A 56,814-nucleotide genomic window follows, 5' to 3' on the forward strand; every position below is an offset into this window, starting at 1 on the left:
GAACTGGCCGGCATCAGCATTTACGGTTTCAACAAAGAGCGTCGTTTGCTGAACGTTCGTTATGCCGCGTCGGCGAAGTACGATATGGAACATAAGGTCTGGCGTCTGTCCCAGGTGGATGAATCCAACCTGACCGATCCGAAGCAGATCACCGGCTCCCAGACGCTGAGCGGCGAATGGAAAACCAAGCTCACGCCGGACAAACTGGGCGTGGTGGCGCTGGACCCGGACGCGCTGTCGATCAGCGGTTTGCACAATTACGTGAAGTATCTGAAGTCGAGCGGGCAGGACGCGGGGCGCTACCAGCTGAACATGTGGAGCAAAATCTTCGCGCCAGTGTCGGTGGCGGTCATGATGCTGATGGCTCTGTCGTTTATCTTCGGGCCGCTGCGAAGCGTGCCGATGGGCGTACGAGTGGTGACGGGGATCAGCTTCGGCTTTGTGTTCTACGTCCTCGATCAGATCTTCGGGCCGCTTAGCCTCGTGTACAACATCCCGCCAATCCTTGGCGCGCTGTTGCCGAGCGCCAGCTTCTTCCTGATAAGCCTCTGGCTGATGATGAAGCGCTCCGGCTAATGGTGTCGGATGGCGCTGCGCTTATCCGACCTACGGGTCGGTATAAGTCGGTAGATAAGCGCAACGCCATCCACCAATAAAGTCCGATGCCGCATGTGATGTAGGGTAGATAAGTGCAACGCCATCCACCAATAAAGTCCAATGCCGCATGTGGTGTAGGGTAGATAAGCGCAACGCCATCCACCAATAAAGTCCGATGCCGCATGTGATGTAGGGTAGATAAGTGCAACGCCATCCACCAATAAAGTCCGATGCCGCATGTGATGTAGGGTGGATAAGCGCAGCGCCATCCACCGAAAAAAACACCCACCTTTATTTTTGTCTCTGTAAGCCTGGCGCCTGCCACATTGACGTCGTCAACCCGCTATCTACCAGCGTTAACTGGTCGGCGTAGACCTTAATCCACTTCCTTTTCATCTCGTCATACAGCTCACGGTGCGCCACGTTCGGCGTGAACTCCAGCTGCCATTTCACCAGCCGTTCGCCGGTTTCGGCCATATCGCTAAACAGCCCGGCCCCTACGCCCGCCGCAATCGCGCAGCCTAACGCCGTCGCTTCTTTTACTACAGGAACGCGCACCGGCAACCCGGTTACATCGCTTAAAATCTGGCTCCACAGCGCGCCTTTCGAGCCGCCGCCCGCAAAGACCAGCGATTCAAACGCCACCCCTGAGAAGCCAGAAATCTGTTCAAGATTGCAGGCCGACACAATCGCGGCGTTCTCCTCCAGCGCGCGGAACAGCGTCGCTTTATTGCATTTTTCCGGGTCGATAGAGAGGTTAATAAACGACGGCGCGGCGTGGTACCACTGCTTAAAATGCATCGCGTCAGAGAAAATCGGCATCACGCCGTGGGAGCCTGCGGGCACGCGGGCCGCCATATCCTCAAGCAGCGCGTAGGTATCCACGCCCAGCCTTTCTGCCAGCAGCTTTTCCTCGGCGCAGAAGGCGTCCCGGAACCAGCGCATCGTCAGGCCGGTAAAGAAGCTGATGGATTCCGCCTGCACCATATTGCTGATGACGTGCGGGTTCACGCGGATGTTCATCGCCGGATCGGTCTTAATCGCCGGAAGATTGACGACCTGCTGCCAGAACGTTCCTCCCAGCACCGCCGTCTGCCCGGCACGCACTACGCCAAGCCCCAGGCAGCCAAGTTGAACGTCGCCGCCGCCCATCACTACCGGCGTTCCCGGCAGTAAGCCACATTGCTGTGCGGCCAGTTGCGTCACGCCGCCGAGCACGCTGCCGGTCTCTTTCACAGGTGAAAGGATATCCGCCCGCAGGCCAGCCATATCCAGCAGCGCAGGCTGCCAGTCGCGGGTCGCTAAATCCAGCATCCCGGTCGTGCCTGCGTTGGAGGGATCGACCGCCAGCTCGCCGGAAAGCTTCGCCGCCAGCCAGTCGCTGATCATGGTGATGGTTGCCGCTTTGCGGTAGATATCCGGCCGGTGGTGAGCGAGCCACAGCAGACGCGGCATGGCGCTCAGCGCCAGCGTCTGGCCGGAGACGTGATACACCTCGGATTCAAATTGATAGTCGTGAATTTCTTTGAGTTCGGCGACCTCACGGCTGGCCCGGGCGTCGACGTTGGCGCAGGCCCAGATAGGATCGCCGTTGCGGTCATAAAGCACGATGCCTTCGCGCATCGAACAGCAGGCGAGGGCGCTGATGGCCCCCGGCGGCAGATGGGCTTTTTGCAGCGCTTCCCGGATGCAGCGGCAGGCGAGCAGCCAGTTCGTTTCAAGGTCGAACTCCATCGAGCCGGGGACATCGGCAACGCTCAGGTGCTTCCATTCGGCCTGGCCGACGGCAATCTGGTGGCCCGACGTATCAAAGATAACGGCCCGGATGCTCCCCGTTCCGGCGTCTAACGCAAGTAGGTAACTCATCGCCATTCCTCATGTGAGCGCGGCTGGCGACGAGCCGGTGTCAGCCCGCCAGTGCCAGTACCGCCCGCGCGGTCTCTTCTTCCGTCACCAGGCCGTTGATGTGGCGGCCTTTCAGCGCGGCATATACGGCTTCGGCTTTGTCCTGACCCCCCGCCACGCCAACGATAGTCGGCAGATGAGAAAGGTCATCCAGCGTCACGCCCAGTAACTCACGGTGGATTTCCAGCCCCTCCACCAGTTCGCCGTCCGCCTGCAGGAAATAGCCCAGGATATCGCCCACCGCCCCTTTGCGGGCGTACATCAGCTGCTCTCCTTCGCTGATATAACCGGAGCGCAGAATCGTGGCATCGCGCTTCTGATTGATAGCACCGATGCCGACAACCGCCACCTCAGCCGCCGTCGCGGCGAGGATCACATCCCGCACGCTCGACTCCATTCTTAATATTTCTGCCACCTGCGGCGACGACACGCGCAGCGGGGCGGGGATCATGCTCACGCTACAGGCCGCATCGAGCTGGCCGATACCGGTCATATACGGCCCGACGCCGCCGGAAAGCGTGACCAGGCGGATCTGCTGCGAGCCGATAAAGCCGCTCAGGTGCTGCAGGCAGCTCATGGTGGCCTCGCCGAAGCCGATCGCCAGCATCTGCCCCGGCTCCAGCACGCCCATCAGCGACTGAGCGGCACCGATCCCCAGACGGGTATTCATCGCCGGGGTGTTCAGCGCGGGCAGCACCCGGGCGATCTTCAGGCCGAACTGCTGCTGTAATTCTGTTTCCAGCGCCAGGCAACCCTCGAAGCGCGAGTTGATCTGCACGCGGATCACCCCGCACTGGCGGCCTTTTTCCAGCAGCCGGGAAATCTTCAGGCGCGGCAGACCAAGCCGCTCGCCGATATCGTTCTGCGTCAGTCCGTCGTGGTAGTAGGACCAGGCCACCCTGGCGAGGAGCTCCTCTTCTGCCATCGGCAGCCCGGCAAGGCGTCCTTCTTCTGCTCGTTTATCGCTCATAGGTGAACTCTTATTCAAATTTAGATCATATGTTCGAAGTTGCTGGGGGCGAAAATGTGAAGCGCACGGCAAAAAGATCATTTAGTGATGCAGACGTTTTAGCCGATCTATTTAAATAATTTGTGATCGCTGCCCGGTTGTAAACATATATCGGCGTCTACGCTTTTGAACATTATTAACGTGATTTCTCTTTTGTTCAATTGTGGAATGAAGATGCCTGATATCACCCCCGTGCTGGAAGCCCGCCGCATCAGCAAGCAGTTTTCCGGCGTGAGCGTCCTGAAAGACATTGATTTTGCTCTCTATGCCGGGCAGGTCCACGCATTGCTTGGCGGCAACGGGGCGGGGAAATCGACGTTAATGAAGATAATCGCAGGCGTTGAAACGCCGGATCGCGGTGAACTGAAAATTAATAGCAGGCAGTTTGCGCGCTTAACGCCGGGGCAGGCCCATGAGCTGGGCATCTATCTGGTGCCGCAGGAGCCAATGCTCTTCCCAAACCTTACCGTGCGCGAAAATATCCTTTTTCGTCTGCCCCGCCATGCCGCTTCAGAGGGACGCCTACTCGAAAAAATGCGTCAGCTCGAATGTCAGATCCCGCTGACGGCAGCGGCCAGCACGCTGGAAGTTGCGGATCAGCAGATGGTGGAGATCCTACGTGGGCTGATGCGCGAGGCGAAGATCCTGATCCTCGATGAGCCGACGGCTTCCCTGACGCCTGGCGAAACCGAGCGGCTGTTCCGCCAGATCCGCGCGTTGCAGGATCTGGGCGTCGGCATCGTTTTTATCTCCCACAAGCTGCCGGAGATCCGCAGGCTCGCCAGCCACATTTCGGTGATGCGCGACGGGGCGGTGGTGCTGCACGGCGAGACTTCCCAGCTGCTGGACGAGCAGCTGATCAACGCGATGACGCCGCTTAACCGCCAGCACACGCTCAGCGAAACGCAAAAGCTTTGGCTGGCGCTGCCGGGCAACCGCCGCACCGAACCGCAGGACTTTCCCGTCATGCGGGTAGAAGAGCTGACCGGGGAAGGCTTTATCGATCTGAGTTTTGAGCTGTACGCAGGGGAGATCGTGGGCCTTGCCGGATTAGTGGGATCGGGCCGTACCGAACTAGCCGAGACGCTTTACGGCCTGAGGCCGGTGCGCAGGGGGCGGATCTATCTCGAGAACCGGGAAATCAGCGGCGATCGTACAAAGTTGCGTCTCGATCGCGGCCTGATCTATCTGCCAGAAGATCGCCAGGTTTCCGGGCTTTTCCTCGATGCGCCGATCCGCTGGAACACCGTCGCGCTGAACGAACCCAGCCTGTGGCAGCAGAGCAAACGTGAAGCGGCGGTCGTCGAACGCTACCATCGCGCGCTGGGCATCAAGCTGAATAACGCCGAGCAAACCGTACGCACGCTTTCCGGCGGCAACCAGCAAAAAGTCCTGCTGGCGCGCTGTCTGGAAGCAAACCCTTTACTGCTGATCGTCGATGAGCCTACGCGCGGCGTGGACGTGGCGGCGCGGGCCGATATCTACCAGCTGATTAAAAGCGTGGCGGCGCAAAACGTGGCGGTGCTGATGATCTCAAGCGATCTGGACGAGTTTATCGGGCTGGCGGACCGCGTGCTGATCATGCATCAGGGGGCGATGAACGGCGAGCTGCACAAATCCGCCATCAGTGTCGATCGCATGATGAGCATGGCGTTTGGCGGAGGTCACGCATGAGAAAGCTGCTAAAAAACCGGGAGCTGAGCGCGCTGCTCGCCATTCTGGCGCTGTTCGCCGTACTGGTGGGGCTGAACCATAGCTACTTCAGCCTGCAAACCCTGAGCATGATTTTCACCAGCTCGCAGATCCTGATCCTGCTTGCCGTCGGCGCTTCAATGGTGATGCTGACGCGCAATATCGATGTCTCCGTTGGCTCGACGGTAGGCCTGTGCGCCATCGCGGTCGGTATGGCGTTAAACGGCGGCTATAGCCTTCCCGTGGCGATGCTGTTTGCCCTGGCGGTTGGCGCAGCGGCAGGATTTTTCAACGGCGTGCTGGTGGTCTGGCTGCGTATTCCGGCCATTGTCGCCACGCTTGGCACGCTCGGGCTTTATCGCGGCGGGATGCTGCTGTGGACGGGCGGTAAGTGGATTGAAGGATTGCCCGCGAGCCTGAAATCCCTTTCAGAACCGCTGGCGTTCGGCGTATCGCCGCTGGGGCTTGTCGTACTTGGGTTGGCGGCGGTGGCGGCGTGGATGCTGGCGAGAACGGCATTTGGACGCGATTTCTACGCCGTCGGCGATAACCTTGCCGCTGCCCGTCAGCTTGGCGTGGCGGTTAACCGGACCCGCCTTCTGGCCTTTACCTTCAACGGCATGCTCGCCGCTATCGCCGGGATTATCTTCGCTTCGCAGATTGGCTTTGTGCCCAACCAGACGGGCAGCGGGCTGGAGATGAAGGCCATCGCCGCCTGCGTGCTGGGCGGCATCTCCCTGCTCGGCGGAACGGGCACGGTAATCGGCGCGTTTCTGGGCGCTTTTTTCCTCACGCAGATCGACACCGTGCTGGTGCTGTTTAAGCTCCCGGCCTGGTGGAATGATTTTATCGCCGGCCTGGTCCTGCTCGGCGTGCTGGTGCTCGACGGGCGGCTGCGTCAAGCGCTGGCTCGCCATCAGCGGGCGCAGAAATACAGCCGTTTTGTTCCCCCTTTGCCGGGGGCGAAAAACGTCAAACCCTTCCCCCGTAAAAAGAAGGACGTGGCCTGAATGAACAAGCTGAAACTCAACTGGGAAGTCGCGCTGCTGCTGATTCTGGTGGCGGAGATCCTGCTGTTTGGCGCGATAAACCCGCGCATGCTGGATATCAACACGCTGCTGTTCAGCACCAGCGATTTCATCTGCATTGGTATCGTCGCGCTGCCGCTGACCTTAGTGATTATCAGCGGCGGCATTGATATCTCGCTGGGGTCGACGATTGGCCTGTGCGCTATTGCTCTGGGCGTGATGTTACAGGCTGGCCTGCCCATCTCCCTGGCGGTGATCCTCACCCTTGCCGTTGGCCTGCTGTGCGGCCTGTTTAACGCCGCGCTTATTCACTATACCGGCATCAGCCCGCTGGTTATCACGCTTGGCACGCTCTATCTGTACGGCGGCGGGGCGCTGCTGCTCTCCGGCATGGCCGGGGCGACGGGCTATGAGGGCATTGGCGGCTTCCCGGATGCCTTTACTGACTTCGCCAGTCTCACGCTGTTCGGCCTGCCGGTCCCGCTGGTGATGTTTGCCGTCATCACGCTGTTGTTCTGGCTGATAACTCACCGCGCCCGCTTTGGCCGCCATATCTTCCTGATTGGTCAGAATCCGCGAGCGGCGAGATATGCGGCGCTGCCGGTGAACGGTTCGCTGTATGGCGTATACGGCATGGTGGGCCTTGCGTCGGCGATTGCGGCGGTTGTGCTGGTTTCCTACTTTGGCTCGGCGCGTTCGGATCTGGGGCGCGATTTACTGATGCCCGCGCTGACCGCCGCGGTGCTGGGCGGCGCGAATATCTACGGCGGCTCCGGTTCCATTCTGGGTACCGCACTGGCCGCGCTGCTGGTGGGGTATCTGCAACAGGGTTTACAAATGGCGGGCGTCCCTAATCAGGTATCGAGCGCGCTGTCCGGTGCGCTGCTGATTGTGGTGGTCATTGGTCGTTCGGTGAGTCTACACCGTGAATACTTACAGGCGGCCTGGCGTCGCCTGCGCGGCAGCAGAAAACTAACGGGAGTTTGATATGAAGCAGACAGCAAAACGCGTACTTCAGCTCAGCGCGCTGGTTCTGGCGTTTGGGGCCGCTACCGCCCAGGCCGCGGATCGTATTGCCTTTATCCCTAAGCTTGTGGGCGTAGGTTTCTTCACCAGCGGCGGCAACGGCGCGATGCAGGCCGGGAAAGATCTGGGCGTACCGGTAACCTACGACGGGCCGACCGAGCCGAGCGTTTCAGGCCAGGTGCAGCTCATCAACAACTTCGTCAACCAGGGCTACAACGCGATTATCGTTTCGGCGGTTTCGCCTGACGGCCTGTGCCCCGCCCTTAAACGCGCCATGCAGCGCGGCGTAAAAGTGCTGACGTGGGATTCAGACACCAAACCGGAATGCCGCAGCATCTACATCAACCAAGGCACGCCGCAGCAGCTGGGCGGCATGCTGGTGGAGATGGCGGAAAAACAGGTGACTAAGCCTGCCGCTAAAGTCGCATTTTTCTACTCCAGCCCGACGGTGACCGACCAGAACCAGTGGGTGAAAGAGGCGAAGGCGAAGATCGCCAAAGAGCATCCGCAGTGGGAAATTGTCACTACCCAGTTTGGCTATAACGACGCCACTAAATCCCTGCAAACCGCCGAGGGGATCTTAAAAGCCTACCCGGATCTGGATGCGATCATCGCGCCGGATGCCAACGCTTTGCCTGCCGCCGCTCAGGCTGCCGAGAACCTGAAGCGCAGCAACGTAGCGATAGTTGGCTTCAGCACGCCAAACGTCATGCGCCCTTACGTTGAGCGCGGCACGGTGAAAGCCTTCGGCCTGTGGGATGTCGTTCAGCAGGGAGAAATTGCGGTCAACGTCGCAAATACCATGATCAAAAAGGGCGATCTTAACGTCGGTGACAGCGTGGACGTGGCGAAGATCGGCAGGCTGAAAGTTGAGCCAAACAGCGTGCAGGGCTACCAGTATGAAGCTAAAGGCAACGGCATCGTGCTGCTGCCGGAGCGCGTGGTATTCACCAAAGAGAATATCGGCAAATACGACTTCTGAGGGAGGAACTAATGGCAGATTTAGACGATATCAGAGAAGGCAAGGATTACGGCATTGGCCGCCCGCAGGAGAATAAAGCCTTCTACCTGAAGGGCAGCGGCGCGCTGGACTGGGGAATGCAGTCGCGGCTGGCCCGCATCTTCAACCCCGATACGGGGCGCACCGTGATGCTGGCCTTCGACCACGGCTATTTCCAGGGGCCGACCACCGGCCTTGAGCGCATCGATTTATCCATCGCGCCTCTGTACGAAGAAACCGATGTGCTGATGTGTACCCGGGGTATTTTGCGCAGCGTTGTGCCACCAGCCACCAATAAACCCGTTGTACTGCGCGCATCAGGGGGGAATTCAATTCTGAGCGAGCTGTCCCGTGAAAGCGTGGCGGTGACGATGGAGGACGCGCTACGCCTGAACGCCTGCGCGGTGGCGGCGCAGATCTATATCGGCAGCGAGTATGAGCACCAGTCCATCAACAACATCATCAGGCTGGTGGACGAAGGGACGCGCTACGGTATCCCCACGCTTGCTGTTACGGGCGTTGGCAAGGAGATGGCGCGCGACGCCCGCTATTTCTCGCTCGCCAGCCGCATCGCCGCCGAAATAGGCGCGCAGTTTGTGAAAACCTATTTTGTTGAGGAAGGCTTTGAAAAGGTGGCGGCGAGCTGTCCGGTACCTATCGTCATCGCCGGAGGCAAAAAGCTGCCGGAGCAGGAGGCGCTGGAGATGTGCTTCCGTGCGATAGACCAGGGGGCGTCCGGCGTGGATATGGGGCGGAATATCTTCCAGTCAGAAGCCCCGCTGGCCATGCTCAAAGCGGTGAAGAAAGTGGTGCACGAGAATATGTCATCCCGCGAGGCTTACCAGTTCTGGCAGGATGAAAAACATCAGGGAGACAAGGCATGAACGTGACGCTGGTGGAAATCAATATCAAACCCGAGCGGGTAGACGAGTTTCTGGAGGTGTTCCGCGCCAACCACGAAGGCTCGATCAAAGAGCCGGGTAACCTGCGCTTCGACGTTTTGCAGGACCCGGAGGTGGCAACGCGGTTCTTTATCTACGAGGCCTACCAGAACGACGAGGCGGTACTGGCGCACAAGAAAACCCCGCACTACCTCGACTGCGTGGAGAAGCTGGACGACATGATGTCCGAACCGCGCAAGAAGCGGAGTTTTGTCGGGCTGCTGCCGTAATTCTTTTGGTGGATGACGCTGCGCTTATCCACCCTACGACTCTGTTGCGTAGGTCAGATAAGCGCAGGTTTATCACTCTTCTTCCACTTCGGTCATTTCACGTTGTTTAACGCGAAGTCCCATAAGTGCCTGTCTTGCACAGCTCAGCACATGTTCACACTGTTCGGGGGTGATGGTCAGCGGTGGCTCGACCCGAATCGTCTTCGAGTTGTTGAGCGTCCCGGCGACCAGCACCTGCTGGCGGAACATTTCGCTGGCAAAGCTATAGCCCGTTTCGTTGTCGCAGAACTCAATGGCTATCAGCAGCCCCTGTCCACGTCCTTCCACCACCTTATCCGGGAACTCGCGGGCGAGAGCCTGGAAGCCATCGACCAGCATCTGGCCCTTCTGCTGTGCCTGAGCGGGAAGGTTCTGCTCAAGCAAAACATGGATGGTGGCGAGGGCTGCCGCACAGGCCAGCGGATTGCCGCCAAAGGTCGTGGTGTGCAGGAAAGGATTATCAAACAGCACGGAGAAAACTTCTTCTGTCGCAACTGTTGCGCCGATGGGCATGACGCCGCCGCCGAGTGCTTTGGCAAGGCATAAAATATCCGGCTGCACGTTTTCATGCTCGCAGGCGAACATCTTGCCGGTGCGGCCCATGCCGGTCTGCACTTCGTCAAAGATCAGCAGCGCGCCGAACTCATCGCAAAGTTTACGAACCGCAGGCAGATAGCCCGCCGGTGGCAGTATGACGCCGCCTTCGCCCTGGATGGGTTCCAGCATAACGGCTGCTACATCATCACCGGTTTTGCGGCATTCGTGGAGCATGGTGCGCATCGCGTCGATATTGCCAAACGGGACATGACGGAAGCCGGGTAATAGCGGCATAAAAGGTTTGCGGAAGGTCGATTTAGCCGTGGCGGACAGCGCGCCGAGAGATTTACCGTGAAACGCACCGCTGGCGGCGATAAAGGTAAATTTCCCACGTGGCGACTGGTATGCCTTAGCGAGCTTAATGGCCGCTTCAACTGATTCCGTGCCGCTGTTGCTAAAGAAGCTGTATTTCAGTTTACCCGGGGTGAGGGTCGCAAGGGTTTTGGCAAGCATTGCTCGTAAGGGGTCGAGCAGCTCCTGGCTGTGCAGGGGTTGTTTTTCAAGCTGATGCTGTACGGCGGATACCACTGTTGGATTACGGTGCCCCACGTTAAAAATACCGAACCCACCCAGGCAATCGAGATACTCCTTACCCTGGGTGTCGACAAGCGTATTCAGACTGCTCGCCTGCCACTCTACGGCTCCGTAATCCCCGCCGGCGGTTACTGACTTGCGATACTCAAGAAAACCAGGATTCACATGCTGCTGGAAACTGTCGATAACCTCTCGGTTTAGCGCCTTCATCTCCTCATGACTAAGTGACTTCTTTTCGATGATGTTCAGTGCGTGCGCCGTGCAGGCAAGGGCCGAGGCGCTGGAAGGTAACCTGTTCAAAATGTGCTCCTGGGAGTGGCGTATCACGCGATACACATATTGAGTATTGCAGGGAATACGCCACTTCGCCGTCCCTGAGCGAAATCAGGATAAACCACTTAGCGAAACTGGAGGTGCGCAATAATTAATCACGCGGGATTACATTTTGCGCATTTTCCTGCTGGAGGGCGGAGGGGCAAGATAGCGCGAAAACAGGAGCAGGCACCGTGCCGGTGCAACTGCGCCAGAATAGTGCTTAAGCTGCGTCCATTCTATGCTCGCCGCGAACAAGTGCCGCACGATCGTACTCGTGCTGGATAGCGCCACCGGCCATAAAGGCCGCGCGGTCGGACATATGCGCAATGACGTCGGCGTCATGGCTCACCAGCAGATAGGTCATGCCGGACTGCTGTTTCAGGCGGTTAAGCAGGTTGAGGATTTCCGCCTGCACGGACATATCCAGCGCCGAAGTCGGTTCATCAAGCAGCAGAATTTTTGGCCGCAGCAGCAGCGCACGGGCAATCGCCACGCGCTGGCGCTGGCCGCCGGAGAGCTGATGCGGATAGCGCTTCGCGGCGTCTGCCGGTAAGCCAACCTGCATCAGCGCCTCTGCGACCCGCTCGGGGATTTGCGCTTCCCGATGGATAGCCAGCGGCTCCGCAAGCGTGCGGTAAATTGTATGGTTGGGATGGAGGGAGGCGTAGGGATCCTGAAAAACCATCTGCACGTTGCGGCGCAGATCGCCCTGAAAGCGCGTGCCTGGCCTGATGTTTTGTTCCAGAAGCCGAACCTCTCCTGACCATTCCCGCTGCAAGCCTGCCAGTACCCGCAAGATTGTTGATTTTCCGCAGCCGGATGCGCCAATCAGGCTGAACGTCTCACCTTCGTTAATCGCAAAGCTGGCCGCACTGACGGCGGTTTTACCTGCGAACTGCACGTTCAGATTGCTGACCTCAACGATTGCCATGGGCCTCTCCCTGTAAATTCTGATTACGATCCAGCGTGGGCAGCATGGTGCCGTAGGTGGTGGCATCCGGGCGGCAGGTCCACAGCGTGCGGGTATAGGGATGCGTGGCGGTTGCCAGCGCGTTAGCCGCCATCTCATCCACCTTCTGGCCCTGATACATCACCAGCACGCGCTGGCAGTGCTGGGCCACCAGCGGCAGATCGTGGCTTATCAGCAGCATTGCCATCTGTCTTTGTTCGCTTTGCTCTACCAGCAGCTCGAGGATCTGGTTGCGCAGGCGGGCGTCCAGCGCCGACGTTGGCTCATCGGCAATCAGTACCTTCGGGTTATTCACCAGCGCGATGGCAATCATCACGCGCTGGCCCATGCCGCCGGAAAGCTCCGCCGGGTAGCGGGACAGGACGTTATCCTGCAAACCCACGGCGTGAATACCTTCGCGAATGCGCTCGCGCCGCTGGGCTGAAGAGAGCTTCTGATGCAGGCTTAGCGCTTCGTCAATCTGCTGCGCAACGTTTTTAACCGGGTTCAGCGCGTAGCGGGGATCCTGAAGAACCATTGCGATATCGTTGCCACATAGCTGCTGCCAGCCGCGGTTTTTTATCGTCAGCAAATCATTGCCCAGCACATTGAGCTGCCCGGCGCTGACCTTGCCCGGCTTGCGCACCAGGCCCATCAGCGCTCTGGCCGTCATGGATTTGCCCGAGCCGGATTCCCCCACCAGCGCCAGGCGTTCGTTGCCCAGCGTAAACGACAGGTTGTTCACCACCCGCGCGGCTGGATAGTCGATATTCAGACCGCTCACTTTAATACGATTTTCAGTCATGTCCCGGCTCCAGCACGTCGCGTAGTCCATCGCCCAGCAGGTTAAACGCCAGGCTGCTAATCAGAATGGCGGTGCCCGGGATTGCCGCAATCCACCACTGGTCGAAAATCACCTGCATGCCGTCGGCGATCATCGCCCCCCATTCCGCCATCGGGGGTCTTGCGCCCAGGCCCAGAAAGCCCAGACCGGCAGCGGCGAGGATAATGCCCGCCAGATCCAGCGCCAGACGTACGATGGCGGAAGGAAGGCACAGCGGCAGGATATGGCCCGCCAGCAGCCGCAGGCCGCGAATGCCCATCATCTCGGCGGCGGCCAGATAGTCGCTGTGGCGCAGGCGTTGAATTTCACTGCGTGCCTGACGTGCATACGCAGGCCAGGTGGTGAGCGCCAGAGCCAGCGCGCCGTTCACCAGGCCTGGCCCTAGCATCGCCACAAAAGCAAAGGCCAGAATCAGGCGCGGCATCGACATCACGACGTCGGTAAAGCGCATCAGCACCCGCTCCAGCCAGCCTCCGTAATAGCCCGATAAAATACCGATCAGCAGGCCGACGGGCAGGGTAATCGCCGTCACCAGCAGCACCAGGCCCAGCGCGGGGCGGGAACCGTAGAGCAGGCGCGACAGCAGGTCTCGCCCGTAGCTGTCCGTGCCCAGCCAATGCTGAGCGTCCGGCGCCTGCAGGCGCGCGGCAGCATCCTGCCAGTTAGGATCGAACGGCGCGAGCAGCGGGGCGAAAAGAGCCGACAGCAGCAGAAGAGAAATAATAATCAGGCCGCACAGAGCGGCGGGCGAGCGCAGCACGCGGCGCAAAAAAAGGTAAGACGGCATCAGCGCACCCTCGGATCGGTGACACGCACCAGCACGTCAGTCAGATTGTTGATAATGACGAACGCCACGCCGATCAGCAGCGTGCCGCCCATAATGGCAGTAGTGTCGCCCGCAAACAGCGCGGTGGTCAGATACCGCCCGATGCCCGGCCAGGAGAAGACCGTTTCGGTGAGTACCGCCCCTTCCAGCATGGAGGTATAGGCCAGCGCAATCACCGTAAACAGCGTGCCCCTGATGTTGGGCAGTACGTGACGCACCAGTATTGCCATCTCCCCGGCACCTTTGGCGCGAGCAAGGGTGATGTACTCTTTGTTCATCTCGCTCAGGCAGGCGGTGCGCGTCAGGCGGGTGATGCTGGCAAGGGAGTAATAGGCCAGCAGCAGCACCGGCAGCACAAGGTGATTAATGGCGTTATAGAAGGCATCGCGGTCGCCGGAAAGCCAGGTATCAATCAGCACGAAGCCGGTTTTTGCCTCCACGCTGTACTGGTAGATATCGTCCAGCCGTCCAGGCCCCGCGCTCCACTGCAGGCGAGCGTAGAACAGCGCCAGCATCAGCAGGCCGAGCCAGAAAATCGGCACCGAGTTGCCCAGCAGCGTAAAAGTACGCACCGCCAGATCCCACGGTGAACCGACAAACCGGGCGCAAAGGACGCCAAAGATTACCCCCAGCACGCTGCCGACGATCAGCGCCAGGGTGGCAAGCTCAAGCGTAGCGGGGAAGACGGAAAGCAAGTCCTGTAATACCGGCTGCCCGGTCGCGCTGGCCGTTCCTAAGTCACCGTGAAGGAGCTGGGTGACGTAGTGCCAGAACTGTACGGGAAGGGGCTGGTCCAGACCCAGCTGGTGGTGCACCTGGTCGTAGGTCGCCTGGCTCGCGTGATCGCCCACGATCTGCAAAACGCGGTCAACGGGGGACAGGGCAGAGAGCGCAAAAGCGATCAGCAGCAGGCCAAGCAGCGTCAGCGCCAGGGTAAACAGGCCCTGCAACAGGGTCAGCAGCGGGCCGCGGGCTAAAAAGTAGGGCATGAGAAACTCTTGGTTATTGTGTTTGCCCCTCACCCTAACCCTCTCCCCGAAGGGGCGAGGGGACTGGATCGAGTTTGTTTTTCCCCCTCTCCCTTTCAGGGAGAGGGCCGGGGTGAGGGTTAATTCAGCTTATTTGCTCACGCGGTCGTAATAAACCATGTCCGCATTCAGCCCCTGCTGGTAGCCCTTCACGTTATCCCGCACCACAATCTGCGTTTTGCCCTGATCGACAAACACATACGGCGAGCTGTGCTGTAGCTCTTCCTGCATTTTCTTATACAGGTCCAGACGCTTAGCCGGGTCGGCTTCGGCTACCGCCGCCAGGGTTTGCTTGTTCAGCTCCGGGGTCTGCCAGCCGTTGAGGCCCGCCACGGTACTTGCTTTTCCGTCGTTAAACGCGAAGGCGCTGGCGTTCGAGTGCGCGTCGAAGTAGTCGGGGATCCACAGGCGGATAGCGGCCTGATGCTGCTTAGCCCGCACGCGAGCATAGACCTGGCTTCCCGCCGCAGGCAGCAGATCCACCTTCACGCCGCCCTGGGCGAAGCTCGCCTGCATGGACTGGGCGATGGTGATGAACGGCGCTTTGTTCTCCACGTCCAGCGTAAAGTGGGCGTCTTTGATGCCCGCTTTGGCGAGGATTTCTTTTGCTTTCGCCGGATCGAATTTGAACGGGTTGTTGTCCAGCGCGCCGGCAAAGCCGACCGGCAGGAAGCTCTGGTGGATGAAATACTGGCCTTTGAGCAGATCTTTGGTGATGCCCTGGTAGTCAACCAGGTAGCGAGCCGCTTCCCACAGCGCCGGGTTCTTCAGCAGCGGGTTAGCATTGTTGCCCACGTTGAACACCATGTAGTTCTGTTCGGCAGAGGGAATGCTCAGCACTTTCACGCCTGGTTTACCTTCCAGCGCGCTGGTCTGATCCGCACCCAGATCGCGGGCGATATCCGCGTCACCCTGCTGAATCAGCAGGCGGCGGGCCGCCGGGTCAGGCACGTTTTTAATAATGATGTTTTTAACCTTTGGCGCATCGCCCGGGGACGTCGGGTTGGCGTCCAGCACGATGGCCTGATGCGGCTGGTAAACGCGCATCTTAAACGGGCCGCTGCCCGCGGAGTGCATCTTCAGCCACTCGTTGCCAAAATCACCGGCTTTGACGTTGGGCGCGACGGCCTTTTCATCGACGATGGAGGCGATTGGCGTGGAGAGAATATTCAGCGCCACCGCCGGGCTGACGTCCGCCGTCCAGTGCAGCTCAAGGGTGTGGTCATCCACTTTTTTCAGCTGGCCTGCGATGTTGTCCGGCTGCCAGCCAAGCACGTTGAGGATAAACGCCGGCGACTTGTTCAGGGTGACCGCGCGGGTATAAGAGAAAATCACATCTTCCGGGCGCAGCGGATTGCCGGAAGAGAACTTCGCATCCGGACGCAGCTTAATAGTGAGTTTTTTGTTGGCCGCGTCGCCCTGCCAGCTTTCGGCCAGGACGGGATTTACCTTTGCCGGATCATCCCGGTCGGCCTGTACCAGGCGCTGGTAAAGGCTCGGCACGGTCTGAATGCTGGACAGCTCGTTGGCTTCGGCGGGGTCGAGGCTGACGATATCATCCAGCCCCTGGGCAACGACTAAGGTATTCGGTGGCGTAGCGGCGAAGGCGCTGGCGGACAAGGCTGCCAGCAGCAGTAACGGAAGCGCTTTTTTTTGCATGATGCACCCTGCGTAACGGAAGAATTATTATGGTTTTTTATTCTGCAACGCGAATACGTTAGGGGAGTTGGCGCTATTCACAAAGTCCAAATACGACTTTGCTTATAAGTATACGATATATCCAATGCGCTTCTGGAATGAAAAACGCCGGGCGATGGCCCGGCGCTGGTAGCGTTGCGTTTAGCGAGATTACTCGTTAATGCGCGGGTGCTGATCGACCAGATTGGTACGCTTAGCCTGAAGCTCTTCGATTTCACGATCGATATCTTCGATTTTCTGCTCGATATTATCGTGGTGCTCCTGAACGATTTCGCGCGCCTCTGCAATGTCGGAGGCAGCAGGCGTTGCCCCTTTCAGCGGCTTGTTAGCGGTCTCTTTCATGGTCAGACCGGTAACCAGACCGATGACGGCAATCACCATCAGGTAGTACGCCGGCATCATCAGATTCTCGGTGTACTCCACGAGCCACGCGGCGAGCGTCGGCGTCAGACCCGCAACCAGCACGGAGATGTTAAAGGCGCTGGCCAGCGCGCTGTAGCGAATGTGCGTCGGGAACATGGCCGGTAAGGTTGAGGCCATGACGCCGATAAAGCAGTTGAGGATCACCGCCAGCAGCAGCAGGCCCGCGAAAATCAGCCCCAGCACGTTACTGTTGATCATGATGAACGCCGGAATGGAGCACAGCAGCAGCAGCACGCTACCAATCAGGATAAACGGACGGCGGCCATAGCGGTCGCTCAGCAGGCCAATCATCGGCTGTACGAACAGCATGCCGATCATAATCGCGATAATAATCAGTACGCCGTGTTCTTCCGAATAGTGCAGGTTGTGGGAGAGGTAGCTCGGCATATAGGTGAGCAGCATGTAGTAGGTCACGTTAGTGGAGATAACGATCCCGATACAGGTCAGCAGGGCGCGCCAGTGTTTGGTCGCAATCTCTTTGAACGAGACTTTCGGGCCTTCGGCGAGGCCTTCTTTATCGCCCTGTTCAAGCTTCTCGATGTGCTGCTGGAACGCAGGAGTTTCTTCCAGCGCATGACGCAGATAGAGGCCGATGATCCCAAGCGGCAGCGCCAGGAAGAACGGCAGACGCCAGCCCCACTCGAGGAAGTTCGCCTCACCCACAATGGCGGTAATCAGTACCACCACGCCCGCGCCGCAGACGAACCCGGCAATAGAGCCGAAGTCCAGCCAGCTGCCCATAAAGCCGCGTTTACGGTCCGGGGAGTACTCTGCAACGAAGATGGATGCGCCGGTGTACTCACCGCCGACCGAGAAGCCCTGGGCCATTTTCGCAAGCAGCAACAGGATTGGCGCCCAGATACCGATCGTGGCGTACGACGGAATAAGACCAATACAGAAGGTGCTCAGCGACATGATGATGATGGTGATCGACAGGATTTTCTGACGACCGTACTTATCGCCGAGCATACCGAAGAACAGGCCACCCAGCGGGCGGATCAGGAACGGCACGGAAAACGTACCAAGTGCGGCAATCATCTGTACGCTAGGGCTGGCATCCGGGAAGAACACCTTACCGAGCGCATAGGCCACAAAGCCATATACACCGAAATCAAACCACTCCATCGCGTTACCCAACGAGGCGGCGGTGATGGCTTTTTTAAGTCGCGCGTCATCGATGATGGTGACGTCGCTGACCTTGATAGGTCTGACTTTCTTTTTCCTTTTTAACATTATTATCCTCTTTATTTTCCTTGCGGGAGCAACAGGGTCTCCCTCACTAAGTAGTGTAGTGGGCCACGCGTGAAACGACGGCTAAAACTGCATCACTTAGTCACTCAACGAAAGACAATTTAATAACTATATGAAATTATTAAAAATGTGGGATGTACTGATGACATTATAAAGATTATGTTTAATTTTAAAAGTGTGACGTGGATCAAGTTTAATCGCTCAAGTAAATTATTGCAGCGCCGACATAACGAGATGAAGGAAAAGATTAACGACTGGATAACCTGCACAAAGGAGCTGCAATGTCTGCGCGTGCCCATGTGACACAGCACGAATATTTGCTTGATGACGACAGTACTCTTATGTCCACTACCGACCTGCAAAGCTACCTGACCCATGCCAACGACAGCTTTGTGAAGATCAGCGGCTACTCCTGCGAGGAGCTGATGGGCAGCCCGCACAACCTCGTCCGCCACCCGGATATGCCTAAAGCCGCCTTTGCCGATATGTGGTACACGCTACAGCAGGGTGAACCGTGGACTGGCATCGTAAAAAACCGCTGCAAAAATGGCGGCTATTACTGGGTGCGAGCCAATGCGATACCGCTGGTGCGCAAAGGAAAAACGACTGGCTACATGTCCATTCGTACCAAAGCGACGCCCGAAGAGATTGCCGCGGTGACTCCCCTCTATAAAGCGTTGAAGGAAAATCGTGCCAACCGCCGTCTGTTTAAAGGGCTTGCGCTGCGTAAGGGTCTGTTCGGCAAACTGGCGACCATGACGCTGCGCTGGCGCATTCGCAGCATGATGGCCGGACTCTGCGCCCTCTTGCTGGTGGCCGGCGTGGCGATGGATCAGGATGCCATGCATCTTGTAATGAGCGGCATTGCGACCGGTCTGGGCTGTCTCCTGCTGGAGTGGCAAATCGCCCGCCCGCTTGAAAATATTGCCCGCCAGGCGCTGGATGTTGCGACGGGGAATCGCCAGAAGGTCGACCATCTCCCCCGCACCGATGAGATAGGGATCACCCTGCGAGCTATCGGGCAGCTCGGCCTGATGTGCCGGTGGTTGATGAGCGATGTCAGCCACCAGGTCGAAAATGTGCGCAGCGGCAGCGAAGCGCTGGCCCGAGGCAACGACGAGCTTAACGAACAAATCGCTCAGTCTGTGAATCACGTCCAGCAGACGGTAGTCACCATGAATCAGATGGCGGTGTCGGTACAAAACAACGCGCGGACGGCTGCCAGCGCGGACAAACTATCCAGCCAGGCCAGCGATGCTGCGGCCCAGGGCGGGTGGGCGATGCAAACCGTCGTCACCACCATGGATGAAATTGCCAGCAGCACGCAGCGTATCGGTTCTATTACAGCCTTGATTAACGACATTGCCTTCCAGACCAACATTCTGGCTCTTAATGCGGCGGTAGAAGCTGCGCGAGCCGGAGAGCAGGGTAAGGGGTTTGCCGTGGTAGCCGGAGAAGTGCGCAATCTGGCAAGCCGGAGCGCTGCGGCAGCCAACGATATTCGTCAGCTTATTGAGGCGAGCGCCAGTAAAGTGCAGTCAGGTTCTGAACAGGTACACGAAGCCGGACAAACCATGCAGGAGATCGTAGTCCAGGTGCGCAACGTCACGCAGATGCTTGTGCAGATAAGCCAGGCGACAACCGAACAGGCAACAGGGCTGTCCGAATTAACCCAGGCCGTGGCCGAACTGGATGCCATCACCCGTAAAAATGCGGCGCTGGTGGACGAGGGTAGCCAGGTTTCCGCGATGGTAAAACACCGGGCTACCCGGCTCGAAGATGCCGTAGCGGTACTGCATTAGCAGAGAAAAATGGGGGAAGCCGCACGATTTTCACCCCCTAACGCGCTTTTATTGACTAGTCTGGGACAGATTGAACGCAGACAAACAACGGAGATCGTTATGAGCCAATCGTCCCGCATTAACCGCAGCTTTGTGCTGGCAAAACGCCCGCAGGGTATGCCGACCAGTGAAGATATCGTGCTCCAGGAGTCTGATATTCCGCAGCCAGTAAAAGGCCAGCTGTTGCTGCGTACCCTCTATTTATCCCTCGATCCGTACATGCGCGGGCGCATGGATGACGCAGAGTCGTATTCAGCTCCGCTACAGATTGGGGATGTTATGTGTGGCGGCACCGTTTGCCGTGTTGAGCAATCTGAACATGCTGACTACCAGCAGGGTGACCTGGTGCTGGCCTATACCGGCTGGCAGGATTACGCGCTGTCCGACGGGGCAGGTTTGCAGAAGCTGGATAACAACATGGCTCACCCATCCTATGCGCTGGGTCTGTTAGGGATGCCGGGCTTCACGGGCTATATGGGGCTGACCGACATCGGCAACCCGCAGCCGGGCGAAACGGTGGTTGTCGCCGCCGCCAGCGGCGCGGTGGGGTCAGTCGTCGGCCAGGTTGCTAAACTGCGCGGTGCGCGGATCGTGGGGATAGCGGGCGGGGCGGACAAGTGCCGTTACGTCACCGAAACGCTGAAGTTCGACGCCTGTATCGATCATAAGGCGCCGGACTTTGCGGAACAGCTGAGAAAGGCCTGCCCACAGGGTGTTGATGTCTATTTTGAAAACGTCGGCGGGGCCGTCTTTGACGCGGTGCTGCCTTTGTTTAACACTTCCGCCCGCGTGCCGGTCTGCGGCGTCATCAGCCAGTACAACGGGCAAAACAGCGCCTTCACCGAAGATCGTCTGCCGCTGCTGATGGGCACCATCCTCAAAAAGCGCATGCGCGTGCAGGGCTTTATTATCTCTATGGATTACGGCGACCGTTATCCGGAGTTCTTTAAGCAAATGAGCCAGTGGCTTGGTGAAGGTAAAATTCAGTTCCGCGAAGATATCGTCGACGGCCTGGAAAACGCCGTTGAGGCGTTCCGCGGCCTGCTGGTGGGTAAAAACTTCGGCAAGCTGATCGTTAAGGTTGCCGAGTAATCGGGTGGCTGCACAACCCCGAACCGTAGATAAGCGCAGCGTCATCCGACAAATAAGCTATCGGATATGCGGCCCGTCCCCGATGGAATCCCGCACCTGTAGCGCCGAGGTAAAAATATTCTCCCGCGATAAATAACCGCCGTCGAGCATGGAGATCAGGCGGTTAATCACTTCTCCCATCATGTCGCTGACCGGATCTTTTACGCTGGAAAGCGACGGGCTGAGGAACGGCGCGGTGGGGATATCATCGAAGCCAATCACCGAGATCTGTCCCGGTACGGTAATCCCCGACTCGCTGAATTTTTTTATCGCGCCGACGGCCATATCGTCGTTGCTGGCGACAACTGCGCTGAACGTCATTTGGCTGGCAAGCAAGGATTCTGCTGCGGCAAAGCCGCTGGCTGGCGTCCATTTTCCCTGCGCGATCAGGCTGTCTTGCTGGGGAATATTCGCTTCTTTTAAGGCTGCTTTGTAGCCTGAAAGTCTCTCAATCGCCGTAGGGGAATCCAGCGACCCGGTGATAAAGGCAATCTCCCGGTGCCCCTGTTCAATCAGGTACATCGTCGCTTTAAAACTTGCGCCTTTATGGTCACAGCAGATGCAGTGGCTCTGGTGTTTTCTGAGCTTTCGGTTCACCACCATAATCGGCTGGCGATGCAGGTCGATAATCTCGTCCATGGCGTCAGGGGTTAAAAAACGAGGGTAGATGATGACGGCATCACACTGTAAATCCAGCAGAAACTCTATCGCCTCGCGCTCTTCGTCTGCACTGTGTTTGCCATCCATCAGGATGAGCTGGCGGCCATTATCTTCTAATTTTTTTGCCGCCTGCGACAGGATCTCGCTGAAATAGCTGCCGTTATAAAGCGTGTTGGTGACCACCAGCCCGATGCACTGGGAAGTGTTGGTAGCCAGGTGTCTTGCCAGCAGGTTAGGGCGATAGCCAGTTTCTTTAATGGCCTGATAAACAAGCTCTTTTGTGGCTTCGCCGACATAACCCTTGCCGGACAGCACCCGTGAGACGGTGGCTTTAGAGACGCCTGCTTTTTTTGCCACTTCCAGCATTGTTGACATAGTTTTTCTCGCCCCTGATAAGTGCGCTCATTTTACACATTTCGCGCGGAAGAATAAGCGCGAACATGCGTCCCGGAGGGCGTTAAAAGGCGCTTTTTACCGATCCTTATCACAAAAAAAGAAGCGTAAAAAACTTTTAGTTGATCTGTTTGTTCAATGTAAACACTCTTGTGTGGAACCGGTTACCTACCCTGAGAACTGTTAAACATGTCTAAGAATTATGCGGCAGTATCCCAATCGATAGTCGAGGCGCTTGGCGGAGCGAATAACATCTCCGCCGTGACGCATTGCATGACGCGCTTACGTTTTGTCCTCAATGATGATGCTGCGGTGGACGCAGGTAAGCTGAAATCCATCAGCGGCGTGCTGGGCGTGGTAAGAAGCGAAAACCAGTGCCAGGTGATTATCGGTAACACGGTTTCACAGGCCTATGCCGAAGTGCAGAAGCTACTGCCTGGCGGCGCGGGCGGGACATCAGACGTTGCCCCCGTAAAACAGAAGATCACCCTGAAACGCATTGGCGCAGGGATCCTGGATGCCCTGATCGGCACCATGTCGCCGCTGATCCCGGCGATCATCGGCGGCTCGATGGTCAAGCTGCTGGCGATGATCCTCGATATGACCGGCGTTTTTGGCAAAGGCTCCTCAACGCTGGTTATCCTTAACGTCATCGGCGACGGCGCGTTCTTCTTCCTGCCGGTGATGGTAGCGGCCTCCGCCGCGGTGAAATTCAAAACCAACATGTCGCTGGCGATTGCTATTGCCGGGGTGCTGGTACACCCGAACTTCGTTGACCTGATGGCGAAGGCGGCGCAGGGCCAGCCCGTTGAATTTATGGGGCTTTCCGTCACGGCGGTGAAATATACCTACACGGTTATCCCCGCGCTGTGCATGACCTGGCTGCTCTCGTACATTGAGCGCTGGGTGGATAAAATCACCCCAGCGGTGACCAAAAACTTCCTCAAACCGATGCTGATCGTGCTGATTGCTGCCCCTATCGCCATCATGCTTATTGGCCCGCTGGGTATCTGGATTGGCACCGGGATCTCCTCGCTGGTTTACACCGTGCATAGTTACCTGGGCTGGCTGTCCGTTGCCATTATGGGCGGGCTGTGGCCGCTGCTGGTGATGACCGGCATGCACCGCGTGTTCACCCCGACCATCATCCAGACCATTGCGGAAACCGGCAAAGAGGGCATGGTCATGCCGTCGGAAATTGGCGCAAACCTGTCGCTTGGCGGCTCTTCCCTTGCGGTGGCCTGGAAAACCAAAAACCCGGAGCTGCGCCAGACCGCGCTCGCGGCGGCGGCCTCCGCCATTGTGGCAGGCATTTCAGAGCCCGCGCTGTACGGCGTGGCCGTGCGTCTGAAGCGCCCGCTCATCGCGGCGCTAATCAGCGGCTTTGTCTGCGGCGGCGTTGCCGGCGTGGCGGGGCTTGCCAGCCACTCAATGGCATCGCCAGGGCTATTTACCAGCGTACAGTTCTTCGATCCGGCAAACCCGATGACCATCGTCTGGGTATTCGGCGTCATGGCCCTTGCGGTGGTGCTGTCGTTCGTTCTGACGCTGGTGCTCGGCTTTGAAGACATCCCGGTTGAAGAGCCAAAAGAACAGGCACCCGTTGCCAGCCCGCAGCGGGCCGTACAGGTTAATTAAAGAAACAGGAGCTATTTCATGGCTGAGTCCATTTTTCCGGCAGACTTTTTATGGGGCGGCGCTATCGCCGCCAACCAGGCCGAAGGCGCGTATCTTGAAGGCGGCAAGGGCATTACCACGGTAGATGTGATCCCGCACGGTAAAGACCGTATGGCCGTTAAGCTGGGTGTTGAAGAACGCTTTGCGCTGCGTGAGGACGAGTTTTACCCAAGCCACGGGGCGATCGATTTTTACCATCGCTATAAAGAAGATATCGCGCTGATGGCAGAGATGGGATTCACCGTTTTCCGCACCTCCATCGCCTGGAGCCGTATTTTTCCGAACGGCGACGAACAGCAGCCAAACGCTGCGGGCATCGCCTTCTACCGCGACCTGTTCAGCGAGTGCAAAAAATACGGCATCGAACCGCTGGTGACGCTGTGCCATTTCGACGTGCCGATGCATCTGGTGCGTGAATACGGTTCATGGCGCAGCCGTAAAATGGTCGAGTTCTTCACCCATTACGCCCGCATCTGCTTTGAAGCCTTCGACGGGCTGGTGAAATACTGGCTGACCTTCAACGAAATCAACATCATGCTGCACAGCCCGTTCTCCGGCGCGGGGCTGGTGTTTGAAAAAGACGATAACAAAGAGCAGGTGAAGTACCAGGCCGCGCACCACGAACTGGTGGCAAGCGCGCTGGCAACCAAAATCGCCCATGAGGTGAACCCGGAAAACCAGGTCGGCTGCATGCTGGCGGGCGGGAACTTCTATCCGTATTCCTGCAAGCCAGAGGACGTCTGGGCAGCGCTGGAAAAAGATCGCGAGAATCTGTTCTTTATTGACGTGCAGGCGCGCGGGGCTTATCCGTCCTACGCCAGACGCCTGTTCAAAGAGAAGGGCATTGTGGTTGAGATGGAGCCGGGCGACAGCGACATCCTCAAGGATACCGTCGATTTCGTCTCCTTCAGCTACTACGCCTCCCGCTGCGCGTCTGCCGACATGAACGACAACAACAGCAACGCGGCGAACATCGTCAAATCCCTGAAAAACCCGTACATCGAGGCAAGCGAGTGGGGCTGGGGCATCGATCCGCTGGGCCTGCGCATCACCATGAACATGATGTACGACCGCTACCAGAAGCCGCTGTTCCTGGTGGAAAACGGCCTGGGCGCGAAGGACGTCGTCAACGAGCAGGGCGAAATCAACGACGACTACCGCATCAGCTACCTGCGTGAACACATTAAGGCGATGGGCGAAGCGATTGAAGACGGCATCCCGGTGATGGGTTACACCTCCTGGGGCTGCATCGATCTGGTGTCGGCCTCGACCGGCGAGATGAGCAAGCGCTACGGTTTCGTCTACGTTGACCGCGACGACCAGGGCAACGGCACGCTGGCCCGCACCCGCAAGAAATCCTTCCACTGGTATAAGAAAGTCATCGCCAGCAACGGGATGGATTTGGACTAGCCACAAGCCTCCTTGATTGACGGCGCCTCTCACCCTGGCGATTTGCCTGGGTGAGATTCCCAAACAAAAGCATATACTTGATGCCGGGCGTTTTCGGGAGCAAGCGAAGTGGTTTACAAAGAGGTCGTCAACTTACTTAAAAGCAGAATCAGCAGCCCCGGTTGTGCCGTTGGCGATATGCTGCCGTCGGAAAAAGAGCTCGCTGAGCTTTACAATGTCTCGCGCAACACCCTGCGAAAGGCGCTGAAAGTACTGGAAAACGAAGAGCTGATCGAGCGGCGACACGGTTCGGGAACTTTCCTGCGCAGCAAGCAGTTTCAGGTCTCCGTTACGCATATGGACAGCTTTACGGAAATTGCCAGAAACGAAGGCAGGAAGCCGGCAAGCCAGGTGCTGCGGTTTGAGTTGCAAAGTGCTTCGCAGGAGATCGCCCAGCGTCTGAAGCTGGCCGCTGGTGAGCCGGTTTATTACGCCAAGCGGCTGCGCCATATCGACAATGTCCCAATGCAGGTGGAGGAGACCTGGCTTTCGGTAAACCGCTTCCCGGATTTAACGGTTAGCCATATGAAAAAATCCAAGTTTTCCTACATTGAGGAAGAGTGCGGGATAAAAATTCATGGCTGCTATGAGTCATTTCAGCCCGTCCTGCCCTCCGCAGAAATTGCTGAAATGCTGCATATCAGCGTGCGCGATCCCATCCTCAGAATGGAAACCCAGTCCGTTGATGAAATGCATCACCCCGTCGATTTCTCCGTTCTTTACACCAACGCGTTTGAGTTTCAGGTGAAGTACTTCCTGCCGCGAAAAATGTCCCATACCTCCGACTGATGTCCCCGCCCCGGGCGGGGCAATCATGAAGGTCGATCACAATTTCCGGTAAAAAAGTGGTGCAATAAAGGCCCGTTAAGTGAACCTCTGCGTCTGGAAATATTCAGGGTGCTTCTGGCGCCTTTCCTGCCGCGCGCTTAAGAGGTGCAAAAGAGGTTTAATTCCAACCGGTGCGCTATTTGCCTCAGGCGCTTTATCTTCATTACTATCCAGAAAGTTAATCAGCAAAATTCCATTTCCTGTCCACGGTTCTCACCGTTCCAGCAGTACCGGTCGCCCGAGCGTGGCCGCTAACAGAGGGAAAGACTATGTCCGGATTTAAAGAAGGTTTCCTGTGGGGCGGCGCGGTTGCTGCGCATCAGCTGGAAGGCGGCTGGCAGGAGGGGGGGAAGGGCATAAGCGTAGCGGATGTGATGACGGCGGGGGCGCATGGCGTACCGCGCGAAATTACTGACGGCGTGCTGCCGGGTAAAAATTATCCGAACCATGACGCTATCGACTTTTATCACCGCTATAAAGAAGACATTCAGCTGTTTGCGGAAATGGGTTTCAAATGCTTCCGCACCTCCATCGCCTGGACCCGTATCTTCCCTCTTGGGGACGAGCTGGAGCCTAACGAAGCCGGGCTACAATTCTATGACGCCCTGTTTGATGAGTGCTTAAAGCACGGTATCGAACCGGTGATCACCCTGTCGCATTTCGAGATGCCTTACCACCTGGTGACGGAATACGGCGGCTGGCGCAACCGCAAGCTGATCGACTTCTTCGTGCGTTTTGCCAACGTTGTTTTCACCCGCTATCAGCACAAAGTGAAGTACTGGATGACCTTTAACGAGATCAATAACCAGGCTAACTTCCACGAGGATTTCGCGCCGTTTACTAACTCCGGGCTAAAATATGAGCCGGGCGAAGACCGCGAGCCAGTGATGTTCCAGGCCGCGCACTATGAGCTGGTCGCCAGCGCGCTTGCCGTAAAAGCGGCGCGCGAAATCAATCCTGACCTGCTGGTTGGCTGCATGATTGCCATGTGTCCTATCTACCCGCTGACCTGCGCACCCCGCGACATGATGATGGCGATGAACGCCATGCACCGCCGCTACTGGTTTACGGACGTTCACGTTCGCGGCAAATATCCTCAGCACCTGCTCAACTACTTTGAACGCCGTGGTTTTGAGCTGGATATCACCGCTGAAGATCGTCAAGCGCTGGCCCAGGGCTGCGTTGATTACATCGGCTTCAGCTACTACATGTCCTTCGCCACCAAAGCGACGGACGACAACCCGCAGCTGGATTATGACGAATCGAAGAGCCTGGTTTCCAACCCGTACGTTCAGAAGTCTGACTGGGGCTGGCAGATCGATCCTGTTGGGCTGCGCTACTCTCTGAACTGGTTCTGGGATCACTATCAGCTGCCGCTGTTTATCGTCGAAAACGGCTTTGGCGCGATTGACGTGAAGCAGAGCGACGGCACGGTGGACGACCAGTATCGCATTGACTACATGGCAACCCATATTGCGGAAATGAAAAAAGCGGTCGTTGAGGATGGCGTGGATCTGATGGGCTACACCCCGTGGGGCTGCATCGATCTGGTGTCCGCCGGGACGGGCGAGATGAAAAAGCGCTACGGCTTTATCTATGTGGATAAAGACAACGAAGGCAACGGCACGCTGGACCGCAGCCGCAAAAAGTCATTCGACTGGTATAAGAAGGTCATTGCCAGCAATGGGAAGGATTTAGCGTAAGGACTTCTTGTTACGGGAGGACACCGGGTTATTCAGGTGTCCTCTTCATGTTTAAAAACTACAGTGCCTTTTCCCAGGCAGCTTGCGGAAGTAGGTACACTGCTTTTTCTGCTTTCTGCCCTTCGGTCACGATGTGTTTGATGCCGCTTGCCATGACGGCCAGCGTGACGTCAAAGGCGTTCAGGCTGTCGCCGAAACCGGCGGTCAGGTTCAGCATTGAGCCATTGGCCATCAGATAAATTGTTTTGCCGTTCAGCTGGTAGGCGTTGATCCAGGGCATCACTTCTTCATGAGGGAAAGCCATCAGGTATCCGCAGTCGATCTCTTCTGCAACGTGGCCTACGTTAAGCACGAACACGCCGTCCTTCGCTTTATTCAGCACCGCTGCGCTAACGACTTTCTTCGCGCCGGTCGCGGTGGCGATAACGTCAGTTGTCCCGACAGCATCATGAATATCAACAACGTGCCAGCCATCGTAGGCGGCCTGTAACCGACGGGCCGGGTCGAGTTCTGCAACCATCACCTGCCCGCCATAGGCTTTTGCCGCGGCCGCAACGCCCTGGCCGACCAGACCATAGCCAATGACCAGCACTCTTTTTTCGTGCAGCGTCAGGTGAGTCGTCTGGAAAAAGGTCTGCCAGGCCGTCAGCCCGACCATATGGCGGTTGTGCAGCCCTTCTTTTACCGGCAAATCGTCCCAGTTAAAAATAGGGTAGCCAGGGCGCAGATCCGCAAGGCGGTTAACGCCGGAGCCGGTTGCTTCGAGGCAGGCAACAACGTCCCCAAACTCGCCGCGCTGGTGGAGCAGGGTGGTGATGTCCGCCCCCATTTCACACAGGTGAGTCGGACGCCAGGCGATGGCTTTCTCCCATGAATTCCGCCAGTCGGCATCGCTCATGTTGCGCCACGCGCAGGCTTCGGCTCCAGCCTCGACAAGGTAAGCGACAACTTCATCCTGCACGGTAGTCGGGTTGCAGGTCGTCAGGAATATCTTCGCATTCTTTTTTAACAGCCCTTCCACCAGCGGAATCATCTTCAGGTCGAGGTGCATATTGCAGGCAAGGCGCACGTGGCTGAGATCGGGCAGCGATGCAACCTGCTTCAAAGTCCTTACCATATGGCGGCGGGACCATTCGATTTCTTTTAAAAACATCGCGTTTCGGGAATTCACAGGCATTCCTTATTTATTTGTTATTCGTATTTTTTAGGCGTCTGAGAATAGCAAAATGAAGCCGATGAGGGCGACAAAAACCAAATTGCCACTTCTGGTGAAGTGGCTTCATTGTCTTAAAGGAAGGGGCTAGGAATCACCGGGATAAACATGAATTTCAGGTTCCAGCGGGAGCCGACATCATCCGGTGAGATGACGGAATATTGCATCTCCACCGCGAAACGGACCGGCAATTTACCCATTTTGATCACGTTGGAATACCCCAGGCCGACGGGGAAGGTCAGCCTGTCGCCCTGATCTTTTTTCCAGTCAATCGTGATATCCGGGCTCATCCCTACCAGCTCGGTTCCGCTCAAACGGTAGTTGATAAAGTACTGAATATCCGTGTGATTGGTGTCTTTGCGGTTCTGTTTATTATCCGCAGACCACCATTGCTGGGCGAGTATGCCAACGTTGGTGCCGCCTGGGTGTGGCGCTAATTTTGCCAGCAAAAGCGCAGGGCCTACCTGGTAGCGTCCCTGTCCCTGAAAATCATTTTCTGCCGTATCGAAGAGCTGCGTTGCGCCAATGCCCCAGACGAAACCATCATCTTTATTGGGTCCGAGGAGCGTTAACAGGCCCGTATCTCCCATCCCGCTGGCCCTGCCATGTGCCGAAATGGAACCGTTGCCGTTCATCGACGAATGGCCTAAATCTGGGGTGTTGTAATATTGCAGCACCGGTCTGACGATAAAGTTCCAGTCGCTCTCGCCGAACTTTAGCGGAAATGACATAATCGGCTGGAAAGTCGTTCGGGAAACCGTGCCGTTAAACTTATCTCCGCGAAGCTGCGTATTGTCATACTGCGTCCAGAACATCCATGCGGCGCCGACCGGATTTGCCGTCATCTTGGCAATTTTTTCCATTTGTTCTGGTGTTAAATCATCCCCGTCAGCAGCATAGCCTATTTTTGTAAAACAAAGAGAGGCGGCGAACAGACAGAGCATAGTTTTACTTTTCTTCATGAGTAATGACCCTAATGCATAGAAGATTTTCCAAAATATTTTTTTGGACAGTGTAATGGATGCGTTATTTTTATTATGAGCGTGGAGAACTTTGGTGCTTTGATTTTATCCGTTGAATATTATTAACTGATGCAGGGTGTTGCGCTCGGTTAATGAAAGTTAGTACTCACGGTAATACGGAGTGAAGACGAGTGTTTAGATTTTATCGGGTAACGGGTGTATTATTTTCTTGAGTCGTCCCTGTTCCATTTCGATGTAATTTCGTTCTTTTAATATCGCCAAAATCCTGAATACATAGCCATTCGATAAGCTCGTTCTTTTCAGAATGTAACTCGCGAGTCCCTGGGAAACCTTTTCCTCTTGCTGATATAACTCTATAAGTTCTTTAATGGCACTGTAGCCATTGCCACCATGCCGGACCTCAAAAGCAGCGGATAATCGCTCAATAATAGAATAAATGACGGAGATAAAAGCCAGTCCGTTATTCGATTTTTGAACAATGCTGGGGTCAAAAAGTTTGGCAATAGGGAGTTTTACGATGATCACATCACTTTCAATACGATAGTAAAAAGGATGTTTTGCCTGCATCTTCTCATATTCCATGATAGGCATACCATAGAAGGCATAATCGATGAACTTATCATTTTTTTTGAAGTAAACGCCCACCCGGCCATCAATCACGAAACCAGCCTCTGTATCGACCAGGTCTAATGACTCCCCTTTGCTGTATCTGCGTTGTCTTCCATGAATTTTAATAAAATCAATGAGTTCATTAAAATCGTCATTATCACTAAAGCCATAATCTGCATCCTTTTGCATCCTCTTCTCCTGTGAGTTGTTAAAGGGTTAACCGTGGCATCCGGTGATCCTCCAGAAGGAGGCGACGTGTTCACTGGGGTGATATTACTAAGAAAGATTTGCAAGTAAAACTGAAAATTTAAAAAAATATCACATAGTAGATATGTCAGGGAAATAATTTAAGCCACAGCGTACTTTAAAAACCGATGGGTCATTTATGAGATAGACTCTTGAATTTAGTGTCGGCGTATATTGACATTATTTTCTTCGCTGACTTATTATTTTGCGCGAAAGCTTATATGAAAATCATTGGTTATGGAGTGCATCAAAAAAATGAAAACAGCTCGTGCCTGGTGGATGTTACTTCTCCTTATTATTCCTGCCATCATTATGTCGATATTATTGAGTCAAAATTCCAGACAGACAGCTAAATCAGATGTTCATAAAGTTAAAAACGATGAGCAGTATACTGCCGCGGTAGAGTTTATCAGTCAGGAAGCCGTGCTTTTTAATCAGCAGTATGTTGGTCATCTCATTCATAAAAACACCCGGCTAGATAGCGTGGTGATGAATGAAGGCAATAAGCGATTAACCTATCAATTGACCTTAACTGATATCTCAGAAAGAAACATACAGCATGTATCGGCCCAGAAAAAAATGGATATCATTAAAGGAGAAAAGGCAGGGCTTGTGGCTAAGTTAAAAAACGATACGCATCTTACCTTACTGTTTGAACACGGCTGGTCAATGGAATATATCCAAAAAACAAACGACGATACTGTTCTCAGTGACATCATTATTACCGGTGATGATATGGCTGAGGGGAATACAGGCCATCATGGGATGATTTAAGGTTAGAGCCAACTCGAGTAAAAATCTCCCTTCGGGTTTTGTTACCCAATCAAACAGCACCCCTGCCAGGCTTTCTATGGCTTGATGAAATAGCAGATAAAAATCTGCAGCCATTTTGTTGCCACTTAAACATCCTGAAAACAAAAAAGCCACTCAATCGAGTGGCTTAGTCATATGATTTCAAAGCTAAAATTTGGTGGCCCCTGCTGGACTTGAACCAGCGACCAAGCGATTATGAGTCGCCTGCTCTAACCACTGAGCTAAGGGGCCGTGGGGCTGGATTATAATGGAACTGTGAGCGGCAATCCAGTGATTGCGTGACATGTGCTGGTTTTATAAACAATGTCTAATCAATCTCTTATACTTGTTCCACATTTATAACTCAGGGATATGCGATGACTAACGACATTCTCCAACCAGGGCTGCGGGTGGTGTTTTGCGGCATCAATCCTGGCAAGACTTCGGCGCACACCGGATTTCACTTTGCACATCCGGGAAATCGCTTCTGGAAGGTGATTCACCTTGCCGGTTTTACCGACAGGCAGCTGAAACCGGAGGAGGAGCTGCATCTGTTGGATACGCGCTGCGGCATTACTAAGCTTGTGGAGCGGCCTACGGTTCAGGCGAGTGAGGTAGGGCTGCATGAGCTGCGTGCAGGCGGTCGTGAGCTGATTACGAAGATGCAGGACTATCAGCCTATGGCGTTGGCTGTCCTGGGCAAGCAGGCCTTTGAGCAGGCATTCAGCCAGCGTGGTGCGAAGTGGGGCAGGCAGGATATGACGATTGGTGATACAGAAGTGTGGATATTACCCAATCCCAGCGGGCTGAACAGGGCGACACTGGACAAGCTTGTTGAGTCCTATCGCGAGCTGGAACAGTCTTTGATGGCGCGGGGAAGATAGCGCCCATAAAAAAGCCCTCGCGAGGAGGGCTTTTAAAAGCACGAAGAGATTAATCGTCCAGGAAGCTACGCAGTACTTCAGAGCGGCTTGGGTGGCGCAGTTTGCGCAGGGCCTTCGCTTCGATCTGACGAATACGTTCGCGGGTCACGTCGAACTGTTTACCCACTTCTTCCAGCGTATGGTCGGTGTTCATATCGATACCGAAGCGCATACGCAGAACCTTCGCTTCACGTGCGGTCAGGCCAGCCAGAACGTCATGGGTGGCAGAGCGCAGGCTTTCAGAGGTTGCAGAATCCAGCGGCAGCTCGAGGGTGGTATCCTCGATGAAATCACCCAGATGCGAATCTTCATCGTCGCCGATTGGCGTTTCCATGGAGATAGGCTCTTTGGCAATTTTCAGCACCTTGCGGATTTTGTCTTCCGGCATCAGCATACGTTCAGCCAGCTCTTCCGGCGTTGGCTCACGGCCCATCTCTTGCAGCATCTGGCGCGAAATACGGTTGAGCTTGTTAATGGTCTCAATCATATGCACCGGAATACGGATGGTACGCGCCTGGTCGGCGATGGAGCGGGTGATAGCCTGACGGATCCACCAGGTGGCATAAGTTGAGAACTTATAACCACGGCGATATTCAAACTTATCAACGGCTTTCATCAGGCCGATGTTGCCTTCCTGAATCAGGTCAAGGAACTGCAGACCACGGTTGGTGTATTTCTTAGCGATAGAAATAACCAAACGTAAGTTTGCTTCAACCATCTCTTTCTTCGCACGGCGGGCTTTCGCTTCACCGATGGACATACGACGGTTGATATCTTTAACCTGCTCGATGGTCAGGCCAGTCTCTTCTTCAATCTGCTGCAATTTCTGCAGGCCGCGATGCACGTCGTCAGACACGTCACGCAGTTTCTCAGACCACGGCTTGTTCATAGCGATGGCAGCGTTGAACCAGGTTTCGCTGGTTTCGTTGCCGGTGAACAGCGTGATGAAGTTTTTCTTCGGCATTTTGCACAGCTCAACGCACAGTTTCATGATGAGGCGTTCTTGCGTACGAACGCGGTCCATCATGACGCGCATGCTGTTTACCAGGTAGTCGAACTGCTTCGGCACCAGGCGGAACTGTTTGAAGACTTCTGACAGCTGCAGGATCTCAGCGGCTGCATCGGGGTGAGCACGCCCTTTCGCTTTGATGGTGTCGCGAGCTTTCTCATACTGCGTACGCAGTTCACCGAATTTTTCACGCGCTAATTCTGGATCGATGCTGTTGTCATCATCTGCATCGTCATCATCATCGTCTTCTTCGTCATCATCACTGTTTTCTTCGCTGGTCAGCTCGGAACCGATGTGTGTGGCGGTTGGGGCGAGATCTTCTTCTGCGTTTGGATCAACGAAACCAGTGATCAGATCGGTCAGACGCACCTGCTCGGCTTCAACACGATCGTACTGCTCAAGCAGATAGGTGATCGCTTCCGGGTACTCAGCAACGGAGCACTGCACCTGGTTAATACCGTCTTCGATACGCTTAGCGATATCGATTTCACCCTCGCGGGTTAACAGCTCAACGGTACCCATTTCACGCATGTACATACGCACCGGGTCGGTAGTACGCCCGATTTCTGATTCCACACTGGACAGTACCTGAGCGGCAGCTTCTTCCGCGTCTTCGTCCGTGTTGTTTGAGTTTTCAGCAAGCAACAGGTCATCGGCGTCAGGTGCTTCTTCCATCACCTGAATGCCCATGTCATTGATCATTTGGATGATGTCTTCGATCTGATCGGAGTCGACGATATCTTCCGGCAGATGGTCATTGACCTCAGCATAGGTCAGATAGCCTTGCTCCTTACCACGTTGGACAAGAAGTTTCAGCTGTGACTGCGGGTTTTGCTCCATAAGACGGTATCCACACTTAAGTCGTTTGGGTTGGTGTCGGTAGGCGTTGCCGCCAACAATAACGTAACGAGGGCTGATTTGTTTTAATGCCGCAGCCCGTCCTTGCGGCGTTCGGGTTTGACCCGATCAATGTTCGGCAGTTAAGCCGCGAGTATTTACTTTTTCGCGCGTGACTCATTGATCACGCGGACTTCCTCACGCTCCGCCGGGGTTAGCCCCTCGGTCCGGGAACGTGCAATCAATTCTGTTAACCTCAGTTCCAGCACGGAATCAAACATATGGTCCAGCGCGTCGGTGAAGGTTTTTTCTGCAATGTCCTTATCTGCTATATCGTCCCATGCTGACAGTTTTTCAAGGGTGGCAGCATCTTCTGTGCCACGATATAGCTCTAAAAGCTGCCCTGTGGTCAGCCCTGGCTGGGCCAGGCAGGTTTCGACCAGCTTGCAGAATAATGTCAGCCCCGGCAGCTTTGCCTGTTCCAGACCGTTTAACGGGGGAACCATTGGCGCCAGCTCCGGGTTTTGCACCAGTAGTCCTATCAGTATACGCATGGTTGTGCGTTTTAGCTGTGGCGCTGGCCGCGGCGTACCGCTTTCGGCGGCTTTTGGCATCAGCTTTTCGAGCTGGCTGTCGTCCAGGATGCCGAGTTTGTTACCCAGCTCCTGACGCAGATAAATGCGCAATGTTTCACCAGGTACCTGACTAATCAGCGGTAATGCCAGCGTGCTTAGCCGCGCGCGACCATCCGGCGAGGTCAAATCGACCTGTGGCATCAGGCTGTTAAAAAGAAACGTCGACAGCGGCAGGGCTTTTTCCATGCGCGCTTCAAATGCCTCTTTTCCTTCCTTACGTACCAGCGTATCCGGGTCTTCACCGTCCGGCAGGAACATAAAGCGCAGCTGACGACCGTCCGTCATATACGGTAGCGCCGTTTCCAGCGCCCGCCATGCGGCGTCACGTCCCGCGCGATCGCCGTCATAACAGCAGACGACGTTATCCGTTGCACGAAACAGCAGCTGGATATGGTCAGCGGTAGTGGAGGTGCCCAGGGAAGCAACGGCGTAAGAGATGCCGTACTGTGCCAGAGCAACAACGTCCATATATCCTTCGACCACCAACAGGCGCGCCGGTTCCGGCTGGTTCTGCTGCGCTTCATAAAGGCCGTACAGCTGGCGGCCCTTATGGAAAATATCGGTTTCCGGGGAGTTCAGGTACTTCGGCAGGGCATCGCCCAGCACGCGTCCACCAAACCCTATGACCCGGCCTCGCTTGTCGCGGATGGGGAACATGACCCGTTCGCGAAAGCGATCGTAACTGCGCCCCTGATCGTTGGTCACCAGCATGCCGGCATCCGTCAGCGCCTGACGGTTCTCGGTGTTGCCACCAAAGCGTTTTAACGCGTTATCCCAGCCGGGAGGCGCGTAACCGATGGCAAAATGCTTGATGACTTCGGCGCTTAAACCACGCTGTGTCAGATACTGACGAGCAGGTTCTGCATTGTGTTGCGCCAGGGATTGTTGATAAAAGGCGTTCAGGCCGTCCATCAACTGATAAAGACTTTGCCGCTGATGGCGCTCAATCTGGCTTGGCCCGCTACCCGCTTCGTACGGTACTTCAAGGTTGTGCATGGCGGCCAGTTCTTCAACGCTTTCGACAAACTCAAGCTTGTCGTAATTCATTAAAAAATCCAGCACGTTGCCGTGCGCTCCGCAACCGAAGCAGTGGTAAAACTGTTTATCACCGTTTACGGTGAAAGAGGGGGTTTTTTCGTTATGGAACGGACAGCACGCATGGTAGTTCTTGCCCTGCTTCTTGAGCTTAACACGCGCATCGATCAGATCGATGATGTCGGTGCGAGCCAGCAAGTCATTGATGAAAACACGTGGAATTCGTCCAGCCATAGGCCCCGTATGACCCCGTTAGTTTGTCTGCTGCAACCGTTGAAGGCGGCCTCAGAAACCTGAAGGGCAGGTCAGTTCATAAACGAAAATAAGCCGCGCATTCCTTTCGGAAGCACGGCCTTTACAACTACTACTGGTCTGTTCCGGAGGCGTTAACCTCCAGGGAATTAGTACAGACGAGTGCGGCGTGCGTTTTCGCGAGCCAGTTTCTTAGCGTGACGTTTCACAGCAGAAGCTTTAGCGCGTTTACGTTCGGTAGTCGGTTTTTCATAGAACTCACGACGACGAACTTCCGCCAGAACACCTGCTTTCTCACAAGAACGCTTGAAGCGACGCAGTGCTACGTCGAATGGCTCGTTTTCACGTACTTTAATTACCGGCATTAACTCTCACCTTTGTAAATTCGGTTTGCCGCTGACTGATGCGTCAGCTATTTCAAAATGGTGCGGAATTTTACTGCAACTACTGCTGCTTTGTAAAGCACCGGACAACCAGAAACCTGGCTTTTATGGCCGGAATCTTCCAGGGGGGCAGATTATACACCACCTCAGCCTGAAAGGTGAGCAAAGTTTTACAATGGGAGCCGGGAAGCTTAAACTTCGCCGCAAGATACAGAGGTAGAGAAAGCCATGCGCGTACTGGGTATAGAGACGTCCTGTGATGAAACCGGCATCGCCATTTATGACGGTGAAAAAGGGTTATTAGCTAATCAATTGTATAGTCAGGTGAAGTTGCACGCTGACTACGGTGGCGTGGTGCCGGAGCTCGCCTCCCGCGACCACGTGCGTAAAACCGTGCCGCTGATTCAGGCCGCGTTGAAAGAAGCTGGATTAAGCGCCAAAGATATCGATGGCGTGGCTTATACCGCAGGTCCTGGCCTGGTTGGTGCGCTATTGGTTGGCGCAACCATTGGTCGCTCTTTGGCATTCGCCTGGGATGTCCCGGCGGTGCCCGTGCACCACATGGAAGGGCATCTGCTGGCCCCGATGCTGGAAGATAATCCTCCTGCTTTCCCGTTCGTTGCGCTGCTGGTCTCTGGTGGTCATACCCAATTGATTAGCGTGACCGGTATCGGTCAATACGAACTGCTGGGCGAGTCCATCGACGATGCCGCAGGTGAAGCCTTTGATAAAACAGCCAAACTGCTCGGTCTGGATTATCCCGGTGGACCCATGCTGTCGAAAATGGCGGCGCAGGGCGCAGCAGGACGTTTTGTGTTCCCGCGGCCAATGACTGACCGCCCTGGCCTGGATTTCAGCTTCTCGGGTCTGAAAACCTTTGCAGCTAATACCATTCGCGGCAACGAAGCAGACGATCAGACGCGTGCCGATATCGCCCGTGCATTTGAAGATGCCGTGGTGGATACATTGATGATCAAGTGCAAACGCGCTCTGGATCAGACTGGATTTAAACGTCTGGTGATGGCCGGTGGGGTAAGTGCTAACCGCACATTGCGTACCCGCATGGAAGAGATGATGACCAAACGTCGCGGTGAAGTGTTCTATGCACGCCCTGAATTCTGTACCGATAACGGCGCGATGATCGCTTATGCGGGTCTGATTCGCCTGAAGGCAGGCACTGCGGGTGAGTTAAGCGTCACAGTTCGCCCTCGCTGGCCGCTGGCAGAGCTGCCCGCAGCGTAAGAGCGTTAACCAATTTATTTCGTAGATCGGATAAGCGATAGCGTCATCCAACACAACAGCTGAGCATCAATCAGGAGTGAGAAATCACTCCTTTTTTTCGCCTTTATTCCGGCGCAGCTTCTTCCAGATTTTGGTTTCCTGGCCGCGCCACAGGCGCTGAATGTTATCGTGGTGGCGCATCAGGATAAGACAGGAGAGCATCGCTACCGGGAAGGTGAACTCTGGTCTGAACCACCAGACGTAAAACGGCGCTATCAGCGCACTGACAATAGCACCCAGCGACGAATAGCCGCTAAGGAGCACGGTCAGCAGCCAGGTGCCCGCCATCACGCCGGTTAAATCGAAGCCGATAGGGGCGATAGCACCGAACGCGGTTGCCACACCTTTTCCGCCGTGGAATTTGAAAAACACCGGCCAGATGTGTCCCAGGCAGGCGGCGATAGCAATCAGCCCCAGCCAGAGCGGTGTCACACCCATTTCATAGGCTGCCCAGACCGGCAGCATGCCTTTCAAAACATCAAAAATCAGTACCGCTACGGCTGCGCCTTTGCCGCCAATACGCAGGACGTTGGTCGCACCTGGATTGCCGGAGCCGTTCTCACGCGGGTCGGGAAGTCCCGCAAGACGGCAAACCAGAATGGCGCTGGAAATGGAGCCGCAAAGATACGCAAGGATTATCATGCCAGGCGCGATTGCACTCATAACGCTGTTCCATTTTGAAAGTGTCGTTGTATTCTTCGCATTTGTGGATAATACGCATATTTCGCCGGAAGTGGTATCTGGCGTCACTAAAAACCGGGCGGGGCGTGATGGACATAGTATTTATAGAACAACTGACTGTAATCACCAGAATTGGTGTTTATGACTGGGAACAAACTATCGATCAGAAGTTGATCTTCGATATCGAAATGGCGTGGGACAACCGTACCGCGGCCAGCAGCGACGACGTTAACGACTGCCTGAGCTATGCCGATGTCAGCGAAGCCGTTATCGGCCATGTCGCAGGCGGTAGATTTGCGCTGGTGGAGCGCGTCGCAGAAGAAGTTGCGCAGCTGTTGTTAGCCCGATTCAACTCTCCCTGGGTACGTCTGAAAGTCAGCAAGCCGGGCGCCGTAGCCCAGGCGGCAAACGTCGGCGTTGTTATCGAGCGTGGCATTAATCTTAAAGAAAACAAATAATTTCATCAGCGCTAAACAAAACGTGCCTAAGCGGGTCTTAGCCAGTAGTCTTTAGCGGCTGTCGCTCTGCGTGGCCGCATTTTGTCTCTTTTTTCAGGGGTTAGAGGGTTTAGTAATGAGCGATATCCACTCGCTGGCAATTGCCGCGATTCTCGGTGTGGTTGAGGGGTTAACGGAGTTTTTACCTGTCTCGTCCACCGGACACATGATTATTGTTGGTCATCTTCTGGGATTCGAAGGTGATACCGCAAAAACATTTGAAGTCGTGATTCAGCTCGGTTCGATCCTCGCCGTGGTGGTGATGTTCTGGCGTCGTCTGTTTGGCCTGATAGGTATTCATTTCGGGCGCAAGCCGGTACAGCATGAAGGGATGGGCAAAGGCCGCCTGACCTTAATCCACATTCTGTTGGGCATGGTGCCTGCCGTGGTGCTGGGGCTTATCTTCCACGACACAATAAAATCGCTCTTCAATCCGATAAACGTGATGTATGCGCTGGTCGTTGGCGGCGTGCTGCTGATAGCGGCTGAACTGCTTAAACCTAAAGAGCCGCGCGCGGTTGGCGTTGACGATATGACTTACCGTCAGGCGTTTATCATCGGTTGTTTCCAGTGCCTTGCGCTCTGGCCCGGCTTCTCCCGCTCCGGGGCGACAATCTCAGGCGGCATGCTGATGGGCGTGAGCCGCTATGCCGCCTCCGAGTTCTCTTTCCTGCTCGCGGTGCCGATGATGATGGGCGCAACGGTGCTGGACGTTTATAAGAGCATTGGCTTCCTGACGATGGCGGACCTGCCGATGTTTGTCGTTGGCTTCTTCACCGCGTTCGTGGTGGCGCTGATTGCGATTAAAACTTTCCTGCAGCTCATCAAGCGCATGTCGTTTATCCCGTTCGCCATCTACCGTTTCTTCGTGGCGGCGGCGGTTTACTTCGTCTTTATGTGATGTGCATGCCCTCAGCCCTGCGGCTGGGGGCAGTTCTCCGCTTTCCACTTCGCAACGGCCTCAATACGGCGTTTCGTCAGCTCATCGCGAATAGCCGGGCCGCTGAAACCCGCCTCGATAACTTCTTTGTTCGTCACGCCCTGCGCGGCCTGCCATGCGGCTCGCAGCAATCTTCCCTGCGGATAATCACTTCCTTCGAATCCCGTACGCCCACGCGCGTCCGCTTCGCTGGTTAATGCGATTTGCTCCACGCGATGGGGCTTGCGCCAGGCGTCGATGGTATCAAACAGCTTCACGATAGTTTTTGGCTGGAGGATGGGCAGGGTATGGATCAGATCGTGATATTCCGCGACCAGCTTTGCCAGATCGCGGATCTCGTTCGGCACCCGCATGCGCTGGCAGATATTCTCCACCAGCTTCACGCCGGCAGGCCCGTGCCCGTGGTGGCGAGGCCAGAACTCTTTAGGCGTCAGGCCTTTCCCCAGGTCGTGGCAGAGAGTGGCAAAACGCACGTCTACTTCCGGGCTGAGCTGCGCGGCAATGGCCAGCGTCATCAGCACGTGAATGCCGGTGTCGATTTCCGGGTGCCACTTCGCCGGGGCCGGAACGCCAAACAGAGCGTCAATTTCCGGGAACAGGACGGCAAGCGCGCCGCATTTGCGCAGCACGTCGAAATAAACCTGGGGATTACGTGAGGTGAGTGCGTTTTCCGTTTCCTTCCACACGCGTTCTGGCGTCAGGTGCGCCAGCTCTCCGCCTTCGGCCATGCTTGTTATCAGGGCCAGGGTTTCGGGGGCAATCTGGAAATTCAGGTGGGCGTAACGCGCGGCAAAACGCGCCACGCGTAAAACGCGTAGCGGATCTTCGTTAAATGCCGGGGAGACGTGGCGTAGAAGGCGCTTTTCGATATCTGCTCGCCCGTTGTAGGGATCGACCAGTTCGCCGTGTTCATCCTGGGCGATAGCATTGATGGTGAGATCGCGGCGCAGCAGATCCTGCTCAAGCGTGACGTCAGGCGCGGCATAACAGGTGAAACCTGTATAACCTTGGCCTGATTTGCGCTCGGTGCGAGCCAGCGCGTACTCTTCGCGGGATTCTGGATGCAGGAAAACCGGGAAATCTTTCCCGACCTGTTGATAGCCCACATCCAGCATTTCCTGCGGGGTTGCGCCAACCACGACCCAATCTTTATCTTTGACCGGTAGTTTTAACAACCCATCACGAACGGCACCACCGACCAGATAAATCTTCACCCTTTACACCCCTGCATCGACTAATCATTACGAATAAAACGTAAGTGTAGGATACAGGGTTGCGGATTAATTCATCCAGCGGTCTTTCTTCTTGCGGCTTGGGATCATGTGCGGCAGCAGTAAACCGAACAGCAGACCAACGCCCAGCACGCCGCCGCCATACATGAACCACTGCATGATGATGGCTCGCTGCTTGTCATCCAGCTGGACGTTTGCGGCATTCACTTTCTTTTGTGCCACGATGAGCTGGTTTTTAAGCTGTTGATTTTCTTCTTTAAGCCCGCTGATAACGCCATCACTCTGTGCGACTTTCTGCTGCATTTCCGCAGTGCGCTGGTTCCAGGTGGTGTCGATATTGGTGAGCTTGTCGGTCAGGTCTTTAACCTGATTTTCCAGATCCGGTACACGGGTACGCAGGCTTGGGGTTGCGCTTAGCTGCGCAGATGGGATCCAGGAGGAGCGGCCTTTGCTGTCACGGATCTGGGAATATTTGCCCCCTTCGTTGCTTTGCAGCAGGGTTACTTCTTCGCCCGCGTTCACGGTACCTTGCAGGCGATAGTTATCACCCGGGCCACTACGAACCCAGGTACTCAATTCGTCGGAGACATAACGTTTTTCATCGGCATGGGCCACTACGGAAACGCTAAGAGAGAGCAAAGTAAGGCAAATCAGGCGTAATTTCTGCATTAGTTGATCATTATTGTCATAAAGTGTGGAACGATAGTAGTGGCATCAGTCTGACGGTGCAATCCGTAAACCTGAATGGGAATCATCCTGGTGTGAATTTAGCCACTACGGCAATGTTTACCCCTTATCCACGGGGTCGGCGGCCATCAAATTGCGCGCGATGCGTGGCAATTTACGGCAAAATATTATCTACTGACCAACAATAAGTTATTAAGTTCGCCAGGATTGCTCTCCTGCGTGACGCAACTATAAGTAAAACGACGATGCCACAAGAAATCGAACTCAAGTTTATCGTAAATCCTGCTGCGCTGGACACCCTGCGCACCACCCTGAATTCCCTTGAAAGCGTTCATAGCGAACCACGCCAACTGCTTAATATCTATTACGAAACAGCTGAGAATACGCTGCGCAGTCATGATATGGGCCTGCGCATTCGCGGAGTGGACGGTCAGTATGAAATGACGATGAAAATTGCCGGCCGCGTTATCGGCGGGCTTCATCAGCGTCCTGAATACAACGTTGAATTGAGCAAAGCTGAGCTGGACCTGTCCCTGTTACCAGCCGAAGTCTGGCCGGAGGGCACCGATATCGGCAGGCTGCAGGCGGAGCTGAAACCGCTGTTCAGCACCGATTTTACGCGTGAGAAGTGGGTGGTTACTCACGGCGGAAGCAAGATAGAGCTTGCCCTGGATCTGGGTGATGTCAAAGCTGATGAGCTAAGCGAAGCGCTCTGCGAGCTGGAGCTTGAGCTGTTGGAAGGTGAAACGTCTGCGGTCCTTGAACTCGCACAGCAGCTGGTTACCCAGCCGGGGCTGCGTCAGGGCAGCCTGAGCAAAGCCGCACGGGGCTATCACCTGGCGCAGGGCGATGCCGCTCGTGAAATCAAACCGCTGACCGTGCTGCGTGTCGCACCAAAAGCCACGGTAGAGCAAGGGCTTGAAGGTGCGCTGGAGATGGCACTTGCCCACTGGCAGTATCACGAAGAGCTTTGGGTACGCGGCAGCAAGCAGGCGAAGGCCGCAGTGCAAAATGCCGTGGGCCTGGTGCGCCACGCACTGGCGCTGTTTGGCGGAATTATCCCACGCAAAGCGAGCACTCACTTACGCGAGGCATTAATGGCCTACGAAGCGATGCTGGCGCAAAACGGCAAAGCTGAAGAGCTGGTCTACAGCGTGGAGAGCAGCCAGGCAAAACTCGCTCTGACCGAATGGTTGGTTAACCGTGAGTGGCAAAAGTTTGTTGATGATAAAAATAGCGTGAAGCTTGCTGGCTCTTTCAAACGCTTCGCCGATACCCATCTTTCCCGCCATGCCGCAGAGCTGCGCACAACCTTCCAGCGTCCTCTGGGGGATAGCTATGGCGATCAGCTGCCGCGTCTGGCTCGTGAAACTGACTCCATTCGCATTTTGGCCGGGGTCTATGACGACGCCGTCACCCACCCGTGGCTGGACAACTGGCAGGGGCTGCGTCACGCCATTACTACCAGACAGCAGGTTGAGATCGAACATTATCGTAATGAGGCTATCTCGCAGGCGCCGTTCTGGCTGCACAGCGGGAAATAATCGTATGTAGGGATATACCATCATGATGCCGCACTCGCTTCTTTTACAGCAGCACCTGCAGGCGGTTTTACCGCGCCTGTCACAAGAGATCGTAAGCCAGCAGCTGAGCGCGCAAGCGCGGGCCGTGCTGGCATTCAGTGATTTTGTTTGCGACAGCATGGTGGCTTATCCCGCCTGGCTGGCAGAGCTTGAACAGCAGGCACCGCAGGCGGACGAGTGGCAGCACTATGCCGCCTGGCTGCAAGATGAACTGCAGGAGGTCCATGACGAAACGGCGTTGATGAAGGCGCTGCGCCTGTTCCGCCGCCGTATCATGGTGCGCATCGCCTGGGCGCAAACGTTGCAACTGGTGCCAACGGAAAACTCACTACGGCAGCTGAGCGTACTCGCGGAAACGTTGATTATCGCCGCTCGCGACTGGCTGTATGACGCGTGCTGTCGCGAATGGGGCACGCCATGCAATCAGGCAGGCGTTCCGCAGCCGCTGATGATCCTCGGTATGGGCAAGCTGGGCGGCGGCGAGCTCAATTTCTCCTCCGATATCGATCTCATTTTTGCCTGGCCGGAAAACGGCTCTACGCAGGGCGGACGCCGCGAATTAGATAACGCGCAGTTCTTCACCCGCCTTGGACAAAAACTGATTAAAGTGCTCGACCAGCCCACGCAGGACGGCTTCGTCTACCGCGTGGATATGCGGCTACGCCCATTTGGCGACAGCGGCCCGCTGGTGCTGAGCTTTGCGGCGCTGGAAGACTATTACCAGGAGCAGGGACGAGACTGGGAGCGCTATGCGATGGTCAAGGCGCGTATTATGGGCGACCAGGACGATACGTGGAGCCAGGAGCTGCGCAACATGCTCCGCCCGTTCGTTTTCCGTCGCTACATCGATTTCAGCGTCATCCAGTCGCTGCGCAATATGAAGGGGATGATTGCCCGTGAAGTGCGCCGGCGTGGGCTGACGGATAACATCAAGCTCGGTGCGGGCGGTATCCGCGAAACTGAGTTTATCGTGCAGGTTTTCCAGCTGATTCGCGGTGGACGCGAGCCGTCTCTCCAGTCCCGCTCGCTGCTCCCCACTCTTGAAGCAATCCAGCAGCTGCATCTGCTGCCGGATGAGGACGCGCAAAAGCTGCGTACCTCCTATCTCTATCTGCGTCGCCTTGAGAATCTGCTGCAAAGCATCAATGACGAACAGACGCAGACGCTGCCCGGCGACGATCTTAACCGCGCCCGCCTGGCGTGGGGGATGGACGAAACGGACTGGGATTCACTACAGCTGACGCTACAAAACCATATGAACGACGTGCGTCAGGTCTTTAACGATCTGATTGGCGACGATGAGCCCGAGGTGGGCGAAGACAAAATTGCCGAAGCCTGGCGTGAGCTGTGGCAGGATGCGCTGGATGCCGATGATGACACCGCCGTGCTCGGCCACCTGACTCCGCAAGCGCGGGGCGAGGTGCTGGAGCTGGTGGCTGAATTCCGCCAGGACACTGACAAGCGCACCATTGGTCCGCGCGGCAGACAAGTGCTGGATCAGCTCATGCCGCGCCTGCTGTGCGAAGCCTGTTCCCGCAACGATGCGCCGTTGCCGTTATCGCGATTGATCCCACTGCTGCTGGGTATCGTGACCCGCACAACCTATCTTGAGCTGCTGACGGAATATCCCGGCGCGCTGAAGCACCTCATCACCCTCTGCGCCGCATCGCCGATGATTGCCGGGCAGCTGGCACGTTACCCGCTGCTGCTTGATGAATTACTCGATCCGAACACGCTTTATCAGCCGACGGCGACGGATGCCTATAAAGATGAGCTTCGTCAGTATCTGCTACGCGTGCCGGAAGAGGACGAAGAGCAGCAGCTCGAGGCCCTTCGTCAGTTTAAACAGGCCCAGCTGTTGCGCGTCGCCGCCGCCGATATGACCGGTGCGCTGCCGGTCATGAAGGTCAGCGACCATCTCACCTGGCTTGCAGAGGCGATTATCGATGCCGTTGTTCAGCAGGCCTGGACGCAGATGGTGGCGCGCTATGGGCAGCCAAAGCATCTGCGCGAACGTGAAGGCCGCGGTTTTGCCGTCGTCGGCTATGGAAAAATGGGCGGCTGGGAGCTGGGCTATAGTTCTGACCTGGACCTGGTTTTCCTGCACGACTGCCCGGCTGATGTGATGACAGATGGCGAGCGTGAAATCGACGGCCGCCAGTTTTACCTGCGCCTTGCGCAACGCATCATCCATCTGTTCAGCACGCGTACCTCCTCCGGCATTTTGTACGAGGTCGATGCACGCCTGCGCCCGTCGGGTGCGGCTGGCATGCTGGTGACGACCGCCGAATCCTTTGCTGATTATCAGCAAAACGAAGCCTGGACATGGGAACATCAGGCGCTGGTTCGCGCCCGTATCGTCTACGGCGATCCCCAGCTGAACCGCGAGTTTGATGCTATTCGTCAGCAGATCCTTTGCCGTCCACGCGAAGGTGAGAAATTACAGACCGAGGTGCGGGAAATGCGCGAAAAAATGCGTGCGCATCTTGGGGGTAAACATCGCGATCGTTTTGATATCAAAGCGGATCAGGGTGGGATCACCGATATAGAATTTATTACCCAGTATCTGGTTTTGCGTTATGCGGCACAGGCCCCAAAACTGACGCGCTGGTCCGACAATGTGCGCATTCTGGAATTAATGGCGCAAAACGACATTATGGGTGATGACGAAGCGAAGGCGCTGACGCATGCTTACGTCACTTTGCGGGATGAGCTACACCATCTCGCGTTACAAGAGCTGCCGGGTAATGTGGCGCTGGATGCGTTCGTGAACGAGCGTGAACAGGTCGAGCGCAGCTGGAAAGCATGGCTGGGCGAGGCGCAAACGCGCGTGGAAGCGTAATTGTGATATTATCTCGCGCAAAATTTTTACCCTTTCTGGAGAGTCAGGAATGAAAGTAACGCTGCCCGAATACAGCCGTGCAGGCGTCATGGTCGTTGGTGATGTGATGCTGGATCGCTACTGGTATGGCCCAACCAGCCGTATTTCCCCGGAAGCACCGGTACCGGTTGTTAAGGTTGATACCATTGAAGAGCGACCTGGCGGTGCGGCGAACGTGGCAATGAACATCGCCTCTCTTGGTGCGAATTCTCGCTTAGTTGGCCTGACGGGCATCGATGATGCAGCCCGCGCTTTGAGCCAGACGTTGACTGGCGTGAATGTGAAGTGCGATTTTGTCTCCGTTGCGACCCATCCAACCATTACCAAGCTGCGCGTCCTTTCCCGCAACCAGCAGCTGATTCGTCTGGATTTCGAAGAAGGTTTTGAAGGGGTTGATCCTGAACCTCTGCACGAGCGCATCAGCCAGGCGCTGCCGCACATTGGCGCGCTGGTGCTTTCTGATTACGCTAAAGGCGCGCTGGCGAGCGTGCGTGACATGATTAACCTGGCTCGCGCGGCTAAAGTTCCCGTCCTGATCGACCCTAAAGGGACTGATTTCGAGCGTTATCGCGGTGCGACGCTGCTGACGCCAAACCTGTCCGAGTTCGAAGCCGTAGTGGGTAAATGTAAAACCGAAGCCGAGCTGGTGGAACGTGGCATGAAGCTGATTGCCGACTACGATCTCTCCGCGCTGCTGGTCACCCGTTCCGAGCAGGGGATGACGTTGCTGCAACCGGGGCTGGAACCCGTTCATCTGCCAACGCTTGCTCAGGAAGTTTATGACGTGACCGGTGCTGGCGATACGGTGATTGGCGTGCTGGCGGCAACGCTTGCCGCGGGCAATTCACTGGAAGAAGCCTGCTACTTTGCCAACGCGGCGGCGGGTGTCGTGGTGGGTAAACTCGGGACTTCTACCGTCTCCCCAATCGAGCTGGAAAATGCCGTGCGTGGCCGCGCTGATACAGGGTTCGGCGTGATGACAGAAGCTGAGCTGAAGGTTGCCGTAGCTGCTGCCCGCAAGCGCGGTGAGAAGGTCGTTATGACCAACGGCGTGTTCGATATTCTTCACGCGGGCCATGTCTCCTATCTTGCCAACGCCCGTAAGCTTGGCGATCGCCTGATCGTTGCGGTTAACAGCGATGCCTCTACCCGACGCCTGAAAGGGGAAACCCGTCCGGTGAACCCGCAGGATCAGCGCATGATCGTGCTCTCCGCGCTGGAAGCGGTTGACTGGGTGGTGCTGTTTGAAGAGGACACGCCGCAGCGCCTGATTGGCGAGACCCTGCCGGACCTGCTGGTCAAAGGCGGCGATTACAAGCCAGACGATATTGCCGGCAGCAAAGAAGTGTGGGCTAACGGCGGTGAAGTGATGGTGCTGAACTTTGAAGATGGTTGTTCAACCACCAACATCATCAAAAAAATTCAAAGCCACGACGCTTAAGCAATCCAATAACAAACGTCCCGTCAGGGGCGTTTGTTATTGCTGACAAAGTCAGGTTTTGTAGGGTGGATAAGCGTAAGCGTCATCCACCATTGACGGCTGTTGTGTCGTCGGATGATGCTATCGCTTATCAGACTTACGAAAAAGATTTGTCAGTCATTCCAGATGCTCCTGACGGGGCGTTTTTACATATGGGGTTCTGTCGGCTGGACGACTTCTGGTGTTACTGGCGCAGCCGGGCGGTTTTCCAGCTCGCTTAAACGCTGCTCAAGCAGGGCCAGCTTCTCACGGGTGCGCAGCAATACCTGAGTCTGCACATCGAACTCTTCGCGGCTGACCAGATCCAGACGGGTTAGCTGGGACTGCAGAACCTGACGGATTTTCTTCTCGACATCATCCCCGAACTCACGAATCCCTTTCGGCATTGACTCATGAACCTGACGGGCGATTTGCTCAATTTTTTTCGGGTCAATCATAGTGGTTTCCATTTAGCCTGCGTGAATAATTCAATTGTAATGCCTGATTGCCAGGGGATAAACCTGAAATGGCGTTGCCAGCGAAAATCATCGGCGCTATAGTAAGTCTGCTTATTCTCAGGGCGGGGCGAAACTCCCCACCGGCGGTAAATCAGCGAACGCTGAAAGCCCGCGAGCGCTCCGGATCACGCCGGAGGTCAGCAGATCCGGTGTAATTCCGGGGCCGACGGTTAAAGTCCGGATGGGAGAGAGTAACGACTATGCACAGGCTCCGGCCTGCTCACGTTATTTTTTTAGCTCCTAAGACTGCCCTGATTCTGGTAACCACAATTTTAATGAGGTTTTACTTACCATGAATCAGACGCTACTTTCTGCATTTGGCACCCCGACTCAACGCGTTGAACTTGCGCTTAACGCTCTGCGCGAAGGCCGCGGTGTAATGGTTCTTGACGATGAAAGTCGTGAGAACGAAGGCGATATGATCTTCCCTGCCGAAACCATGACCGTTGAGCAAATGGCACTGACCATTCGTCACGGCAGCGGCATTGTTTGCCTGTGCCTGACCGAAGATCGTCGTAAACAGCTCGAGCTGCCAATGATGGTGGATAACAACACCAGCGCCTACGGCACCGGTTTTACCGTGACCATCGAAGCCGCACACGGCGTGACGACCGGCGTTTCAGCCGCAGACCGTCTTACTACCGTTCGTGCAGCGATTGCCGATGACGCTAAACCTTCCGACCTGAACCGCCCGGGCCATGTATTCCCGCTGCGTGCTCAGCCTGGCGGTGTGTTAACCCGTGGTGGCCACACTGAAGCCACCATCGACCTGGTTTCTCTGGCAGGTTTCAAACCAGCCGGCGTGCTGTGTGAACTGACCAACGATGACGGCACCATGGCACGTGCGCCGGAGTGCATCACCTTTGCCCGCCTGCACAACATGGCAGTAGTCACTATCGAGGACCTGGTTGAATACCGCCAGACCCACGAGCGTAAAGCCAGCTGATAAAGATAAAAGACCCGGTTCTAACCGGGTTTTTTATTAGCCGATGCCGCTCGTTTGCAGCAGCGTCAGGCTTAGCCCCATTACCGCCATCCCACAAAGCACGCCATAACTCGGATTGTTGTGCGGGTCGATCTCTTTGGCCAGCGGCATCAGCTCATCCACCGACAGCGCAACCATAATGCCCGCCACTGCCGCCATAACAGAAGCCATCACCACTGGTGAAATCATCGTGCCAAGAATCAGCCATGCCAGCACACCGCCGAGGATCTCCGCAAGTCCCGAAACACCGGCCCAGAGAATAGCTTTACGCTTCGATCCCGTTGCTGCGTAAACCGGCCCTGCTACTGCAAGTCCTTCAGGAATATTATGCAACGCTACCGCCAGGGCAATGCCCAGGCCCAGCTCAAGGTTACTACTGGCCGTAACAAAGGTGGCGATACCTTCCGGGAAGTTATGCAGGCTGATGCCGAGCGTGAGTAGCAGGGCAGTACGGCGAAGATTTGGCGGCTTGATTGAGCTATCCATCAGGTCCTGCGGATGAGCGTGGGGCAGCGTGCGATCGAGGGCAAAATAGCCCACCAGCCCGAGAATGAACATGCCATAGCCCAGCACCGGGGACATCCCCGTGGTATGCAGCGCGGCGGGCAGCATCTCCATCAATGAAATAAGCAGCATTATCCCCGCGGCGAAACCTAGCGAAAACGCCAGTACGCGATTCGACGGCTTTTGGCCGAGTACGTCGAGAAAAGCGCCGATAAACGTAGCGCCCCCGGCTAACAGCGTGAGAATTAATGGGACTGACATTCAGGCTCCTTCTTCACATTCAAATTTCCTGATGATCTTCATCATGCTTATCTGAGTTCTTCCCACATCAATTGGGGATAGAGTTGTGTCATTCAAGTGAATTAACAAAGGACATCACCATGACAACCCAACGTATGCCCGCGCTTTTTCTCGGTCACGGTAGCCCGATGAACATACTGGAAGATAACCAATATACCCAGGCATGGCGGCATTTGGGAGAAACTCTGCCGCGTCCGAAAGCGATTGTTGTGGTGTCCGCACACTGGTTCACCCGTGGCACCGGAGTCACCGCGATGGAAGCGCCAAAAACCATCCATGATTTTGGTGGTTTCCCTCAGGCGCTTTACGATACTCATTATCCGGCCCCCGGCTCTCCTGAGCTGGCACAGCAGCTTGTCGATTTGCTGGCACCAGAGCACGTCACGCTGGATAAAGAGGCCTGGGGTTTCGACCACGGCTCCTGGGGCGTATTAATCAAGATGTACCCGGATGCGGATATTCCGATGGTGCAGTTGAGTATCGACAGCACCAGGCCAAACGCGTGGCATTATGAAATGGGCCGCAAGCTGGCGACGCTGCGCGACCAGGGCATCATGTTGGTGGCCAGTGGTAACGTGGTGCATAACCTGCGCACCGCACGTTGGCACGGTGAAAACACTCCTTATCCGTGGGCCGAGTCGTTTAACCAGTATGTGAAAGATAATCTTACCTGGCAGGGGGCGACCGAGGCGCATCCCCTGGTGAACTATCTGCAACACGAAGGCGGTTCGCTGTCGAACCCGACGGCGGATCACTATCTGCCTCTGCTTTATGTTCTGGGAGCGTGGGATGGTCAGGAACAAATTACGATCCCGGTAGATGGCATTGAGATGGGGTCTTTAAGTATGCTTTCGGTACAGATTGGCTAAAGTAAAAATGGCGCGAGATCCGCGCCATTTTTTTATTCTACAAACACGTGCGGATAGAAGCGTGAAAGATCCTGGGTGATTAACGCCCGGTCTTCACGGATGCCGATCCCGGCGGGTTGATCGTTGATAAGCCAGCTGCCTATCAGCGTGTAGCTGTCGCCGAACTTCGGCAGCTGATAAAACTCTTGTACGATCATGCCTTCTTCGCCGTAAGGACCTTCCGCGCTGGCGATCTCTTCGCCGTTGGCGATGATCTTCACGTTGGCACCTTCGCGAGAGAAGATTGGCTTCACAACGTAGCTATCCATTGCCGGATAGTCATCTTCTGCAAAGTACGCTGGCAGCAGGTTAGGATGGTTCGGGAACATCTCCCACAGCATTGGCAGCAGCGCTTTATTGGAGATGATGCTCTTCCAGGCCGGTTCCAGCCAGCGCACGCCAGCATCTTCAAGCTTGGTGGAGAACATCTCGCGCAGCATGAATTCCCACGGATACAGTTTGAAAAGGTTACTGATAACCTGATCCTGCAGATCGGTAAACTGGCCTTTCTCGCCCAGGCCGATCTCTTCCATGTAGACGAATTCGCTCGCCACTTCTGCTTCTGCGGCGCAGTCCTGTAAGTACTGGATCGTACCGCGATCTTCCACCGTGTCCTGGCAACAGGCGAAATGTACCAGGTTGAAACCGTGCTGCTGTTTCAGCTCGGCAAAACGTTCAATGATCTTTTCTTGCAGGCTGTTGAACTGGTCGCTTCCCGCCGGCAGATTTCCCGCCTGCATCTGATCTTCTAACCAGAGCCACTGGAAAAATGCGGCTTCGTACAGGGAGGTTGGGGTGTCGGCGTTGTTTTCCAGCAGCTTAGGTTCGCCAACACCATCCCACGCCAGATCCAGGCGGGAGTAGAGTGAAGGCTGCTGGCTGCGCCAGGACTGCCGGACGAACTCCCAGGTGTGTTTCGGGATACGGAACTTTGCCATTAGCTCATCGCTGGCAACGACCTTCTCCACGACCTTCAGGCACATCTGGTGAAGCTCAGCGGTGACATCTTCCAGGCGCTTGACCTGAGGCAACGTCAGTTTGTAGTAGGCATCCTCACACCAGTACGGCTCGCCATACATGGTGTGAAAGTTAAAACCGTATTCGGTGGCTTTTTCGCGCCAGTCCGGGCGCTCGCTGATAGCGACTCTTTCCATGACGTTTAGCCGCCCATGGAACGAGAAGAGCCGGTCGCGCTACTACGCTGCATACTGGTCTGTTTGGCAACTGACTCACCAAAGCCGCCGCGTGTCACGGTGCTGGTGGTTGCAGGTTTCGGGGCCATCGCAGTTTTCGGTACGGTAGCGGTGCGGCCTGGCGTAGCTGCGCCATAGCTTTTACCGCTGGCATCGGCGTATTTACCGTAAGCCGGGCTGGCTGGATTTTTGGAGCTGAACAGCGGCTGCTGAGCAAAGCCTGCACCACCGCCCATCAGGCGGCCCATCATGTAGCCTGCCATCAGAGGCATCCAGAAGCTGCCGCTTTGCTGGGGTTGGGCCTGAGTCTCGCCAGCCATGCTGGCCTGTGCAGGAGCCTGCTGGCACTGCCCTTCACCAAACTCGGCGATACACTCTTCGCGAGAGGCATATTTTGGCGCGGTGCGTTCAGCTTCTTTTAAAGCATTATTGTAGGAGGTGGTGCACTCCGCGCTTTTACCCGGGTTGGCCTGCGCGCAGTCATCCGCATTTTGATACATGGAGACGGTTTCGTCGTTTTGCTCGCAGCCCGCCAGCATAAAGACGGCGGTAACGGCCAGCGCAACCGGCGTTAGGTGCCTGGCGTTCCAGCTTTTGCGGAACGAAGCGTGATTTATCGTTTTTGTCCGTTTCATTTTTCTTTCCTGAGCCCAAAGGAATAAAGCTATTGTTGTGCTTAGGATAGGGGATGAATGGTTGAAATTAAAGCGATGAGAGCGGTTTACAGGGGGATCTTTACTTTGCCTTACGTTGGGCAGGCGAAGTTGTGACAGGGGCATGAAACCATGCCCCTGTTAACGCAATTAATTACCGAATGGATTACGGGAACTGTTGCTTTTTACTGCGGCAGGCTGCGCTGCCGGAACTGCTTGTGCGGGTGCTGCGGTACGAGTGGTTGTCGCGGTGTCCGCCGTGTAACCATCTGCACGCGCATCCTGATCTGGTGTTTCAGGCGCTACGCTTTCTGGGGTTGTTGGTACGGGTTGGCCCAGCGTTGCGTTCAGTGCCACCAGATCCTGCTCGTTAAGCGTACCCAGCGCTGATTTGATGTTCAGCTGGTTGATCAGGTAGTTATAACGGGCGCTGGAGAGCTGTTGTTTCGCGTTATACAGGGTAGTGGTCGCGTCCAACACATCAACGATGGTACGAGTCCCTACCGAGTAGCCAGCTTCCATGGCATCCAGGGAGCTTTGCGCAGACACCACGGCCTGTTTGTAAGCGTTGATGGTGCTGATAGAAGCGTTCACGTTGTTGAAGGAAGAACGTACGGTCTGCACAACGTTACGGTGCGCGCCTTCAAGCTGCTCGCTTGCACCAACAAAATTGTACTGCGCTTGTTTCACCTGGGAGTTCACAGAACCACCCTGATACAGCGGCAGTGAGAAGTTGATCCCGACTTTGTTCTGGCCCATGTTGCTGTCGTCGTAAGCCTGAGAGCCGTTCGTTTTGGAACCGCTGTAGCTGGTATCGGAGATACCCGTAGAGGCGGTCAAACCGACAGTTGGCATATGGCCGGTTTCTGCATAGCGAATTTGTTCGCGAGCCAGATCCTGGGACAAACGTGCCTGCAACAGCGCGAGGTTACGCTTTTCAGCTTCCTGCAGAAGGTTATTCACCGCTTCTGGCTTGTTGGTTTTGAAACCGTCAACGTTCAGCGAGGCCAGAGAAGGATAGTAGTTGCCGGTGACCTGGCGCAGCGCTTCAACCGCGTTGTCGAGATTGTTACGGGCAGTCACTTCATTGGCCAGCACGTTATCGTATTGTGAACGGGCGTTCTGTACGTCGGTAATCGCAACCAGGCCTACGTTAAAGCGCTGGGTTGTCTGATCTAACTGACGGTAAATTGCCTGTTTCTGCGCTTCGGTATAGGAAAGTGCATCAATGGCGCTCAGCACGTTAAAATAGGCCGTCGCAGTGTTCAGAATCAGCGTTTGCTGATCGGTCTGATAAGTCACATCCTGAATGCCAGCAGATTTTTCCTGCAGGGTCAGCTGACGCCATTTTGACATGTCAAAAATGGTCTGAGTTAACTCTAAAGACGCGCTGGTTGCATTTGAGTCCACGCCGTTCGCATCGCGATAACCGTTGCTGTAGGTGTAATCTGCACCAAGGCCAAGCTGTGGTAATAACGGGCTACGAGCTTCGTTAATTTTCTCGAAAGCGGCGTCACGGTCTGCAGCGGATTTGCGTAAATCCGGGTTGCTTAGACGGGCCTGCTGATAAACCTGCATCAGGTTTTCTGCCTGGCTCATGGCGCTGAAACCCGTTAGGCTCAGACCGATAAGGATTGGGAGCAGTTTCTTCATTTGCATTCCTTGTTGTGAAGCAAAATTGTTTTTTTGATAGCGCTGATTGAGTCGAAATAGTTGCCGATTCTAACAGAGTCCGCCTGCGGGGCGAGTTGGCGTAATGTGCCATCCACCCTGAATTTGAACAATCTACCATATAGCAGAAGAAAGGGCATTCAGGCAGGGTTGAAATCGCTCAATTCATTACCATAAGTCATCAGGGATACAAACATGAGTAAGTCAGACGGTAAACTTGTCACGTTAGCCAAAAACGATGTTGAAATTATTGCACGTGAAACGCTATATCGCGGTTTTTTTTCGCTCGAATTGTATCGTTTCCGCCACCGTCTTTTCAACGGTGCGATGAGCGGTGAGGTCAGAAGAGAAATATTTGAACGCGGTCATGCTGCGGTGCTGCTACCCTATGACCCTGTGCGCGATGAAGTCGTATTGATTGAACAGATTCGCATTGCGGCTTACGACACCAGCCCAACGCCCTGGCTGCTGGAACTGATTGCCGGGATGATTGAAGAGGGCGAAAGCGTTGAAGATGTGGCACGGCGCGAGGCGATAGAAGAAGCCGGACTGGTCGTCGGGCGCACAAAACCTGTGATGAATTACCTGGCAAGCCCGGGTGGCACCAGCGAACGCTTATCTGTTCTGGTAGGGGAAGTGGACGCCACGACCGCAGAAGGTATTCACGGTCTGGAAGTCGAAAACGAAGATATTCGTGTTCATGTGGTAAGCCGGGAGCAGGCTTATCAGTTAGTCGAAGAGGGGTCAATCGACAATGCTGCCTCAGTCATCGCTTTGCAATGGCTGCAATTGCATTATGAGAAACTACGAGAAGAGTGGAATCACTAAATATGAAGCGCTATACACCTGACTTTCCTGAAATGATGCGTCTGTGCGAAACAAACTTCGCCCAGCTGCGCCGCCTGCTGCCGCGTGAAGACGCGCCGGGTGAATCCATAACCTATCAGGTTAATAGCGCCCGATATCGGCTGACCGTATTAGAATCCACTCGCTATACAACCCTCGTGCAGATAGAGCAAACCGCGCCGAGCGTGAGCTACTGGAGCCTTCCGTCCATGTCCGTCAGGCTTTACCATGACGCAATGGTCGCGGAAGTGTGTTCAAGCCAGCAGATCTTCCGCTTCAAAGCGCGCTATGATTATCCTAATAAAAAGTTGCATCAGCGCGACGAAAAGCATCAAATTAACCAGTTTCTTGCTGATTGGTTGCGCTACTGTTTGGCGCATGGAGCGATGGCGGTTCCGGTTTGTTAGAGAGAGTGAAACCTAAGGACACCATTTGGAAAGCCTGTTAAATCTTCCTGTGGCCGGTGGGGGCCGTATCAGGATACTGCAAATTACCGATACCCACCTATTCTCTGGGAAGAGCGAAACGCTGCTGGGTATTAATACCTGGGAGAGTTACCAGGCGGTGCTTGCGGCTATTCTTGCGGACGGGCGTCAGTGCGATCTGATTGTCGCCACCGGCGATTTGGCACAGGATCATAGCGCAGAGGCCTACCAGCATTTTGCTGAAGGGATCGCGCGCATTTCTGCACCCTGCGTCTGGTTACCGGGCAATCATGATTTCCAGCCCGCCATGTATAGTTCGCTCCAGGAAGCGGGGATCTCTCCCTCCAAGCTTGTTCACGTTGGCGACAGCTGGCAAATTTTGCTGCTCGACAGCCAGGTTTTTGGCGTCCCGCATGGCGAACTCAGTGACTACCAGCTGGAGTGGCTTGCGCGCAAGCTGTCCGATGCCCCTGAGCGTCATACTCTTCTGTTACTGCATCATCATCCGGTGCCCGCCGGCTGCAGCTGGCTCGATCAACACAGCCTGCGCAATGCTCAGGAGCTGGATAATGTGCTGGTCAGATTCCCGCAGGTAAAAACGCTGCTGTGTGGGCATATCCACCAGGAGCTGGATCTCGACTGGAACGGACGCCGCATGCTGGCCACGCCGTCTACCTGCGTGCAGTTTAAACCCCATTGCTCTAACTTTACGCTGGATACCATAGAACCAGGCTGGCGCTGGCTGGAGCTCCATCCAAACGGTGAAGTGACGACCGAGGTTTGCCGCCTGCAAGGTGCGGTATTTAACCCGGATACCGCTTCAGAAGGGTACTGATGTCTACGCTACTCTACCTGCACGGCTTCAATAGTTCTCCACGCTCAGCCAAGGCGACAAGCCTGCAGGCATGGCTTACGGAAAATTATCCCGACATTGAAATGGTGGTGCCACAGTTACCGCCGCATCCAGCCGACGCCGCCGAATTGCTCGAATCGCTGGTACTGGGTCATGGTGGTGAACCGCTTGGCGTCGTGGGCTCTT

General features: G+C 55.7%; 51 protein-coding genes, 1 tRNA gene and 1 riboswitch (2 of these 53 running past the window's edge). Of the genes, 27 read left to right on the top strand and 25 right to left on the bottom strand.

Annotation, left to right across the window (positions count from 1 at the left end; genetic code table 11):
- On the top strand, positions 1-576 hold the 3' portion of the coding sequence (gene lptG, locus HYQ67_RS13360) for an LPS export ABC transporter permease LptG (RefSeq protein ID WP_202304167.1). It extends 504 nt beyond the left edge of the window; only the last 576 of its 1,080 coding nucleotides appear in the window; its start codon lies off the left edge, out of view; the stop codon is at positions 574-576.
- Positions 577-888: 312 nt separating this feature from the next.
- Here lptG and lsrK read toward each other — a convergent pair whose 3' ends face one another.
- Entirely contained in the window at positions 889-2,463 is a 1,575-nt protein-coding gene (gene lsrK / locus HYQ67_RS13365; protein WP_202304168.1) for an autoinducer-2 kinase, read from the bottom strand.
- Between the two features lie 40 nt (positions 2,464-2,503).
- On the bottom strand, positions 2,504-3,472 hold the full coding sequence (gene lsrR, locus HYQ67_RS13370; protein WP_202304169.1) for a transcriptional regulator LsrR: 969 nt from the start codon (positions 3,470-3,472) through the stop codon (positions 2,504-2,506).
- A 213-nt stretch (positions 3,473-3,685) separates the two neighbouring features.
- On the opposite strand from lsrR, the gene lsrA reads away from it, so the two are divergent.
- Genes lsrA through lsrG form a run of 6 tightly spaced genes read left to right on the top strand, consistent with a single transcriptional unit; the run spans position 3,686 to position 9,428 of the window.
- Entirely contained in the window at positions 3,686-5,185 is a 1,500-nt protein-coding gene (gene lsrA / locus HYQ67_RS13375; RefSeq protein WP_237391240.1) for an autoinducer 2 ABC transporter ATP-binding protein LsrA, read from the top strand.
- Positions 5,182-6,213, top strand: coding sequence for an autoinducer 2 ABC transporter permease LsrC (gene lsrC / locus HYQ67_RS13380; RefSeq protein WP_202304170.1), 1,032 nt, complete (start codon positions 5,182-5,184; stop codon positions 6,211-6,213). Before lsrA ends, lsrC begins: the two co-directional genes overlap by 4 nt.
- The gene (gene lsrD, locus HYQ67_RS13385; RefSeq protein ID WP_202304171.1) at positions 6,214-7,218 is read left to right on the top strand and encodes an autoinducer 2 ABC transporter permease LsrD; all 1,005 of its coding nucleotides are present in this window, start codon (positions 6,214-6,216) and stop codon (positions 7,216-7,218) included. It abuts the gene before it with no gap.
- A gap of 1 nt (position 7,219) precedes the next feature.
- Positions 7,220-8,239, top strand: coding sequence for an autoinducer 2 ABC transporter substrate-binding protein LsrB (gene lsrB, locus HYQ67_RS13390; RefSeq protein WP_202304172.1), 1,020 nt, complete (start codon positions 7,220-7,222; stop codon positions 8,237-8,239).
- Between the two features lie 11 nt (positions 8,240-8,250).
- Positions 8,251-9,141 carry a 3-hydroxy-5-phosphonooxypentane-2,4-dione thiolase gene (gene lsrF, locus HYQ67_RS13395; protein ID WP_202304173.1) on the top strand — a complete coding sequence of 297 codons (891 nt, stop codon included), beginning with the start codon at positions 8,251-8,253 and terminating at the stop codon, positions 9,139-9,141.
- Positions 9,138-9,428, top strand: a complete 291-nt coding sequence (lsrG, locus tag HYQ67_RS13400; protein ID WP_202304174.1) for a (4S)-4-hydroxy-5-phosphonooxypentane-2,3-dione isomerase — start codon at positions 9,138-9,140, stop codon at positions 9,426-9,428. The genes lsrF and lsrG overlap by 4 nt, the downstream gene beginning before the upstream one ends.
- Positions 9,429-9,500: 72 nt before the next feature.
- On the opposite strand, the gene ygjG is transcribed toward lsrG, so the two are convergent.
- From ygjG to proP, 7 genes are all read right to left on the bottom strand, one after another.
- Complete coding sequence (gene ygjG, locus HYQ67_RS13405; RefSeq protein ID WP_202304175.1) at positions 9,501-10,898, bottom strand: putrescine aminotransferase; 1,398 nt, start codon at positions 10,896-10,898, stop codon at positions 9,501-9,503.
- 235 nt (positions 10,899-11,133) lie between these two features.
- On the bottom strand, positions 11,134-11,844 hold the full coding sequence (locus HYQ67_RS13410) for an ABC transporter ATP-binding protein (protein ID WP_202304176.1): 711 nt from the start codon (positions 11,842-11,844) through the stop codon (positions 11,134-11,136).
- Positions 11,831-12,667: an ABC transporter ATP-binding protein gene (locus tag HYQ67_RS13415; RefSeq protein WP_202304177.1), complete on the bottom strand. Its 837-nt coding sequence runs from the start codon at positions 12,665-12,667 to the stop codon at positions 11,831-11,833. Before HYQ67_RS13415 ends, HYQ67_RS13410 begins: the two co-directional genes overlap by 14 nt.
- Positions 12,660-13,493, bottom strand: a complete 834-nt coding sequence (locus HYQ67_RS13420) for an ABC transporter permease (protein WP_202304178.1) — start codon at positions 13,491-13,493, stop codon at positions 12,660-12,662. Before HYQ67_RS13420 ends, HYQ67_RS13415 begins: the two co-directional genes overlap by 8 nt.
- Positions 13,493-14,521 carry an ABC transporter permease gene (locus HYQ67_RS13425; protein WP_202304179.1) on the bottom strand — a complete coding sequence of 343 codons (1,029 nt, stop codon included), beginning with the start codon at positions 14,519-14,521 and terminating at the stop codon, positions 13,493-13,495. The genes HYQ67_RS13420 and HYQ67_RS13425 overlap by 1 nt, the downstream gene beginning before the upstream one ends.
- A gap of 129 nt (positions 14,522-14,650) precedes the next feature.
- On the bottom strand, positions 14,651-16,219 hold the full coding sequence (locus HYQ67_RS13430; protein WP_202304180.1) for an ABC transporter substrate-binding protein: 1,569 nt from the start codon (positions 16,217-16,219) through the stop codon (positions 14,651-14,653).
- A gap of 189 nt (positions 16,220-16,408) precedes the next feature.
- On the bottom strand, positions 16,409-17,914 hold the full coding sequence (gene proP / locus HYQ67_RS13435; protein WP_202304181.1) for a glycine betaine/L-proline transporter ProP: 1,506 nt from the start codon (positions 17,912-17,914) through the stop codon (positions 16,409-16,411).
- Positions 17,915-18,213: 299 nt separating this feature from the next.
- On the opposite strand from proP, the gene HYQ67_RS13440 reads away from it, so the two are divergent.
- Together HYQ67_RS13440 and HYQ67_RS13445 are read left to right on the top strand one after the other, a co-directional pair.
- A complete protein-coding gene (locus tag HYQ67_RS13440) occupies positions 18,214-19,734 on the top strand; it encodes a methyl-accepting chemotaxis protein (RefSeq protein WP_202304182.1) in 1,521 nt (506 codons plus the stop codon).
- A 99-nt stretch (positions 19,735-19,833) separates the two neighbouring features.
- The gene (locus tag HYQ67_RS13445) at positions 19,834-20,865 is read left to right on the top strand and encodes an NADP-dependent oxidoreductase (RefSeq protein ID WP_202304183.1); all 1,032 of its coding nucleotides are present in this window, start codon (positions 19,834-19,836) and stop codon (positions 20,863-20,865) included.
- A 57-nt stretch (positions 20,866-20,922) separates the two neighbouring features.
- Here the strand turns inward: HYQ67_RS13445 and HYQ67_RS13450 are convergent, their stop codons facing one another.
- On the bottom strand, positions 20,923-21,939 hold the full coding sequence (locus HYQ67_RS13450; RefSeq protein ID WP_202304184.1) for a LacI family DNA-binding transcriptional regulator: 1,017 nt from the start codon (positions 21,937-21,939) through the stop codon (positions 20,923-20,925).
- Between the two features lie 207 nt (positions 21,940-22,146).
- Here HYQ67_RS13450 and ascF point away from each other — a divergent pair, with 207 nt between their 5' ends.
- The 4 genes from ascF (at position 22,147) to HYQ67_RS13470 (ending at position 27,614) form a co-directional block, all read left to right on the top strand.
- Entirely contained in the window at positions 22,147-23,595 is a 1,449-nt protein-coding gene (gene ascF / locus HYQ67_RS13455) for a PTS cellobiose/arbutin/salicin transporter subunit IIBC (RefSeq protein ID WP_202304185.1), read from the top strand.
- An 18-nt stretch (positions 23,596-23,613) separates the two neighbouring features.
- Complete coding sequence (locus tag HYQ67_RS13460; protein WP_202304186.1) at positions 23,614-25,044, top strand: 6-phospho-beta-glucosidase; 1,431 nt, start codon at positions 23,614-23,616, stop codon at positions 25,042-25,044.
- 108 nt (positions 25,045-25,152) lie between these two features.
- Positions 25,153-25,872, top strand: a complete 720-nt coding sequence (locus HYQ67_RS13465) for a UTRA domain-containing protein (RefSeq protein WP_202304187.1) — start codon at positions 25,153-25,155, stop codon at positions 25,870-25,872.
- A gap of 308 nt (positions 25,873-26,180) precedes the next feature.
- Positions 26,181-27,614, top strand: coding sequence for a 6-phospho-beta-glucosidase (locus HYQ67_RS13470; protein ID WP_202304188.1), 1,434 nt, complete (start codon positions 26,181-26,183; stop codon positions 27,612-27,614).
- Positions 27,615-27,672: 58 nt separating this feature from the next.
- Here the strand turns inward: HYQ67_RS13470 and HYQ67_RS13475 are convergent, their stop codons facing one another.
- The 3 genes from HYQ67_RS13475 to HYQ67_RS13485 form a co-directional block, all read right to left on the bottom strand.
- Positions 27,673-28,767: an adenosylhomocysteinase gene (locus HYQ67_RS13475; protein WP_431355443.1), complete on the bottom strand. Its 1,095-nt coding sequence runs from the start codon at positions 28,765-28,767 to the stop codon at positions 27,673-27,675.
- Between the two features lie 134 nt (positions 28,768-28,901).
- Complete coding sequence (locus tag HYQ67_RS13480) at positions 28,902-29,789, bottom strand: hypothetical protein (RefSeq protein ID WP_202304190.1); 888 nt, start codon at positions 29,787-29,789, stop codon at positions 28,902-28,904.
- A 195-nt stretch (positions 29,790-29,984) separates the two neighbouring features.
- Positions 29,985-30,608 carry a helix-turn-helix domain-containing protein gene (locus HYQ67_RS13485; RefSeq protein ID WP_202304191.1) on the bottom strand — a complete coding sequence of 208 codons (624 nt, stop codon included), beginning with the start codon at positions 30,606-30,608 and terminating at the stop codon, positions 29,985-29,987.
- 312 nt (positions 30,609-30,920) lie between these two features.
- Between HYQ67_RS13485 and HYQ67_RS13490 the strand changes: the two genes are divergently transcribed.
- Positions 30,921-31,439, top strand: a complete 519-nt coding sequence (locus tag HYQ67_RS13490) for a hypothetical protein (protein WP_202304192.1) — start codon at positions 30,921-30,923, stop codon at positions 31,437-31,439.
- A gap of 194 nt (positions 31,440-31,633) precedes the next feature.
- On the opposite strand, the gene HYQ67_RS13495 is transcribed toward HYQ67_RS13490, so the two are convergent.
- A tRNA-Ile gene (locus HYQ67_RS13495) sits at positions 31,634-31,709 on the bottom strand.
- A gap of 125 nt (positions 31,710-31,834) precedes the next feature.
- Here HYQ67_RS13495 and mug point away from each other — a divergent pair.
- Positions 31,835-32,341, top strand: a complete 507-nt coding sequence (mug, locus tag HYQ67_RS13500) for a G/U mismatch-specific DNA glycosylase (RefSeq protein WP_202304193.1) — start codon at positions 31,835-31,837, stop codon at positions 32,339-32,341.
- A gap of 49 nt (positions 32,342-32,390) precedes the next feature.
- Here the strand turns inward: mug and rpoD are convergent, their stop codons facing one another.
- From rpoD to rpsU, 3 genes are all read right to left on the bottom strand, one after another.
- The gene (rpoD, locus tag HYQ67_RS13505; protein ID WP_202304194.1) at positions 32,391-34,229 is read right to left on the bottom strand and encodes an RNA polymerase sigma factor RpoD; all 1,839 of its coding nucleotides are present in this window, start codon (positions 34,227-34,229) and stop codon (positions 32,391-32,393) included.
- 155 nt (positions 34,230-34,384) lie between these two features.
- A complete protein-coding gene (gene dnaG / locus HYQ67_RS13510) occupies positions 34,385-36,130 on the bottom strand; it encodes a DNA primase (RefSeq protein WP_202304195.1) in 1,746 nt (581 codons plus the stop codon).
- A gap of 167 nt (positions 36,131-36,297) precedes the next feature.
- Positions 36,298-36,513, bottom strand: a complete 216-nt coding sequence (gene rpsU / locus HYQ67_RS13515; protein ID WP_001144069.1) for a 30S ribosomal protein S21 — start codon at positions 36,511-36,513, stop codon at positions 36,298-36,300.
- A 246-nt stretch (positions 36,514-36,759) separates the two neighbouring features.
- On the opposite strand from rpsU, the gene tsaD reads away from it, so the two are divergent.
- A complete protein-coding gene (gene tsaD, locus HYQ67_RS13520) occupies positions 36,760-37,773 on the top strand; it encodes a tRNA (adenosine(37)-N6)-threonylcarbamoyltransferase complex transferase subunit TsaD (protein WP_202304196.1) in 1,014 nt (337 codons plus the stop codon).
- Between the two features lie 84 nt (positions 37,774-37,857).
- Here the strand turns inward: tsaD and plsY are convergent, their stop codons facing one another.
- Positions 37,858-38,475 carry a glycerol-3-phosphate 1-O-acyltransferase PlsY gene (gene plsY, locus HYQ67_RS13525; protein ID WP_202304197.1) on the bottom strand — a complete coding sequence of 206 codons (618 nt, stop codon included), beginning with the start codon at positions 38,473-38,475 and terminating at the stop codon, positions 37,858-37,860.
- A 107-nt stretch (positions 38,476-38,582) separates the two neighbouring features.
- Between plsY and folB the strand changes: the two genes are divergently transcribed.
- Complete coding sequence (folB, locus tag HYQ67_RS13530; protein ID WP_202304198.1) at positions 38,583-38,951, top strand: bifunctional dihydroneopterin aldolase/7,8-dihydroneopterin epimerase; 369 nt, start codon at positions 38,583-38,585, stop codon at positions 38,949-38,951.
- A 115-nt stretch (positions 38,952-39,066) separates the two neighbouring features.
- Positions 39,067-39,891: an undecaprenyl-diphosphate phosphatase gene (gene bacA / locus HYQ67_RS13535; protein ID WP_202304199.1), complete on the top strand. Its 825-nt coding sequence runs from the start codon at positions 39,067-39,069 to the stop codon at positions 39,889-39,891.
- Positions 39,892-39,902: 11 nt separating this feature from the next.
- On the opposite strand, the gene HYQ67_RS13540 is transcribed toward bacA, so the two are convergent.
- Together HYQ67_RS13540 and HYQ67_RS13545 are read right to left on the bottom strand one after the other, a co-directional pair.
- Positions 39,903-41,144, bottom strand: coding sequence for a multifunctional CCA addition/repair protein (locus HYQ67_RS13540; RefSeq protein ID WP_202304200.1), 1,242 nt, complete (start codon positions 41,142-41,144; stop codon positions 39,903-39,905).
- Positions 41,145-41,210: 66 nt separating this feature from the next.
- Complete coding sequence (locus tag HYQ67_RS13545; protein WP_202304201.1) at positions 41,211-41,831, bottom strand: TIGR04211 family SH3 domain-containing protein; 621 nt, start codon at positions 41,829-41,831, stop codon at positions 41,211-41,213.
- Between the two features lie 263 nt (positions 41,832-42,094).
- Between HYQ67_RS13545 and HYQ67_RS13550 the strand changes: the two genes are divergently transcribed.
- Genes HYQ67_RS13550 through hldE form a run of 3 tightly spaced genes read left to right on the top strand, consistent with a single transcriptional unit; the run spans position 42,095 to position 47,754 of the window.
- Entirely contained in the window at positions 42,095-43,393 is a 1,299-nt protein-coding gene (locus HYQ67_RS13550; RefSeq protein WP_202304202.1) for a CYTH domain-containing protein, read from the top strand.
- 22 nt (positions 43,394-43,415) lie between these two features.
- Positions 43,416-46,274, top strand: coding sequence for a bifunctional [glutamate--ammonia ligase]-adenylyl-L-tyrosine phosphorylase/[glutamate--ammonia-ligase] adenylyltransferase (glnE, locus tag HYQ67_RS13555; protein WP_202304203.1), 2,859 nt, complete (start codon positions 43,416-43,418; stop codon positions 46,272-46,274).
- A 49-nt stretch (positions 46,275-46,323) separates the two neighbouring features.
- A complete protein-coding gene (hldE, locus tag HYQ67_RS13560; RefSeq protein ID WP_202304204.1) occupies positions 46,324-47,754 on the top strand; it encodes a bifunctional D-glycero-beta-D-manno-heptose-7-phosphate kinase/D-glycero-beta-D-manno-heptose 1-phosphate adenylyltransferase HldE in 1,431 nt (476 codons plus the stop codon).
- A gap of 185 nt (positions 47,755-47,939) precedes the next feature.
- On the opposite strand, the gene ubiK is transcribed toward hldE, so the two are convergent.
- Positions 47,940-48,230 carry a ubiquinone biosynthesis accessory factor UbiK gene (gene ubiK, locus HYQ67_RS13565; protein WP_202304205.1) on the bottom strand — a complete coding sequence of 97 codons (291 nt, stop codon included), beginning with the start codon at positions 48,228-48,230 and terminating at the stop codon, positions 47,940-47,942.
- A 109-nt stretch (positions 48,231-48,339) separates the two neighbouring features.
- Positions 48,340-48,487: riboswitch (FMN riboswitch) on the top strand.
- Between the two features lie 95 nt (positions 48,488-48,582).
- Between ubiK and ribB the strand changes: the two genes are divergently transcribed.
- On the top strand, positions 48,583-49,236 hold the full coding sequence (ribB, locus tag HYQ67_RS13570; protein WP_202304206.1) for a 3,4-dihydroxy-2-butanone-4-phosphate synthase: 654 nt from the start codon (positions 48,583-48,585) through the stop codon (positions 49,234-49,236).
- A 36-nt stretch (positions 49,237-49,272) separates the two neighbouring features.
- Here the strand turns inward: ribB and zupT are convergent, their stop codons facing one another.
- Positions 49,273-50,040, bottom strand: a complete 768-nt coding sequence (gene zupT / locus HYQ67_RS13575) for a zinc transporter ZupT (protein ID WP_202304207.1) — start codon at positions 50,038-50,040, stop codon at positions 49,273-49,275.
- 119 nt (positions 50,041-50,159) lie between these two features.
- Between zupT and ygiD the strand changes: the two genes are divergently transcribed.
- Positions 50,160-50,948: a 4,5-DOPA-extradiol-dioxygenase gene (ygiD, locus tag HYQ67_RS13580; protein WP_202304208.1), complete on the top strand. Its 789-nt coding sequence runs from the start codon at positions 50,160-50,162 to the stop codon at positions 50,946-50,948.
- A 32-nt stretch (positions 50,949-50,980) separates the two neighbouring features.
- Here ygiD and HYQ67_RS13585 read toward each other — a convergent pair whose 3' ends face one another.
- The 3 genes from HYQ67_RS13585 to tolC all read right to left on the bottom strand — a co-directional run bounded on the left by HYQ67_RS13585 (position 50,981) and on the right by tolC (position 54,492).
- The gene (locus HYQ67_RS13585; protein WP_202304209.1) at positions 50,981-52,141 is read right to left on the bottom strand and encodes a glutathionylspermidine synthase family protein; all 1,161 of its coding nucleotides are present in this window, start codon (positions 52,139-52,141) and stop codon (positions 50,981-50,983) included.
- A 5-nt stretch (positions 52,142-52,146) separates the two neighbouring features.
- Entirely contained in the window at positions 52,147-52,815 is a 669-nt protein-coding gene (locus HYQ67_RS13590) for a DUF1190 family protein (protein WP_202304210.1), read from the bottom strand.
- Between the two features lie 168 nt (positions 52,816-52,983).
- Positions 52,984-54,492: an outer membrane channel protein TolC gene (tolC, locus tag HYQ67_RS13595; protein WP_202304211.1), complete on the bottom strand. Its 1,509-nt coding sequence runs from the start codon at positions 54,490-54,492 to the stop codon at positions 52,984-52,986.
- Between the two features lie 207 nt (positions 54,493-54,699).
- On the opposite strand from tolC, the gene nudF reads away from it, so the two are divergent.
- The 4 genes in view from nudF to yqiA are tightly spaced (at most 25 nt apart) and all read left to right on the top strand, a layout consistent with a single transcriptional unit that may run on beyond the window.
- A complete protein-coding gene (gene nudF, locus HYQ67_RS13600; RefSeq protein WP_202304212.1) occupies positions 54,700-55,332 on the top strand; it encodes an ADP-ribose diphosphatase in 633 nt (210 codons plus the stop codon).
- 2 nt (positions 55,333-55,334) lie between these two features.
- Positions 55,335-55,757 carry a DUF1249 family protein gene (locus tag HYQ67_RS13605; protein WP_202304213.1) on the top strand — a complete coding sequence of 141 codons (423 nt, stop codon included), beginning with the start codon at positions 55,335-55,337 and terminating at the stop codon, positions 55,755-55,757.
- 25 nt (positions 55,758-55,782) lie between these two features.
- Positions 55,783-56,610 carry a 3',5'-cyclic-AMP phosphodiesterase gene (cpdA, locus tag HYQ67_RS13610; RefSeq protein ID WP_202304214.1) on the top strand — a complete coding sequence of 276 codons (828 nt, stop codon included), beginning with the start codon at positions 55,783-55,785 and terminating at the stop codon, positions 56,608-56,610.
- Positions 56,610-56,814 carry the 5' portion of an esterase YqiA gene (yqiA, locus tag HYQ67_RS13615; RefSeq protein ID WP_202304215.1) on the top strand. It continues 371 nt past the right edge of the window, so the window shows 205 of its 576 coding nt (coding positions 1-205); its start codon is at positions 56,610-56,612; its stop codon lies beyond the right edge, outside the window. Before cpdA ends, yqiA begins: the two co-directional genes overlap by 1 nt.

The organism is Dryocola clanedunensis subsp. sulfonylureivorans, assembly GCF_016756775.1.
GTDB lineage: Bacteria > Pseudomonadota > Gammaproteobacteria > Enterobacterales > Enterobacteriaceae > Dryocola > Dryocola clanedunensis.

Excerpts from the sequence above, each read along its gene's own strand:
- lsrG (WP_202304174.1), top strand. The coding sequence starts at position 9,138 with ATGAACGTGACGCTGGTGGAAATCAATATCAAACCCGAGCGGGTAGAC.
- tsaD (WP_202304196.1), top strand. The coding sequence starts at position 36,760 with ATGCGCGTACTGGGTATAGAGACGTCCTGTGATGAAACCGGCATCGCC.
- HYQ67_RS13480 (WP_202304190.1), bottom strand. The coding sequence starts at position 29,789 with ATGAAGAAAAGTAAAACTATGCTCTGTCTGTTCGCCGCCTCTCTTTGT.
- HYQ67_RS13550 (WP_202304202.1), top strand. The coding sequence starts at position 42,095 with ATGCCACAAGAAATCGAACTCAAGTTTATCGTAAATCCTGCTGCGCTG.
- rpsU (WP_001144069.1), bottom strand. The coding sequence starts at position 36,513 with ATGCCGGTAATTAAAGTACGTGAAAACGAGCCATTCGACGTAGCACTG.
- lsrD (WP_202304171.1), top strand. The coding sequence starts at position 6,214 with ATGAACAAGCTGAAACTCAACTGGGAAGTCGCGCTGCTGCTGATTCTG.
- HYQ67_RS13420 (WP_202304178.1), bottom strand. The coding sequence starts at position 13,493 with ATGCCGTCTTACCTTTTTTTGCGCCGCGTGCTGCGCTCGCCCGCCGCT.
- HYQ67_RS13590 (WP_202304210.1), bottom strand. The coding sequence starts at position 52,815 with ATGAAACGGACAAAAACGATAAATCACGCTTCGTTCCGCAAAAGCTGG.
- HYQ67_RS13485 (WP_202304191.1), bottom strand. The coding sequence starts at position 30,608 with ATGCAAAAGGATGCAGATTATGGCTTTAGTGATAATGACGATTTTAAT.
- dnaG (WP_202304195.1), bottom strand. The coding sequence starts at position 36,130 with ATGGCTGGACGAATTCCACGTGTTTTCATCAATGACTTGCTGGCTCGC.
- HYQ67_RS13440 (WP_202304182.1), top strand. The coding sequence starts at position 18,214 with ATGTCTGCGCGTGCCCATGTGACACAGCACGAATATTTGCTTGATGAC.
- lsrB (WP_202304172.1), top strand. The coding sequence starts at position 7,220 with ATGAAGCAGACAGCAAAACGCGTACTTCAGCTCAGCGCGCTGGTTCTG.
- HYQ67_RS13490 (WP_202304192.1), top strand. The coding sequence starts at position 30,921 with ATGAAAACAGCTCGTGCCTGGTGGATGTTACTTCTCCTTATTATTCCT.
- HYQ67_RS13475 (WP_431355443.1), bottom strand. The coding sequence starts at position 28,767 with ATGTTTTTAAAAGAAATCGAATGGTCCCGCCGCCATATGGTAAGGACT.
- rpoD (WP_202304194.1), bottom strand. The coding sequence starts at position 34,229 with ATGGAGCAAAACCCGCAGTCACAGCTGAAACTTCTTGTCCAACGTGGT.
- plsY (WP_202304197.1), bottom strand. The coding sequence starts at position 38,475 with ATGAGTGCAATCGCGCCTGGCATGATAATCCTTGCGTATCTTTGCGGC.
- HYQ67_RS13445 (WP_202304183.1), top strand. The coding sequence starts at position 19,834 with ATGAGCCAATCGTCCCGCATTAACCGCAGCTTTGTGCTGGCAAAACGC.
- zupT (WP_202304207.1), bottom strand. The coding sequence starts at position 50,040 with ATGTCAGTCCCATTAATTCTCACGCTGTTAGCCGGGGGCGCTACGTTT.
- lsrR (WP_202304169.1), bottom strand. The coding sequence starts at position 3,472 with ATGAGCGATAAACGAGCAGAAGAAGGACGCCTTGCCGGGCTGCCGATG.
- proP (WP_202304181.1), bottom strand. The coding sequence starts at position 17,914 with ATGTTAAAAAGGAAAAAGAAAGTCAGACCTATCAAGGTCAGCGACGTC.
- ygiD (WP_202304208.1), top strand. The coding sequence starts at position 50,160 with ATGACAACCCAACGTATGCCCGCGCTTTTTCTCGGTCACGGTAGCCCG.
- lsrA (WP_237391240.1), top strand. The coding sequence starts at position 3,686 with ATGCCTGATATCACCCCCGTGCTGGAAGCCCGCCGCATCAGCAAGCAG.
- HYQ67_RS13605 (WP_202304213.1), top strand. The coding sequence starts at position 55,335 with ATGAAGCGCTATACACCTGACTTTCCTGAAATGATGCGTCTGTGCGAA.
- ribB (WP_202304206.1), top strand. The coding sequence starts at position 48,583 with ATGAATCAGACGCTACTTTCTGCATTTGGCACCCCGACTCAACGCGTT.
- folB (WP_202304198.1), top strand. The coding sequence starts at position 38,583 with ATGGACATAGTATTTATAGAACAACTGACTGTAATCACCAGAATTGGT.
- lsrC (WP_202304170.1), top strand. The coding sequence starts at position 5,182 with ATGAGAAAGCTGCTAAAAAACCGGGAGCTGAGCGCGCTGCTCGCCATT.
- HYQ67_RS13410 (WP_202304176.1), bottom strand. The coding sequence starts at position 11,844 with ATGGCAATCGTTGAGGTCAGCAATCTGAACGTGCAGTTCGCAGGTAAA.
- glnE (WP_202304203.1), top strand. The coding sequence starts at position 43,416 with ATGATGCCGCACTCGCTTCTTTTACAGCAGCACCTGCAGGCGGTTTTA.
- bacA (WP_202304199.1), top strand. The coding sequence starts at position 39,067 with ATGAGCGATATCCACTCGCTGGCAATTGCCGCGATTCTCGGTGTGGTT.
- nudF (WP_202304212.1), top strand. The coding sequence starts at position 54,700 with ATGAGTAAGTCAGACGGTAAACTTGTCACGTTAGCCAAAAACGATGTT.
- HYQ67_RS13460 (WP_202304186.1), top strand. The coding sequence starts at position 23,614 with ATGGCTGAGTCCATTTTTCCGGCAGACTTTTTATGGGGCGGCGCTATC.
- HYQ67_RS13415 (WP_202304177.1), bottom strand. The coding sequence starts at position 12,667 with ATGACTGAAAATCGTATTAAAGTGAGCGGTCTGAATATCGACTATCCA.
- HYQ67_RS13470 (WP_202304188.1), top strand. The coding sequence starts at position 26,181 with ATGTCCGGATTTAAAGAAGGTTTCCTGTGGGGCGGCGCGGTTGCTGCG.
- HYQ67_RS13430 (WP_202304180.1), bottom strand. The coding sequence starts at position 16,219 with ATGCAAAAAAAAGCGCTTCCGTTACTGCTGCTGGCAGCCTTGTCCGCC.
- tolC (WP_202304211.1), bottom strand. The coding sequence starts at position 54,492 with ATGCAAATGAAGAAACTGCTCCCAATCCTTATCGGTCTGAGCCTAACG.
- ascF (WP_202304185.1), top strand. The coding sequence starts at position 22,147 with ATGTCTAAGAATTATGCGGCAGTATCCCAATCGATAGTCGAGGCGCTT.
- HYQ67_RS13545 (WP_202304201.1), bottom strand. The coding sequence starts at position 41,831 with ATGCAGAAATTACGCCTGATTTGCCTTACTTTGCTCTCTCTTAGCGTT.
- HYQ67_RS13425 (WP_202304179.1), bottom strand. The coding sequence starts at position 14,521 with ATGCCCTACTTTTTAGCCCGCGGCCCGCTGCTGACCCTGTTGCAGGGC.
- mug (WP_202304193.1), top strand. The coding sequence starts at position 31,835 with ATGACTAACGACATTCTCCAACCAGGGCTGCGGGTGGTGTTTTGCGGC.
- HYQ67_RS13585 (WP_202304209.1), bottom strand. The coding sequence starts at position 52,141 with ATGGAAAGAGTCGCTATCAGCGAGCGCCCGGACTGGCGCGAAAAAGCC.
- lsrK (WP_202304168.1), bottom strand. The coding sequence starts at position 2,463 with ATGAGTTACCTACTTGCGTTAGACGCCGGAACGGGGAGCATCCGGGCC.
- HYQ67_RS13450 (WP_202304184.1), bottom strand. The coding sequence starts at position 21,939 with ATGTCAACAATGCTGGAAGTGGCAAAAAAAGCAGGCGTCTCTAAAGCC.
- lsrF (WP_202304173.1), top strand. The coding sequence starts at position 8,251 with ATGGCAGATTTAGACGATATCAGAGAAGGCAAGGATTACGGCATTGGC.
- ubiK (WP_202304205.1), bottom strand. The coding sequence starts at position 48,230 with ATGATTGACCCGAAAAAAATTGAGCAAATCGCCCGTCAGGTTCATGAG.
- hldE (WP_202304204.1), top strand. The coding sequence starts at position 46,324 with ATGAAAGTAACGCTGCCCGAATACAGCCGTGCAGGCGTCATGGTCGTT.